The following is a 57671-nucleotide window of genomic DNA, read 5'->3' as shown; positions in this document are numbered from 1 at the left end:
CTCTGTGTCGGGTCGCCGACCGTCGTGTTGCCGATGCCAGTGATTTCGAACCCAGTGACACCGACCCGGTCGGCAGTCACGGTCACGACGGTGCCGCTCCCACCCCCGTCGAGCGTCGCTCCGGGGCCGCTGAGGGTGAGTGGCTTGTCTATCGTCACCTGCTCGTCGTAGGTCCCTGCCGGGACGACGACCGTCGTGTTCGGCGGGGCCGCATCGACGGCCGCCTGAACCGTCGGAGCGTCAGTTCCAACTTCGACCGAGACAGGCCGGTTTCGGCGTTCTCGCGCCGCCTGCACAGTGGCATCGGCATTGCTTCGGCGCGGGCCGACCTGCTTTCGGACCGCCGCCGCTTGCTTGAGGTCGAACGAACGAGTCTTGAGCGTCTCCCAGTCGATAATTCGTCCGCCGCACGTCTCCGCGAACGCCGCAGCGTCGTCCCGGTCGGCGAAGGGAACCACCGCCGGACCGGACGGCACCCTCGCTGGCCCGTCGACGACGTAGTGGGCCTGATTGGCCTCGACCCAGTCCGGCGGTGTGGCGGTCCGGAGAGAGCCGTCATCGCCACACCTGACCGGCCGGTCACTGTAGTCGGAAACGTACACCACGAGTGGATACCCGAACTGCTGCTCGTGTCCCGGCTCCGTGAGCGCTGTCACAGCCTGACTGAGGCCGACGTAGCCGACGACGTAGCGGTACTGCGAGTAGAAGACTTGCGCGCGCGGAACGCTGATACTCCGATTCCGGGCAATCTGTTCGTCGGCCGCCGTAACACCGCGTTGCACGGTGTTGTCGAACGCCACCGGTTCGGGGCGGGCGCTGGTGGTGTCGACGGCAAACGACGCAGCGAAAACCAGTGTACTGAGAACTACCGCGAGTAGCGCGAAGACTTGCACAGTCGTCAGGGCTGGTCGCATCTACTGACACTACGATCGACACCCCATTACAGTATGTGGTGTGGCTCTCGAAACTGGCGGCGCACCCGCAAGCACGGTCAGCCGCGACAGCCCGAAAACAGGTCTGGCACTGTTCCAAAAGTGAAGTTATTGACACACTAATAAACTCGCACAGGTTTTACCGGTCGGCTACTTGTATCTGCGTTCCGTTTGTTCGAAAGAGTAATGAGTGACAGTCAGGATCAAAACCCCCGGGCCGAGCAGACAGTCTGTCCGTACTGTGGCGTCGGCTGTACGATAGAATACGCGGGCAACGGGAAGGCGACCGGCACAGCGGGGCCAGTGAACACGAAAGGAGAGATCTGTCCCAAGGGCGGAGCCGCGTTCGACGTAGTCGAACACGAGGACCGACTGACCGAGCCACTGGTCCGTGAGAGCGGTCACTTCGTCACTGCTCCCTGGGAAACCGCCCTATCTCGCGTGGCCAACCGACTCGGGGAAATCATCGACCAGCACGGGCCAGACGCAGTCGAATTCTTCGCCTCGTCGAACTGCACGAACGAGGAGAACTACGTCTTTCAAAAGATTGCGCGGATGCTCGGAACCAACAACGTCGACAACTGTGCTCGCCTCTGTCATTCGTCGACGGTCGCCGCGATGAGCGAGCGCCTCGGTGCCGGGGCGATGACGAACACGCTCGATGACCTCGCCGAAACCGACTGCCTGCTCGTCACCGGGGCGAATCCGGCCGAACAGCACCCTGTCATTTTCCGTTCGTACTTTCTGCCGGCAATTCGAAACGGGGCCACGCTCATCCATATCGACCCGCGCGAAACGGACACGACCGATGCCGCCGACATCCACCTCGATGTCCGTCCCGGATACGACATCCAGCTCCTCAATTCGATGGCGAAAGTCGTCGTTGAGGAGGGACTCGTCGACGAGTCGTTCATCGAGGATCGAACGACCAGCTATACAGATCTGACAGCACATCTCGACGACGCCGACATCGAATCGGGTGCCGACGCAGCCGGTGTTGCCCCGGAAACCGTCCGGGAAGCCGCCAGAGCGTACGCCGAAGCCGACAGGGCGGCGATTGTCACCGGGATGGGGATGAGCCAGCACACGTCCGGGACTGACAACGTTCACGCGCTGTTGAATCTCGCGCTGCTGACCGGCAACGTCGGACGTCCGGGCACCGGCGTGAACCCGCTCCGCGGCCAGAACAACGTCCAGGGAGCCGGCGACGTCGGCGCGCTTCCCAACGTGCTCCCCGGATACGAGCCCGTTACTGATGCGGATGCACGACAGCGGCTCGCCGACGAATGGGGCGTCGAGCCGCCGAACGAACCCGGCCTGACGGAGACCACTGCGACACACCAGTTCGGTGACGCCGTCAAGGCTGCGGTCGTGTTCGGCGAGAACCCAGCCGTCACGGAACCGAACGCCAGTTCTGTCAGGGCCGGCTTCGGTGAACTCGATTTCTGCGTTGTCATAGACCTCTTCGAAACGGCGACCGTCGAACACGCCGATGTCGTGCTTCCGGGGAGCAGTTGGGCGGAGAAAGCGGGGACCGTGACTAACACGGACCGGCGAGTGATGCGGATGCGACCGAACGCTGACCTGCCCGGGAACGCCCGCCGTGACCTCGATATCCTCACGGACCTCGGCCGGCGGCTGGTCGGCCAGTCGGATGCGTTCGACTACGACGGCCCGGAAGCGGTGTTCGAGGAGCTAACGCGGGTCAATCCGCTGTACGCCGGCATGAGTTACGACGGCATCGGAGACAGCTACCAGCGGTGGCCGTTCCCGGCGGACGCCGATTCCGGCACCGACGTTCTCCATGCGGAGACGTTCGCCTCTGGCGAGCAGACGGCACCGCTGCTTCCGGTCTCGCCGTCGCCACCGGCCGATGCCGTCGCCGAGGAACAACTCGTTCTCACGACGGGCCGCGCGCTCCAGCACTTCAACAGCGGCGCACTCACTCGCCGGTCTGAGACGCTCATGCGAATGCGCGGGGAGGACGTCCTCGAAATCCACCCGGACGATGCCGCCGCTCGGAATATCGAGGACGGCGATACTGTCGTCGTCGAAAGCGAGCGCGGCAGAGTGACGGTGTCGGCGGCCGTAACGGCGGCTATTCGGCCCGGGGTCGTGTTCTGCACCTTCCACTATCTGGACCCGCTCGCAAACGCCCTGACCGGCGATGCCCTCGACCCGGTCGCCGAGATTCCCGAGTACAAGCACTCGGCGGTGACGGTGCGGAAGGCAGGGTAGTGCACCGGTGAGAGACTGCTCGTACAGGTGGCCAATTCAAGCGGCTTGCGGAGCGTAGTCGACGCGCTCTAGTCACCAATAAAACAGTTTCTACGTTTCTCAATGCAGTGGATTAGTCGCAATAGTAATTCCTGTCCGACGCGTAGGTAAACGTATGTTAGATAGTCGAAACAGCCGCAAACTCAGTGCAGCAGTCGTACTTCTCCAAGGCGTCGTGACTGCGCTCTTCCCGCAGATAAGTGTCAAATTTATCAAAGCCATGATCGGGAAGAACTTCGACAATGCGTCCGAGTTGCAGGTGAAGCCAGCGTATCGCCGGCAGTTGCGCGCGGTTGGCGTTGGTATGGTTGCCGCAGCCGGTACGGATCTCCTGTTGCAGAGCGCTGGAGAGACAGACGACGACCTGCCCGCGGCTGACGGGGACGACGAGTAGCGAAGGCAACAACATCGCCGGAACTCCAGTCTCCCAACTCCTTCATCAGCGAGAGTGACGCGGACCGGTGGGGTTGAAGTGCATCACGCGGGCACCGTTCTCGAACACTCTGAAACCGGCTCAGTCGTCGCTGTCGGCAGCCGCCTCGGTGCCGGCGTCGCGCACCTGTGTGGCTTCACTCTCCACGTTGACGCCTTCCCAGTCGTGGTCCGTGTGGAACCCCTCGCGTTCTTTCGCGCTCTGGGCGACACGAATGAACTCCGCCTTGTCGCGGGCCGCAGCGATGGTGTGCCCGCCACAGTAAGAGAGTCCGGAGCGAATGCCGGCACAGAACTCCTCGGCCACGACAGCCACAGAGCCTTTGTACGGGGTCAATGCTTCGACTCCTTCGTCGGCGCTGACGTTGTTCTGTTTGTCATCACGGTCCTCGGCCGCGGCGGTGGTCGCCATCCCTCGGGATCGCTTGTACCGCGTGCCATCGACTTCGACGACTGCACCGGGGGCCTCCTCCGTACCGGCAAAGAGGCTCCCGAGCATCACAGTATCCGCCCCAGCCATCAGGGCTTTCACCGCATCACCGGACGTGCGAATGCCGCCATCCGCGCAGATAGTGACGTCCAGATCCTCGGCGGCTGTAGCACAGTCATCGACAGCGGTCAGCTGGGGGACGCCGGCACCCGCGACCTTCCGGGTGGTGCAGTGCGACCCCGGCCCGATACCGACTTTGACACAGTCGGCCCCGGCGGCGGCGAGGTCTTCGACACCTGCGGGCGTCGCGACGTTGCCGGCGATGATGTTGGTGTCGGGGAATTCGTCGGCGAGGGTTTCGACGGCATTGAGCGTCCGGTCCAGGTGTCCGTGGGCCACGTCGACGACGAGCGCATCGACACCGGCCGCAATCACGGAAGCGCTCCGTGCGACGTAATCTTCGTTGATGCCGACGGCCGCACCGACCTGTTCGTCCGCTGCTTTCACCTGCTTTACTTGCTCGGCCTGTTCTTCGGGCGTAAGGAACCGGTGCAGCACCCCGAACCCACCTGAGCGCGCAAGCTCGGTTGCCAGGTCTGCCTCCGTGACGGTATCCATCGCGGCGGAGACGAGCGGCGTGTCTAGCTCAACAGCGGGAGTAAGCGGCGTCGAAAGGTCGATGTCACTCCGACTGTCGACCGGTGATCGTTTCGGGACGAGAAGAACGTCGCCGTAACTCAACCCAGTACGTAAGTCGTTCATACCCCGCTAACGGAGCCCCTCCTAGCACAAAAGCATCTCGGATTGTAGATGCCCTGCACGTGCGCGGCCACGACTCGTTCCGCGTGGCTGGGTTGCCATTATTTTTAGGCTGGGCTAAAAATCGAAGGTTATTTGTTACTTTAGGCTGGGCTAAAATCTATGGCGAAGACAGATCCGGACGAAACGTGGTCGACACGGAGGGAGTGCGTAAAGTACGGGACCACGCTGCTGACCGCTGGCTCGCTCGCGGGTTGTTCTGGGGCTTCGAGTGAGGCCACCGAGTCAGGGGAAACCAAGGCAGGACCCGACCGGTCTTTTTCAGGGACGATGGCACCGGTCGGCGAACTCAGACTCGAGTCGAACCCGGAGACTATCGTCGGCGGGTGGGGATTCGAGGAGGACATCCTGACTGCACTGGGGGAGGCCGACAAACTCATCGCCGCCGAAGGCAACCAGTTCTGGTTTACCGGGTTTTACGACCAGCTTCCCGGCGTAGACGTGCCCGACCCCGAGTCACTGGAGTTGGTCCGGACAGACGACTGGTCGCTCCGAACGGAGATGCTCTACGAACTCGACCCGGACCTGTTCGCTACTGACCCGAACCGGTTCATTTCGTACTACGGTGCTGACGAGGGCGATATCTCCGAAATTACCGATTCGATTGGGCCGTTCTTTGGGAACGCCAGCCGCCGCAAGCGCGGCGACGACTGGCCCACATGGCCCAGTGGTGAGTCCTATCCCTACTACGATATCCCCGAATTCGTCAGCAGGTACGGGGCACTGCTCGGAAAGCCCGAGACAGCCGCTGCTATCAACACTCTCTACGAGCAGGCGCTACAGGAAATGCGGTCCCGGGTTCCACCGGAGTCCGACCGTCCGAGCGTCGGATTGCTCAACGCACAGATAAACCCCGACAACGAGGGGTTCTTCCGTGCCTACAACCCCAGAACCGAGATCGACAAGGCGTACGGGAAAAAACAGTACAGAGATCTCGGCGTTGTCGACGCGTTCGAGGGCGAGTACGGTGGCCAGTCCGGGATTCAGGTCGACTACGAGGCGCTACTCGACATCGATCCCGACGTGCTGGTGTTCCACTTCGGCGTCAATTACCGCGACTGGAACGGCGAGGATGCGCTGAGAAAGACGGTCGAGGGGATGCGTGATAGCTCGCTGGGGCAGGAACTCACCGCCGTTCAGGAGGACGAACTGTACGTCGGCGGGTCAGCCTATCAGGGCCCGATCATCAATCTCTTCCAGACGGAGATGCTTGGAAAACAGCTCTATCCCGACGAGTTCGGGGAGTGGCCGGGCGAGATCACCGCTGGCGAGCTCCCGGCCATTCCCGAGGACGAACAGCTGTTTGACCGCGATGAACTCGCCGACATCCTCGCCGAATCGAGCTGAGGTGCCGACTCACAGTGACGGAGTAACGTGTTGTACCGTTGCCGTCGGTGCTCAAAAACAGTGATCGAGGTACGCAACTGACGAGCGGGACGTTCCTGTTGAAGCTGTCACCACCTGCTCAGCGGTGCTGAAACGGTGCGCTGACTGACGCGGCACACGCTTCTGCGAGAAGTTACTTACCATCGGTAGCGGCCACGACAGAGACAGCAGTTTCACGCTTTCGTAAGCAAGTACGGCCAAACAGGTTTTGGGCTCCTGCGGGAAAGCGGACGGCGGGTGGCAATGGGCACCTTGTGTGCCACCCACTGCAGTCAGAGGCACGGTGGGTTCTGGACCCGAGGTATGGGTTGGAGGAAGTGGCTCAAAGGAGGAAGGGGCCCAAAACGGGGATCAGAACCCATGTCGGTGTAATGCGCCGTTTGTGATATTTTTGTGGTAACTCCTAACATAGTGAAAATTCCACGGAATACAGTCGTCAACGGGACGCACAACTCAGTCAATCACACGAAAGAATGGTACGTTGCTATGGGGGTGGGAGAAATGGGGTGCAACGTACCATCGGAAGTCGTCGATTTCGACGACGGATTCCAGCCCGAAGCAATCGTGTGGGCGAATCCAACGCGATTGGACAGGGCCCAGAACCCACCTAGCACCGATACGAGTGTATATAAAACGTTTGTGAAATCCCCACGCCGTCTGTTGGTTTTTATCGCAATCCACTCATTTTCACTAACTTATTCAACCACGCGCGAGACACATCTGCGTTCCAGCAGCAAAGGAATGGTGGGCAGCCGGGGGGAGTGGCGTGCAACGGCACCATTTGGAGTCGTCAACCACGACGACGGGTTCTGGACCCGGACCGTTTGACGAACGTGATCGGATTCAATGGGGGAGCGGATGCGGGGACCAGAACCCTATCGAATGGAACGGACTTGGTATGAAAAATCGTTGTGACGTTTTATCCCATTTCATTAGCTCTGCGATGACTGAGCTTCCGCAATCGCGGCATCGAGAGGTGGACGATACTCCCACACAGCCAGGGAGGAGCCGTTACAATCACCGAAGCGACCGCCGGTTGTTGGCTGTAGCGTTGCGGAGGACCACGGCACTGGCCGTGTTAGCGGAGATCACACGACGGAAACTACCCACTGCCCATGTGTCGTGGGGTCAAGTACAGATCGGACCCGACAGGTAACCCACTGCTAGTCGGGCTGGCATTCGTACTGTCGGCTGTAAGTCTGTGAAGCATTTCGCCACCTCGGGGTGGCGAATATCTTGAAATAGTTACAATCGACAGTATCAGCTAAGCTCCGGATCATTCCGCTTTGCTACAACGGACTATATCACCTCTGCAATCCTACCGAGAGACATGGAACAACAGTTCGTTCTCGTCCCCGGAGCATGGCTCGGTGGATGGTGCTGGAAGTACCTTCACCCACTGCTCCGTGAGGAGGGACACGAAGTATATACACCGACACTCACTGGCCTTGGTGAGCGAGAACACCTTTCACACTGTGAGGTCGACTTAGAAACACATATTACGGACATTGTAAATGTCCTCGAATACAACGACCTCACAGATGTTGTCCTCCTCGGGCATAGCTATGCGGGCCTTGTTGTGACGGGAGTGGCAGAGCGAGTTCCCGAGCGGCTCAAACACATGGTCTACTTGGATGCGCTGATTCCAATGAACGACGATCCGGTTTCAGCAGCTGAATTCTATCCACTGGACGAGTGGAAAACGATGGAGGCAGCGGCCGAAGATCATGCTGGCGGCTGGCCTCTCCCAGATGACCATTCGGGCTGGGTGGGTATCTCGGACGAGGACACAGAGTGGATGCGAGAAAAAGCCGTCCCGCATCCACTGGATACGTTCAGACAGCAAGTGAACGTCGGTACCCCCGACGTATCGTTACCCACCAGCTATATACTTTGTACCCAGAGCGGGATGGACGGCTCCACCCTCGATATGATTCGGCAGTTGTGTGAGCAACGGGAGTGGCAACTCGGTGAACTGGACACGGGTCATTGGCCGATGGTGTCGATACCCCAGCAACTGTCTCATCAGCTTCTTGAGGTTCATTAGCGAGCAAAGAGGCCCACATATGTTCCTGTGTAAGGTAAGGGTAGATTCGTATCAGCATCGCATGGCAAAGAAATGAGGAATCGTACCCACCCTGGCCGAGCCAAGAAATCTCGTCGAGGCGGGTACTCCAAACTGCAAGGAGACCGGTGCCGATGCGAAACAGTGAGTCATTCGATGATTTCGAGGCCAGTAATCTCAAATCGTGTCCCACCCATCGAGCTCTCGGTTACGCGAATATCCCAGCCATGTGCGTCAGCGACTCGTTTGACGATATTGAGGCCCAGACCAGTCCCCGATTCGGAAGTCGAGTAGCCAGCCTCAAACACCTTTTCGCGGTCCTCGACGGGGATTCCAGGGCCGTCGTCTTCGATGTAGAATCCGTTGGTGTCATCGAAGATACCGCCGACAACGACAGTGACATCCAGCCCAGCGTGATCGATCGTGTTCCTGAACAGGTTTTCCAGCAGATGCCGGAATTGGTCGGTATCCGCTTTTATCAGTGGCTGGGTATCGGCCTCGCAATCGCAGTGCAGTTCGGCTTCATCTGCAGGATCAGATACAAGTTTCCACGCCGCCTCGGCAGCGACTTCGATCGCAACAGGTTCCAGTGACCCGATTTCCCGTTGCTCCCGCGCTAGCCAGAGGAGGTCCTCCACAATGCGTTCCATCCGTTCAGTCGCTGTCTCGATCACAGCAAGGTGATCGCTCGAATGCGTTTCCTGAACGAGATCCAGCCGACCTCGGATGACGTTTAGCGGGTTCCGAAGGTCGTGGCTGACAGTAGCGGCAAACTGCTCTAGCTGTTCTTTTTGATCCTGCAGTTCCCGTTCACGCTTTGTCCGTTCGGATATATTGCGACCGGTGCCGACAAGCCCTATCAGGTTACCGTCCTGATCAGTCAAGCGGTCACCGGTGAACTCGTGGGGAATACGCTTCCCCGCTCCGGTAAGGAACTCCGCTTCGATGGTCGAGTGGCCCGTTGTGAGCGCCTCCTCAATCGCCTCGGAGACTCCCTCTCGTTCTTCTTCCGGAAAAAGACTGAGTGCGTCGAACTCAGAGATCTCCTCGTCGGCGTACCCGGCCAGCCTTTCGAATTGTTCGTTACAGCGCTGGACGTTGCCTTCGGAATCGAGCACGTAGAATATGTCGGCAAGCGAATCGAGCGCCTGATCGATAAATGTCCGCTCTGCACGCAGTTCGTCTCGGATCTTCAGCGAGTGCATGGCGTGTGAGATGCTATCCCCGAGTTCGTCGAGTAACTCCTGTTCGTCCTCACTAAAGGCAAACGAACGGGACGAATAGACGCACAGGAGACCGTACAGAGTGCTATTGTATTCCAGCGGGACCGCAGCGGTGCTTCGATAGCCGCGGTCGAGTGCCTCCTCTCGCCAGACCTCGAACGCCGGGTCATCTTGAATATTCTGTGACGTCGCAATACGTCGTTCTCGAACGGCCGTGCCCGCGGGACCTCGTCCGGTCGGGGAGTCGTCCGCAGTGACAACGATAGTATCGAGGTACTCGTCCTCGACGCCGGCCCAGGCCTGTGGCTCGATTCGGTCTGTGTCAGGCTCCTGCTCGCCGATCCATGCGAACAGGTAGGGCTCAGAGTCGCTAATGATCTCACAGACACGAGTTTTGATCTCCGAGAGCGAACTCGCCCGGATGAGCGCCTGGTCGATACTGCTTACGAGGTCGCGAACCCGTTCAAGTTCAGCAGCGCGCTGATTGGTGCGGTACTGTTCGACGGCGTTTTCGACACGGTTTGCGAGGAGTTCGTATCGTTCCATGCCGTGCCCTTTCCGCAGATAATCGGTTGCACCGGCGGCGATGGCGTCGCTAGCGACCGCTTCGCTCCCCTCACCGGTAAAAAGAATAAACGGGAGATCAGGGTACTCCTCACGGACGGTTTTGAGGAGTTCAATACCGTCTTTCCCGGGCATTCGGTAGTCGCTGATAAGACAGTCAACGCGAGTTGTAGCAAGGCAGTCGAGCGCTTCAGTAGCACTTGCTGCAGTTATAACATTGAGTTTACTGGATTGCTGTTCGAGTATTTCGGTTGCTACATCTAGAAAATCCGGTTCGTCATCGACATGCAGCACAGCAATACTCGACATCTCTGGCACAATATCGGATCTACCTAATTTCGGTTCATAAAGTTGCGGACCCAAATCTCAGAATATATACTCCGATACCGGCGGTGCCTGATTTGTGGTACCCGATGAACGAATAGGTGGCATCTGTGCCATCTAAAATCTGATTGGATCTGCATCAGAAAGCCGGCTGTATCGTACTCGGGATATCACAGATAAGAACTGGTGCGCTCGATTCTTAAAAGCACGCTGCGTAGGTGTAATAATGACTTATACAGGTGGTGAGACGTCCGATTGTATTCACGTTCTGTATGTAAACGACGATAGTGACTTTGCTGAGTTGGCGGAGACGAAACTCGTGAATATCTCATCGGGCTTTGAAGTCACAGCTGTCGGGGCTGTGGAGGCTGCGCTCGACTTGCTTGTAACTTCGACTGTCGATTGTGTAGTCACGTCGTACTCGCTGCCGGACGGGACGGGAATTGATCTCTTAGATCGGCTCCAAGCTGAACAATACGAAATACCGACAATACTATTCACTGGCCGGGGAAGCGAGCGAATCGCGAGCGAGGCAACGCAGGCGGGCGTCTCCGATTACATTCCGATCCATGCGGGCGAGAACAGTTTCGAGTTGCTCGGGCGCCGCATACAGACGCTCGTCGAGGCCGCTCGCAAACAAGCGGTCGCCGAACGACTGTCCGACCGCTTCCAGCGAACGCTGGAACGGGCAACTGACGGGATCTACGCCGTCAACGACGAGTGGCGTATCGAATACATAAACGAGAAGATGGCCAGACGTGTCGACCGCAATCCCGACGATATCATCGGTGCCAGTATCTGGGAAGAATTCCCCTCGATAGTTGGGACGGAACTCGAAGACAAATACCGAACCGCGATGGAGACCGGGGAACCGGTGTCGTTCGAACAGTACCTTGGCGAGCCGTTCGATTATTGGGTCGAAGTGCGAGTGTTCCCGGACGATGACGGTCTCACCATTTTTTCACGCGAAACTACAGCCGAGCGGGAGCGAGAGCTGGAACTGGAGCGCAGTGAGACGATCCTCGAAAACATCCACGACGCCGTGTTCGTCCTCGACGATGAAGGGACGATCGAATTCGCGAATGCGGCTTCGAAACGGCTGATCGCCGGGGACCAGTCAACGCAGATCGCAGGGCAGCAGTTGGAGACAGTTGTGGGCAACCGTATTTCTACGTCTGATACAGAGCAGTTTACATCTGCGGTCCGTTCGACGCTCAATGACATAGAAGGCGACGGAGGCGTCACGGGATTGTACGACGCGGACCTGCAACTCGATATCACGGCCGAGGGCGATAAACGGACGTTTGATGTTCGAGTGACACCGTTTCAGAGCAACAAGAGCAATCAAGCGCTCGTCGTTGCTCGGGACATCACGGAACAAAGCGACGTCAAGCGACAGTTGGAGCGCGAGCGTGACGCGCTCCGGGAACTCCAGACTGTCATGGCAAAGAGTGATGTCTCGGCCGAGACACGGCTTCAGGAACTGCTTGAGCTGGGGTGTCGAATGCTCGATCTCGAGATCGGAATCGTCTCACGCGTGCAGGGCGACGATTACACGGTCAAGGCGGTGCACGCACCGGAGTCCGAAATCGAATCCGGTGATCAGTTCGATCTCGAATCGACGTACTGCGAGGCAGTTATCGGGACAGACTCGGTCTGTTCGTTCGCAGACGCAGTTGCCGATGGGAGAGAAACCCACCCGGCATATCGTGAGTTCGAGTTAGAGTCGTACATCGGCGTGCCACTCGTTGTCGACGGGACCCGGTACGGGACGGTCAATTTTTCGAGTCCGACGACGCGAGTCGATTCCTTTGGAGCGCTAGAGCGAACGTTCGTGAAACTACTCTCAGAGCTCGTGAGTGCCGAGATATCGCGGGGGCGGGACCACGCCGACCTCCAGCGCCAGGAGTTCCTGTTCGAACGCGTGCAGGACATCGCAGACATCGGCGTCTGGGAGTACTTCCCGTCGACCGGGGCCCTCGACTGGTCTGACGGGGTCCGCCGGATTCACGGTGTTGACGACGATTACGACCCGGTGCTCGACGACGCGATCGAGTTCTACCATCCTGACGACAGGGAGACGATTACGACTGCCGTCGAGCGGGCAATTGCGGACCGAGAACCGTACGATCTCGATCTCCGAATCGTCCGGACTGGCGGTGACGTGCGCGATGTTCGGGCGTGGGGGGAACGCGTCGACGAGCCGCAGGATGACGAGCCAGTGATTCGGGGCGTATTTCAGGATATCACCGAGCGAAAAGCCGAGGAGCGCGCACACCGAGAGCTCGCCGAGGAGTACGAGGCACTGCTCGACACCTCCGGTGACGCCATCTTCATGCTCGATGTCGATACAGCCGGTGACGAGCGAGCGTTCGAGTTTGCTCGACTCAGTCCCGGCTACGAGTCACAGACCGGACTCACTACCGACGAAGTTCGTGGCCAGACGCCACGGGAAGTATTCGGTGCCGAGCGTGGTGCTGAGCTCGCAGCGAACTACACTCGCTGTGTCGAACAGCGTGCGCCAATCTCGTATCAGGAAGAGTTGGACATCGCTCCCGACGCACGGTTCTGGGACACTAGCCTCGCGCCAGTTATGTTGGGTGACGAAATCGTCCGGATCGTCGGCATCGCCCGCAACGTAACTGAACAGGTCAAGCGGGAACGCGAACTCGAAACGACGAACCAGCGACTCGAATCACTCATCGAGGCGACGCCACTCACCGTCATGGAAATCGACACGGACGGAACCGTCATCCGCTGGAACGACGGGGCCGAGAACATGTTCGGCTGGTCTCGGGAGGAGGTGCTCGGCGAGTTCAATCCGATGGTCCCGGACGAGCAGCAGGCTGAATTCGAATCCCACCGACAGCGCGCACTGAGCGGCGAGCCGATTCGCGGCAAGGAGATACGGCGGGAAACGAAAGATGGTGAGGTACTGGATCTACTTCTGTCGGTTGCCCCAATCACTGCACCGGATGGGGAAATAACGAGCATACTGGCCGTTCTGGAGGATATCACTGACCAGAAGCAGTTAGAGTCGAAGCTCCGATCACTGCAGGCGACTGCGCAGCGGCTCAGCGGCGCACAGTCGAGTGCCGAAATCGGCGACATCGCTGTCGAGGCTGCCGTCGATATTCTCGGGTTCGAGCTCACCGGGATCTGGGAGTCTGCCAACCAAGCCGACGAGCTCGTCCCGCTGACGGCGAGTGCGGCCACGAGAGAACTGCTCGGTGAGCTCCCGCGGCTGGAGTCCGGAGAGGCGCTTGCGTGGGAGGCGTTCGAGGCGTCGGAGTTGCGTAAATACGACGATCTCCAGTCCGAAGTAACACTCGGCAAGGCCGACGCACAACTCAGGAGCGGCCTGTTCGTTCCTCTGGGCGAGTTTGGGCTTATCGGCGTCGGAACGACACAGGAACAGACGTTCTCTGATACAGACGTGGACCTGTTCCAGATACTGGGTGCGACTGTCGAGGCGGCATTCACACGCGCAAGCCGGGAAACCGAACTGCAGCGGCAAAACGAGCGGCTCGACGAATTTGCCAGTGTCGTCGCCCACGACCTCCGGAACCCGCTGTCCATCGCCATCGGGTTTCTCGACATCGTCGAGGAGACGGGCGACCTCAGTTACCTAGAGCGGATCGAGGCGGCACACGACCGCATGGAGCAGTTGATCGACGACCTCCTGACGCTGGCACGCGGTGAGACCACAATCACGGATACGAAACAAATCGATCTCAAGACCGTGACGACGGAGGCGTGGGGGTACGTCGACACCGCTGACGCAACGCTGACAGTTGCTGAGGCGGTCCCGACAGTGGCTGGTGACGCCGGCCGGTTGACGCAACTGTTCGAGAACCTCTTCAGGAACGCTATCGAGCATGGTGGGGACGCCGTCACCGTAACCGTCGGGCAGCTAGACAGCCCTGACGGGTTCTACGTCGCGGACGACGGCGACGGGATTCCGCCGGCAAAGCGTGAGGAAGTACTGGAACACGGCGTGACGTCTACCAAAGGAGGGACTGGCTTCGGACTTTCAATCGTGGCGGACATCGCCAAAGCGCACGGCTGGACCGTCCGTGTGACGGAGAGCACTGCTGGCGGGGCACAGTTCGAGTTCCGCTACTGAGGGAAGCGGTGGTCGCGGTTTCTCGGCATCGACAGTGGTGGAACCCGTAATGGAACCGACAGAACCAGTGCTACGGCCAGAGCCCACGCGCTTCGTGGGCCTCCGCGATACGGGACAGGGCAACGATGTACGCCGCATCGCGCCACGTAATGTCGCGGTTTTCGAACTCCGTCCGGACGGCGTCCCAGGCCGCCCGCATCTCTTCGTCGAGTTCGTCGTTCACGCGCTCAAGTGACCACGACCGACGGTTGATGTCCTGTAGCCACTCGAAGTAGCTCACCGTGACGCCACCGGCGTTCGCCAGGATATCCGGAATCACCATGACATCTCGGTCAGCGAGGATGGAGTCAGCGGTGGACGTGGTCGGGCCGTTTGCCCCTTCCACGACGAAATCCGCGGCGATGTCGTCCGCGTTGGCCTCAGTGATGACGTTCCCGAGTGCAGCCGGGATGAGGACGTCGACGTCCAGCGTCAGCAGCTCGTCGTTCGAAATCACGGTGTCGGCGTACTCGGTGACCGCCTCCGGTTCCTCGTCGTGTGATGGCACTGTCGCCGTATCGATACCGGCGGGGTCGTACATTGCCCCGTTCACGTCGCTGATCGCGACGACAGTCGCGCCCTGTTCGTCGAGCAACCGTGCGGCATTCGCACCGACACTGCCGTAGCCCTGTACTGCGACCGTGGTCTCTGACAGCGGCTGGTCGTAGTACTCACAGACCAACTGTGTGATAATCGCCACGCTCCGACCGGGCGCGTCCTCGCGTCCCTTGCTCCCACCGACAATCGGCGGCTTTCCGGTGACGACACCCGGAATCGTCTCGCCTTCTTGCATGGAGTAGGCGTCCATCAGCCAGGCCATCGTCTGTGGGTCCGTTCCCATGTCCGGGGCGGGAATGTCCAGGTTCGGGCCGATGACTTTGCGGAGTTCCTGTGCGAACCTACGGGTGAGCCGTTCTTTCTCGTCTCGGCTCAACGTTTTCGGGTTGACGGCGATACCCCCTTTGGCGCCGCCGAATGGGAGGTCCATCACCGCGCATTTCCAGGTCATCCAGATCCCGAGTCCGACGCATTCGTCCCTCGTCACGTCAGGGTGATAGCGAAGCCCGCCCTTGTACGGCCCCCTGACGCTATCGTGCTGGGCTCGATACCCGGTGAACACTTCGACTGTGCCATCGTCCCGCTCAATCGGAACGGTGACTTCGTGGACGTTTCGCGGGTGGTTCAGTCGCTCGACGATGTTCGGGTCGATATCGAGGTGGTCCGCGGCTCGGTGGAGTTGTAGACGGGCTGTTTCCAGCGCTGATTCGGGCTCGGACGGCGTCGACGAGTCTTCCGAAGGAGAAGCGGGGCTCAGTTCCGATCCCATCGTTATTCCAACGGTGTCAGTCGGTTGCGCATTTCACCGCCACAGTCCTGACAATTCTCCGGTTGGCTCTCTGCAGTGATGACTTTGCCACACGCAAAGCACTCGTACGGTGTCGCCTCGTCGTGGTCTTGCTCTACATCTCTCATGTGTATTCACGAGTGACGGTGTCCGACCGCCAGTACTCGATTAAGGAATAGAAGGACATCAAAGGAATATTCAGAGGTTAAACAAAGAAGCAGGAGTTGATTAGGTTGTTTATTATTGAACCCCGTTCACGACTCCAGACCCGAGACACTCCGGTCTTCGAACAGTGTGGTGAACAGCTTCCGCTGGACAGTCCGGACGTGCTGGTAGAACGCCGGCGGAGAGATTTCGAGCATCGTCGCGATGTCCTCGCCGGACTTCGTGCGCGGTGACTCGAAATAGCCACTGTAGTAGGCGGTCTGAATCACTTCGAGCTGGCGCTCCGTGAGGTCCGTGAGGAACTCCGAACTCCGGTCCTGCTCGATACCCCGTTCGAGCGTCTCCTTGCGCTTGAGTTCGACGCCGGAGAACGTGCTGTCGACCAACTGTGCGATGTTTCGAACGTCGACGCTCTGTGGCACATCGACGACGAGTGTCGTCCCGTCCGGGTCTGCGGTCGCTTCCCGGAAGATAGCGCCGTGGTCGGCCAGTTCTAAGGCGAGGAACGGCTGTGACAACTCCAGCCGCAGGACGCCGCTCTCGGTGTCGTCGTCACTGATCTGTGTCACGTCGTCAATCGACGTCATGTCCGCCGCAGCCGCCGCGACCGTTTGCACGTCAGCGTCTTCGACCGTGACGAACACGCTGTTACCAGCCGGCGCGTGCTGGATGCCGCCCTCGTAGGAGAGGGTACACCCCGCCGACCGGGCGAGTCTCGACAGGAGGAATCGCTCGTCATCGATGTCGAACTCGACGCGGGTCACTGACGTCGTGAGCAGCGCGTGTTTCCGTTCGATAGCACTGAGCGCCGAGGCGATTGTCTCGCCGAGTTCGCGCAACACTGTGCGCGTTGTCTCGTCGAACGCGTCTTTCGTGTCCGCGTAGATGGTGAGGATGCCGTGCCTGAGATCGTTGTACACCAGCGGGATGCTCAGCACCGAGAGGAAGTCACGCGTGAGCGCGTCCGACCGCCACGGCGCGTTCCGGAGGTCAGCGGCGACGTTGGGGATCATCGTCACCTCGCCGGTCGCAGCCGTCCGGCCGGCGGGCTCGGTCTCGGAGTCCGCGACGGTGATTGGCTGACTGTCGAGATACCCCTGTTCGTTGCCTGCCCACGCTCGCGTTTCGACGGTATTACCGCCCGGATCGACGCTGCCGATCCACGCGAACTTGAATCGGTCCGTGTCAGTCAGCCGTTCGCAGACGGTGTGGTTGATCTCTTCCTGTGTTTCGGCGCTGACGATCGTCTGATCGATCTCCCGAATCGTGTTGTTGATGTGATTCAGGGCGGTCAGTTGCTCGTTTTGCCGCTGGAGTTCGCGATCCTGTTCCCGGAGCTGGGATTCCCTTACCACTCGATCAAGGGCAGCCTCGGCGGTCGCCGCGAGCAGGTCGGTGAGTTCCTGTGTGACGTCGTCGAACACCCCGACGGCTGTCGAGCCGCTGACGAACACGCCGTGGTTGCCCAGCGGAATGAACATGACGCTCCGGAGGTCGGTCGCCCGGTTTTCCAGTCGGTCCGACGTGTGGACGTCGTCGAACACGAGTGTCTCGTCGTTGACGAAGCTGTGGCTCGGAAGCGTGTCGTCGTTCGTGCGGACGGCCGGCAGCGGCCCGTGGTGTTCGGTCATCGCCTGTGACTGTGTGACAGGCTGGAGTTCGTTCGTCTCGACGTCGTGCAGGTAGATGGCACTCGCGGAGACGTCGAACACACTGAGCACGTCATCGACGATGTGGTGGGCAATCTCCTGATCGGTCTCCGTGTAGAGGAACTTCCGTGCGGTTTCCTGCAGCGTCGCCAGCGCTTCCTCGCGCTGTTTCCGTTTCGTGATGTCCCGACAGCTGTACAGCAGTGTCCCGCCCTGAATCTCGACTTCGCGGACGTTGACCAGCAGCGTGTGCTCGTGGCCCGCTTTGTCGGTGACGGTACACTCGATGTTCTTGAGAACGCCCTTCTCGGCGAGTTCAGCACGGTCGAACAGGTCCTCACCGAGGAGCGTGTCGATCGGTTCCTGCTCGCGGATCTCGTCGTCGGTGTAGCCGAAGATGAAGTGGACGTTCGGGCAGACGTAGGTGTACTCACCGTCCTCGTTCGTCATGAGGACGGTGTCGGTCATGTTGCTGAGCGTGACCCGGTGGAGTTCCTCGGACTGGCGGAGGTCACGGTCGAGAGTGACCTGCTCCGTGATGTCTATCCCTTCGATCACGATCGAGGTGACGTCGCCGAAGTCGTTCTCGACCGGCCGAACCGAAAGCTCGATAACGCGGTCCGTGGCCGTGGTCGGCCGGTGAACGACCGCGTTCCCGAACTGCCCGTCGCGTGCGGCCTCCACGAGCTGCCGGATATCGCGTTCGGTCGCCGCGGACTGTGCCCACCACGGCAGCGTCCAGAACAGGTCACCAATGACCGCGTCCACGTCCTCGTCGATCATCGCCCGTCCCGTCTGATTCACACGGGCGAGCGAGCCATCCGGGTCGAGGACCCAGGTGGCCGTCTGTGTGTCGTGAAAGACGGCGTCGAACTGCCGCGCCCGTTCGCGCTGTGTGATCGCTCGCCGAGCGGACTGGAGCGCGTTCCCGGTTCGCTGGATCAACTCGTCTATCCGCAGGCCCTCCGGCCCTGTGAGGGGAACGTAGTCGGAAACGCCGGCCTGGATTGCCTCGCTCGCCAGGGCCTCACTGCCGTCCGTGGTTCCGAGGACGACCGGGAGATCCGGAGCCGAATCCCGGAGCTGTCGGACCAGATCAGTGCCACTCCCGTCGTCGAGTGTCTCGCCCGTGACGAGACAGTCGACCGAGCGCTGCCGAACCGTATCCAGAGCGTCCGATGGCGTCCCAGCGGTGAGAATAGTGGCCTCGGTGCTCGCGCTGAGAGCGTCTGAGAACGGCTCGGTCCAATTCGCCGAACCGACGACGAGAACCTGGGCCGTGTGGAGTGGACTCCCGACGTCGCTCATCTGATTCTCCCAGGCACAGAGCTATCACTGAGACCACTGGCGCTATGCGTAGACGCTCGTTCGAGTTGTCGCCACCCGTCGGGAACGGGGTGTTTCGGTTGCCGTGTTCTGTATGGAGGGTTCAATAGTAAACACCTGGTGTCTGGAGGACTTCGTTGCTAAACAATTTAGTATTTGCTCATTCCCGCGGTCGTTCCGATAGAGTGCCATCGGTCGACGGCCGGTACTCGGGGAGACACATGACGGACATCACACAGACGCCGACACGGTCGGTCCCTGCCCGTCGTCCGGGCAGTCGCGAGCCAATAGCTCCCGCCGATTCAGCTCAGCTATGATGGACGTACAACGTCGCTTGACGGAGAAGAGAGCTATCAGGCGCGTCGAAGCGCCGACGTCGATGCCAGTGTTCCGTTCCGTGACGCGGGTCTGGCACTTCCCAAGCGGAGACGTCCTGCTCGAACGTGCCGAACGTCGTGACTGTCTGATCCCTGATGTCGACCGGGTCAACGTTCCAGTACGTGGAACGGAACAGGTTGCGGACGCTGTGGCACTCGATACGAACACCGCTGTTCGGGTGACGGACAATACAGGAAACGTAGTTGTGTCAGAATTTGATAAGAATGTGAAGGTAGGATAAGAGATTCGGATCCAAGCGCGGTTGTAAGCCCCTCTTTTAGTACTTACTATATCGAGTGATATAGTAATTTTCCTGGTAGAAATAGATAGCTTTTGGTATCTCGATGAATCCCGTGGATATATGTCTGATGTAAATCCGTACCAGAGTCTACGGACACAGATAGATGCAGCAGCACAATATTTAGACATTTCAGAGGGACAGCTGGAACGGCTGAAAACTCCCGAGCGGATACTGGAGACGAACCTGTCTGTCGAGATGGACGACGGGTCGGTCGAGGTGTTCCGTGCGTACCGGTCACAGTTCAACGGTGACCGCGGCCCATACAAGGGCGGAATCCGCTATCACCCGCAGGTAGACCGGGACGAGGTCAAGGCGCTCTCCGGCTGGATGGTCTACAAGACGGCGACGGGCGATATCCCGCTCGGCGGCGGGAAAGGCGGCATCGTCATCGACCCGAGTAATTATTCCGAGAGCGAACTCGAACGGGTCACGCGCTCGTTCGCGAAGGAACTGACGCCGCTGATTGGGGCTGACCGCGACGTGCCCGCACCAGATGTCAACACGGGCCAGCGCGAGATGAACTGGATCAAGGACACCTACGAGACACTCGAAAACACGACCGAACCCGGCGTCATCACCGGGAAGGACCTCGCAAGCGGTGGCAGCGAAGGCCGCGTCGAAGCGACCGGGCGTTCGACGGTCGTCGCAGCGCGTGAAGCCTTCGAGTATCTCGACAAGGACCTCGAAGGCGCAACGGTCGCAGTCCAGGGCTACGGAAACGCCGGCTGGATCGCGGCGAAACTCATTCACCAGATGGGTGCCAACGTCGTCGCCGTGTCCGATTCGAGCGGGGCTATCTACAGCGAAGCGTCGTTCGACCCCGTCGCAGTCAAGGACTACAAACGCGAAACCGGGAGCGTCGTCGGATATCCGGACGCAGCGGAGGAACTCACGAACGAGGAACTGCTCACGCTTGATGTCGACCTGTTGATCCCGGCCGCACTCGAGAACGCCATCGACGAGCCCCTGGCACATGACATCTCCGCCGACGTCATCTCTGAGGCCGCAAACGGCCCGATTACCCCCGCAGCGGACGACGTTCTCAGCGACCGCGAGACGCTGGTCATTCCGGATATCCTCGCGAACGCAGGCGGCGTCATCGTGTCGTACTTCGAGTGGGTCCAGAACCGACAGCGCTTCTACTGGTCCGAAGAGCGCGTGAACGAGGAACTGGACTCGATTATCGTCGACCAGTTCGGGAACCTCGTCGACGCCTACGAGGAGCGGAACCTCCCGTCGCTCCGAACCGCCGCGTACGTCGTCGCACTCCAGCGGGTCATGAACGCTGGCGAGCAGCGCGGCACCTGGCCATAGGCGAGTCCCAGACCACGGCCAGTCGCGCGTCGCTGCCATGTTTGAGAGTCCTCTGTCACCAAACGACACGATATTAAGGCCGTCCAGCGACGAGGGGCACTATGCCAACCGACCGCGTCACCGTCTCTCTCGACGAGGAGACCAAGGAGACGTTAGAGGATCTGACCGACCGAACTGGGGAAAGTCAAAGCCAACTGATCCGCGAGGCAATCGCGTTCTACGCGGCGAACTTCGACTCGGCGCACGCGAGCGACAGCGACCACCTCCAGACGTACTACGAGATGCTCTCGACGGGCGAACATGTGCTTCTGGATATCGACTTGCTGCACGCACTCCTGAGCCAGTTTAGTGATCCAGCACAACGTGACGAGGGGGTTCTCGAAATGATCGATCAGGTAGCCCAATACCACGCACAGGAGTACGCCGAGCGGTTCGATTCACTCGAAGACGTTCTCGAATGGCTCTCGCTGTGTGGGTTCCTGACCGTTCGACGGGACGAAAAAGGGAGTTTCCACGTTGTTTTCCCATCCGAGTCGGTGCGATGGTTGATGATCCGGTTCATCCGCGGTAGCATCACCGACCTCCCGTTCGAAATCGAGATCGAAGAGAGCGTTTCGAAGGTGCTGTTGCGAGAACGCTAGCAGTGAATACCCCCGCCCGGGACGCAAACCGACTCGAATCCGGAGATAGGGTATTTCGTACTCGTTCACACATCTGGTGACACGTACACAGTGTTCATACGACCGATGTGCCGACTACACACAGGTCTTAACAATGTTTTTTATTACCTGCTGGGACCGTGACAGTGGCTATCAAAACTAACAATCATGAGCATTACAAAACGACTCAAAGCCGTCGGTCCAGGAGCGATGGTCGCGGCCGCGTTCATCGGCCCAGGCACGGTCACGACTGCGAGCGTCACCGGGGCGGAGTTCGGCTATGCGCTTCTGTGGACAATGGTCTTCTCGATTGGGGCAACGATCGTTCTCCAAGAGATGAGCGCGCGACTGGGCCTCGTCTCGGGCGAAGGACTTGGTGAAGCACTTCGAGAGCGGTTCGACAATCAGATCGTCGAATACGTGAGTATATTCCTCGTTGTCGGCGCGATCGGCATCGGGACTGCCGCCTACGAGGCCGGGAACATCCTCGGCGGTGCCGCAGGGCTCGCAACGATCACGGGTATCGACTCGACGGTGTGGGGCGTCGTGATGGGGCTCGTCGCCGGACTCCTGCTCTACACTGGGCGCTACAAGCTGATCGAGAAAGCGCTCATTGGGCTGGTCGCCGTGATGGCGTTTTCATTCGTGGCGTCGGCGATCCTCATCGGTCCCGATCCCGGTTCGATTGCGATGGGGTTCGTCCCCGGTATCCCCTCGGGGTCGCTGTACCTCATCACCGGCCTCATCGGAACGACCATCGTCGGGTACAACCTGTTCCTGCATGCGAGTAACGTCCAGGAGCGGTGGAGCGGTCCCGACGATATCGGCCACTCCCGCATCGACACGGTGCTCTCGATCGTCGCAGGCGGCGTGATCACGATTACGATTATGGTCACCGCGGCTGCAGCGTTCGAGCCAGGAACCCAGATCAGCGATATCGGCCGGATGGCCGAACAGCTGCGACCCATCGCGGGTCCGTACGCCGAACTGTTCTTCAGCATCGGCATCTTTGCCGCCGGGTTCACGAGCGCGACGACAGCACCGCTTGCGGGCGCGTGGGCGACCACAGGTGCACTCGGCTGGGATTCGGATATGCAGAGCACACAGTTCCGTGCGGTCTGGGGGACGATCCTCAGTGTCGGGGTTCTTTCGGTGTTGCTGGGCGGCAGCCCCGTCCAGATCATCGTGTTTGCACAGGTGGTCAACGGGATTTTATTGCCGATCGTCGCGGTATTCCTGATATACGCGATGAACCAGCTGGACCTCCTCGGCGAGTACACGAACGGGTCGATAGCGAACGCCCTCGGCGCGATTGTGACGCTCATCGTCGTGTGGCTCGGCGTTCGGACGCTGCTCAGCGTCGCGGGGGTGCTGTAGATGGGAGACCGGCGGATCGGTGTCGACGTCGGTGGAACCTTCACCGACGTGACGCTGTCGCTCGACGGCACGCTCGTAACTGCGAAAGTCCCGAGCACCGAAGACCAGAGCGAGGGCGTAATCGCCGGGATCGAGAAGGCCTGCGAAGCGGCCGACATCGACCCGGAGAGCGTGACCGAGTTCTCTCACGCGATGACCGTCTCGGTCAACGCACTCCTCGAAGAGGACGGCGCAAAGACCGCGCTCGTCACGACCGACGGGTTCCGGGACGTGCTGGAAATCGGCCGCCAGGATCGCCCGTCGCTGTATGACCTGTCCGCGGAAAAGCCGACACCGCTGGTTCCCAGACGCCGACGCTTCGAAGTGTCCGAACGGACGACCACCGACGGTATCGAAGAGCCCGTCGACGAGGCCGAAGTCCGGGCAATCGCCGCGCAGTTACGCGATCTGGATGTCGAATCCGTCGCCGTCTCGCTCTTGCACGCGTACGCGCACCCTGAAAACGAACAGCACGTCGCAGACATCCTGCGGGACGAACTCGACGTTCCCGTCTCGGCTTCCCACGAAGTCCTCGCCGAGTTCCGCGAGTACGAACGAACCTCGACGACGGCCGTCGACGCGTACGTACGGCCGGCGATTGACCACTACGTCAGTCACCTCACCGACCGTGCTCGGGACCTCGGGGTTCCACAGCCACGGATCATGCAGGCCAACGGCGGCATCACCGACGCCGATACCGTCAGGCGGAACGCTGTGACGACGGTTCTCTCGGGCCCTGCCGCCGGCGTCGTGGGGGCAGGGTCGATGGCGGCCGACGAACAGGACGGGCTGGTCACGTTCGACATGGGCGGGACCTCTAGCGACGTGAGTCTCGTCCGCGACGGCGAGGCCGAACGGACCACGGAGGGCGTCATCAACGAGCGGCCGATCAAGACGCCGATGGTCGATGTCGAAACAGTCGGAGCCGGCGGCGGGTCCATCGCCTGGGTCGACGCCGGGGGGGCACTCCGGATCGGACCACGTTCCGCCGGGGCCGACCCCGGCCCCGCCTGCTACGGGAAGGGCGGGACTGAGCCGACCGTCACCGACGCCAACCTCGTGCTGGGCTACATCGGTGCAAGCACCAGCCTGGGTGGGGAACTATCGCTCGACGAGGACGCGGCATACGATGCACTCGCGGACCTTGCCGACGAGGCAGGACTCGGCGGTCCACTGGAAGCCGCCCGGGGCGTCTATCGCGTCGCGAACGCGAACATGACCAGGGCCATCCGTTCTGTGACCGTCGAGCGTGGGTACGACCCGCGGAAGTTCGGCCTCGCCGCATTCGGGGGTGCCGGGCCGATGCACGCGGCGTCCATCGCGGACAGCCTCGATATCGACCGGGTCGTGATTCCGCGCGCCTCAGGCGTGTTGTCGGCATATGGCCTGCTCGCAGCCGACGAGAAGCGCGACGCAGTACGGACGTATCAGCGCTCGCTCGGCGCGGTCGACCCCGACGATGTCGACGCAGTCTACGAGGAGTTGTCCGAAGAGCTACTGGCTGAAGTCAGCGACCGCGAGGCGGCGACAGTGCGACACTCAGCCGACCTCCGGTATGCCGGCCAGAGCTTCGAACTCACCGTGGACGTCGACCGGCCGTTCGACACCGCAGACGCCCGCGAGCGGTTCGGAGCAGCCCACGAGTCCGCGTACGGGTATCGGGCAGACGAATCCGTCGAACTGGTGAACTGTCGCGTGACGACGACCGTCGAGCGGAGCGCACCGCCGGTCGAGTACGATGCCGATGGCGACCCACAGAAGGGCTCTCGCGAGGCGGTGTTCGCCGATGAGGTCCGCGAAACCCCGGTTTACGAGCGGCCGAAGTTGCCACCACGGGACGAAATCGACGGCCCCGCGATTGTCGAGGGCGATGAGAGCACAATCGTCATCCCACCGGCCTGGAATGTCCGGGTTCGCGATGACGGGACGCTGACAGCAGAGGTGAGCGACGAATGAATGACGAAGCCACCACATCGAGTGACGAACAGGAGGCAATCGACCCCGTAACGCTGGAAATACTCAGGAACCAGCTAGAAAGCGTTGCAACCGAGATGGGACATGTGCTCATCCGGGGGGCGTACTCCCCGAACATCAAGGAGCGACAGGACTGTTCGACGGCGCTCTTCGACGCGTCGGGTCGGATGGTCGCACAGGCGGAGCATATTCCGGTCCACCTCGGCGCGATGCCCGACGCGGTGGATATTGTCCTCCAGAAGGACCCGAAACCGGGCGACGTCTTCATCGTCAACGACCCGTTCGCCGGCGGGACACACCTCCCGGACATCACGCTCGTCTCGACGATCGCGCCCAACGACGAGATAGTCGGGTACGCCGTCTCGCGAGCCCATCATGCCGACGTAGGCGGGAGTTCGCCGGGAAGTATGCCACCGGGTGCACAGGAGATTTACGAGGAAGGGCTTCGACTGCCCGCGGTTCGACTCGTCGACGGCGGCGAGCCCAACGAGGCGGTCCACGACCTCATCCGTGCCAACGTCCGGACACCGGACGAGCGCGAGGCGGATCTGCGAGCCCAGCGCGCCGCGAACGTCCGGGCCGAGGAACGCATCGGTGAACTCCTCGAAGAACACGGGGCGACCCTGCTCGACGCGTTCGATGCTGTCATCGAGTACTCCCGCGAGCGGGTCGAAGCTGAACTCGACGGGCTCCCGGACGGGACGTATCGAGCGCAGGATATCCTCGAAGGCGACGGCGTGACCGATACCGACATCCCGATTGAGGTGGCCGTCACCATCGATGGGGCCTCGATAGCTGTCGACTTCGATGGGACCGCCGACCAAGTGGCGGGCAACCTGAACGCGCCGCTTTCAGTCGCGAAGAGCGCGGTCTACTTCGTCGTCCGAGCGATAACCGACCCGGAGATTCCGCCGAACCACGGCTGTTACGAGCCGGTATCCGTGTCCGTACCTGAAGGGTCGATACTCGACCCGAAGCCGCCAGCAGCGGTCGTCGGTGGCAACGTCGAGACCAGCCAGCGCGTCATGGACGTCACGCTGGCGGCGCTTGCCGAAGCAGTCCCCGACAAGGTTCCTGCCGGTGGACAGGGAACGATGAACAACCTCATCATCGGCGACCGAACCGGCGATTTCACGTATTACGAGACAATCGGCGGCGGGTTCGGTGCCAGGCCCGAGAAGGACGGGATGGACGGCGTCCAGGTCGGAATGACAAACACGCTCAACACGCCCGTCGAAGCGATGGAGACCGAGTATCCGCTCCGGGTCGAGCGGTACGCGCTGCGTCCGTCGAGCGGCGGCGACGGCCGATACCGTGGCGGCCTGGGCCTCGAACGAACCGTCACCGTCGAGACAGACGCCACCGTGTCCCTACTGACGGAGCGCCGGCGGACGGCCCCCGCTGGAATCGACGGCGGCGAAGACGGCGCGACAGGGGAGAATCTGGTCGACGGCGAACCGGTCCCCGCGAAGGCCTCCGTTGACGTCGAGGCCGGGACGACCGTCTCGGTCCGAACGCCCGGTGGCGGCGGGCACGGTGACCCAGCAGAGCGGGACCCGGCAGCGAGGGAACGTGACCGACGCGACGGAAAGGTAGACGACGAGTGACGCTGGTTCGGTCGCTCCCTACCAGAACGCGACCGAGCTGTGAAGCCTGTTTGGGGCGTGACTCTCATACGAGGGGAATACGATACTGTGTACTGAAATGAAGGTCCCGCTCGGAATCACGACCCTCCACCTCTCACAGAGGAATGCGCTTCTGTTGCTCCTCGCCGTTGGGCTTCTCGGATTCGGAGGGTACGACTACGTCCAGCAGTCACAGGCGGTCGACAACGCCGTTCCCGTGCAGGCAACCATCACCGATTCCAGTGTCGATCGAATGGACGGCGGACGAGGAATCGACTACGAACCGGAGATCCGCTATACGTACCAGTATCAGGGGGAGACGTACACCAGCGAGCAGGTGTTCCCGAGTACGGGCGTACGGACGTACTCCGACCGATCGAGGGCGGAGTCGGTAGTCGAGTCCTACGAGCCGGGTACGACGGCCCGCGCATACGTCTCACCAGCCGACCCGGACGACGCGTTCCTGATTCGAGAGCGGACGCCGTGGCCGCTGCAAGCCATCGCCGTCGGCGGTTTCCTCTCCGTCATCGGGGTGCTTTCCGGGCTGGGGGCGAAGAACCCGGGCCAGCAGGAGCTCCGTCCGGCAAGCGAGGTGCAGCCAGCGCCACGCGAGACGTGGGTTGACAGCCACGGTGAGACAATCCACCGGCTCTCGAAACAGGGACTCAGTGTCTGTTTCGTCGGGTTCTGGCTCTCGCTGGTCGCGTTAGTTTTCGGCCTGTTGAACACCACTGGTGGGTTCGAAGGCCCGCCACAGGATATTCAGGCAGCCTTTTTAGGACCGGTTGGGCTCCCGATGCTCGCGGGGTTCAGCTTCTGGGTCGGGATGATTCTCTCAGTGTGTCTGTACGGCGTCTGGTCGTTCACCAAGTACCGGCAGCTCCGGCAGCGGCTGTCTGCGCCAAAACCGCCGAGTCCGTTCAGGCATCCGAGTCGGGTCGTCACAATACTCGGAACCGACGACGGTGATTTGAGCGAGTACGGACAGCGTGTCCGGCTAACCGGATGGGCGTGGATGATTGCCGTCGGGATGACGGGAGCACTGGCGTATCTCCTCTACACTGCGGGCTGACCGGGCACCCGGAGTCGGACGTATCGCTGAGTCGTGCCACCGATAGTTAGCTGTCTGCTGTGTCGATGGCCTTCTGCACGCCGAGCCAGTTCGTGATGGACCCGTTGGGGCCGGTGAGTGGAACTATCGTCACTCGGTTTCTGAACCGTGTGCCGTCTGCCCGGTAGTTCCACAGTTCGACGGTTCGCTGTTCCCAGATGTCGATCCCCCCTGAAGCGACGCGACCGACTCTGGGTCCGTTGCCGGCCCTTGCAGAAGTCGAAGGTTCTCCCCACGGAGTGCAGCCAACGAATAGCCAGTCATCTCTCTGAACGTCTGTGTCGCATATCTGAGCGGATTATCTTGGTATGCAGGCCCGGTGAGTGTCAGGCCCAGCGGTGCCGTACCAAGTCGCACTATTTTCGCGATAATCTTTCGCTCGAAGGGAGTCACAGAGTCGGGATTGAGCGCATCGATGTTCTGGAGAATGTCTGCCGGCGACTCGCCGGTAGGATCCGGGTCGACACTCCGGAGCTTGTGTGTTTCGACAAGGTCCGGAAGCCGCCGGCGAAACCGCTCCTCGTCGAGCAACATGGTCTCGATAAGTGCGTCCCTGAGTGCGGCCATGTTCGCAGTCGCCAGTTCTAGCTGCCGGGAACACAAACGCCCGTCGATATCCGGGTTTATAGCCGATCAGCCGTGCCATTCATGCTGGTATAGCCCCTGTTTCAGAGACACACGGCACCTACGATATCAATGCCAGAACACGAGTACCCGGTGACCGGCCTTCCGACGCCCAGCGAGACATACAGCCCTGGTGATGCTGTTGCCCTCCAGCTCAATGCGCTAGAAACGAACGACGACCCGTTTGAAAACGCGGGTATCATGACGGCGTACAATTTCGCCTCCCCAGCCAACCGCCGCTCGACTGGGCCACTGGACCGATTTATAGCCATGGTCGAGTCACCGCAGTACCGCCCGATGATCGACTTCGGAGAGGCCGTGCGAGGCCCTGTCGAGCGAAACGAGAACTACGCTGAACAGCGGATAACGATCACAGGGCCGGACGGACGAACGACCACGTACGAGTTCGGTCTATCAGTGCAGTCCGTCGGCGAATTCCGAGGCTGCTGGCAGACCGACCGTGTGGTAGTGGTCTGAACTTCCCTAACGAGAGGCCCTAGCGTTACAGAACATCGTGAACTGCGCTTCAGTGGTTAATCGCTCCCAGTTCCGGGTGTTCAGCCGTTTCGATGTGACAGTCGTACGCCCCCATGCAGGGATTTTCACATCCATTCCCCCCAGCGTCGACAAGAGTATGCACCCAGGATTGGGCTGAGTGGCCTTGTATTGATAGTTATTTCTATATTCTTGTAGTATATGTATATAAACAGATACCCTTATATTTGAGTTCAGATTTTCAAAGGTATTTACCGCCTATTTCGGTTGGGATATTCGAAGACGTCGATATTTGTCACCAATAAGTGAGTATATCCGGTTCGGTGGACTCGAATGGTGCCTGTGATTCCGAATCGCAGTGAGGTCCGGGGTACTTACCCGCTATCGCCGGGCAGTGCGCTCAGTCACTATCTGCCGGCGCAGCCACATTACTCGGAGTCTGGCTGTCAGTCTCGGTCTCGGTATACGTGATTTGCCAGCCGGTAACTCCCATGAGAATGAGGATAAGCGGCGAAAGGAAGCCCAAGAAGTAGTAGGGGGCGTACTGGAACGTACTGACGCCAAGCGTTCCGGCCATGAACACCGCGCCGCTATTCCACGGAATGAGCGCGCTCGTGACGGTGCCAGAGGACTCAATTGCCCGGGAGAGGTTTTCGGTCTTGAGGCCCTTCTCTTCGTAGAGGCTCCCGAGCGTCACGCCGGGAACAACGATACTGATATACTGTTCTGCCGCAAGGACATTCATCGAGACTGATGACAGGACCGTGATTCCAGTGAGGCTACCGACGCTGTCACTGAGCTGGCCGAGGTGATGTGCCAGGACAGCGATAATCCCAGTGCATTCGAACAGACCACCCAGTGCGAGTGCGGCGATGGCAATTGTTACGGCCCATGCACCGCCGACCATCCCACCGCTTGCGAGGAGGCCGTTCACGAGCTCCATCCCCGTTTCCGGGCTTGTTCCGCTCTGTGCGACGGTCCAGACCGATGTGAACGAGTTCCCCTGAAGCACGGCCGATGTTATCGCACCGGCAAAGACACCAGCACCAAGAGCTGGAATAGCGGAGATACCGTATATCGCCAGCCCAAATGTAACGAGAAGCGGGAAGAAAGCGAGCGGAGAGATCGTGAACGAGCCCGTGAGCGCCGTCTGTATCTCGGCGATGCGGTCCACGGGAATCGCTCCTGACGCGCGGATGCCGAGACCGGCGTACAGGACAACAGCAATGGAGAAGGCAAGGAAAGTGCCTGCCCGCATTGCGTTAATGTGGTCGTACAGGTCAGTGTTTGTCACCGCCGAAGCGAGGTTTGTCGTGTCCGAGAGTGGTGACTGTTTGTCTCCCGTGTATGCACCTGTGAGGATTGCGCCCGCGGTCATCGGTTCAGGGAGTCCGAGTCCCGATCCGATGCCTATGAAGGCAACACCGAGCGTCCCCGCTGCGGTCCATGATGAGCCGATGGCAAACGTTATCGCTGCAGTAATGATCGCCGTGAGCGGCAGGAACACTATCGGGTGCAGCAGGTCAAGCCCGTAGTACATGAGCGTCGGAATCGTTCCGGCCTGTATCCAGGTCGAGATGAGAGCGTAGACGATAAACAGGATAAACACGACCTGAATGCCCATTAGCAGCGTATGTGTAATCCCGGAGTACATCTCGTCCCAGGATATATCGAACCGGTAGTAACTGAACAGCCCAGTGAATGCAATGCCCCAGAGGAGTGGGAACTGCGGGTCAAGTCCATAGATGCCGATACCAATGCCCAGCGCGGTTAGCATCCCGATAATAGGGATCAGCGCTTCTCCCAGAGAGGGTCGGTCTTCGGGATCAATATCGTCGTACAACTTGATGTCGAATTCGGAGCTCATTCTTATTGAGTCGATTACTTATTGTCTGTATCGTTTTCTTCCCAGCAGTGTGCGTGTGCATTCAGTTTTCCGACGTGTATGCTTTGAAGCGACTTCTCAGTCGCTATACGGCTAGCTTGGCGACTAAGCCGACTTGTCCAACAGCGCATATCGTTTGCTCCATTGACAGCGTCATTAATAAAAGTTCATGTAGAGAGCGGTCGCGAAACTGTTTCTGGGTCAGATTGTGCTGGACTGCGGAGTCCACCTTACTGAGCGATCATACCGGTCGGATCAGTATGTGCTGTCGAAAGCGGTCGCACCGACAAACTGTACGTTCGATATACCAAAATCATATAACCTGATAAACGAGACTCAACATATGACTGAACGCGAACCGCCGACTGCAACTCGACAGATCAAGTCGATTCAGACTGCGAGCGATATCCTGCGCGAGATTCAGTCACAGTCTGAAGTGACACTTGCGGACCTCTGTGATGACGTAGACGTTGCCAAAAGTACATTGCATACGTATCTACAGACACTTGTTGCAGAGGGTTTTATTGACAAATCAGACGGCGTATATCGGTTGGGGCTGCGGTTCGTCCCACTCGGTGAAAGCGTCCGGAATCGGGTCGACCTCTATCAAATCGGAAAGGAGGAAGTAGAACGGTTAGCCGAAGAGACCAGTGAATGGGTTCACCTCACAGTTGCGTACCGGAACAGGGAGGTAACACTGTACGAGCATAATGGAGGAGAAACAGTAGCCATGGATTATCAACGGCGTACCAGGGAGTCCCCACAATATCTCCACTGTACTGCGACGGGAAAAGCGCTGCTGGCACATTTCGATGAAGCCCAAGTCACTGATATACTGGCCAGTGAAGAACTCGTTCAGCAGACAGAAAAAACGATTACTGATCCAGACGAACTGCGCGAGAGACTCGCAGAAATTCGAAGGAAGGGGTACGCCATAAACGATGAGGAGGAAATCCGGGGTATGCGCTCCGTGGGCGCTCCGATACAGGACGTGGACGGAGCAGTTTGTGGTGCGATCAGTGTAACCGCACCGAAAATGCGACTGTCCGGTGAATACCTCAATAGTGACCTTCCGGAGCTAGTGATGGAGGCAGCAAACATCATCGAGGTCAATTTAGAGTCTGCGGCCGCCCGGAGTAAATAGTGTTCACATATATCGAAGGCTACCATCGCTACTGCACTACGTCGTGAAGATATAGTTGAGTCCAGAAATGGCACAAGAAGGCATTAATCCGGAACTGTAGTTCAGATGCGCTCTATCTGAATACTCGAGCGGTGACGGGCATCCAGTCCTTCTCAGGGACACCCTGTGATACGCTCCCTTCTGTAGCAATCTGAATGGCTGGATAGCTTGACGCTCGTGTCGAGTTCGCCTATCAGATTCCGTTATTAGAGTGGCTAATGCATCGGTTTGAGGCCCCTTCGATCAGCGGTCCTTCTCCGCTTGTGAACCATACGCCCAGTTTCAATCGCTGTTGTACCGTCTTGGAGCGTTTTAGTCGGCTCGAATTCCAGTCTTATTTGTTTATTCCGAACTAAGTCTGCTTGCTGACGCCAGAGGCGCTACATCGCCGTCGGCAAACTTTGTCTCCTCTGTGTGTGCGCTTCGGTCGCGCATCAACCAGTGCAGCGGGAGAGTAAGGCAACTGAGATTCCATTCGGTATAGTCAAAGTATCGCCAGGGCTCAGGAGGCAACCAGATCTGCTGCATGGGCTGTATATTCACTTCCATTCCCAGCCAGCGGGTCAGACGGTCATGACCTGATCGGTCAGCCGAGACTCACACGCCGAGATCGTCATTGTTTGTCAGCAGTCCCGATCCTACTCATCAAATGCTACACCCTGACTCAGGGGAGCCGATGTATGCGGTCAAATTGATAGAGTGACGTGATGCGTGGCTAAGCATTCGGAACGGTCAGAGGTACCCGTTCCTGAGCACAATAACACGGGTACAATCGTTATATATTCTCACACGACACGCGGAATTTGATTAACGGGGTTCGACCCTCTTGTTATTAATTAACACTATTAACTATATCTTAGATAGCCGAACACCAATCCAAGTGTGGATTGACAAATTGAAAGTCAAAATGTGCAATTATACAAATCGTTTGGAGAGTGTACAATGACTTTTTCAAATTTGATGGAGATAATTGACTTTAGTGGCTATATAAGCCCTTTTCTATAGATAGAACGTCGCTTCTTGAACAATATCTGTTTAATCTACTTAGAGTAATCGGAAAGACGACGCTGAATCACCAATCTGGAGTCACGGCCGGTCCACATCGCCGGTGATGCCATCGGACTGGCGAACCCCCTGACTGGCTTCGGAATGGGACACGCGGCGCGGTCCGGCCGAGCGGCCGTAACGCCTTCGTACAGCAGGAGTCGTATAGACGCAGGTTGTTGTGCCAGAACTTCTGGACGAAAGCTGACACTGGTGTGGCCTCACCCATTCATGACACATCGGACTGGAGGGAATAGCTAGTCTATCGAAGGTGGACATCGAGTATCAGGAGAGCTTCGAACCGCAGCAGCCCGGGGATATTGTAAGCGATGTTCGGGCATTATCTAGCGCACTGAGCTAGGTATAGACGCATCTGGGTGGACACACCTGTTCGATTCGGAAACCGCTAGTGCCGGTTTGACCTATCGGTGGTAACTCTCGAAAGCACTCGACGCCCGCCACCGGCAGATCTATAATTGTCTTTGGGAGAAGGGGCGAACCGTCCGACAGGTATCGGCCACAGCGATTGTTGTCGTAGGAACAGTCGAGATATCTCGAAGAGAGAACTATACGTATTAGCTCGTCTCAGCACGTACAGCGACTAATCGAGCTCGTCAGCTATTCGACCTATCGACACCCCATAGCCATTCCCCATGGCTAATCGAATTGGCCATACTGTATACTCACATAATATGGCTAATCGGTATAGTTATACGGTATAGCCCTTCCGCATATTCAAAAGAGATAGTTAGTTGAGATAGCTATATAAGCTAGCGGGTGAAGGTAGGCAGTTGACACAGTTAGCAGTTTAGGTTCGCTCGGGTAGCTATCGAGAGAGGACTGCAAAAGCAAAAGACAAAGCCGGGACAGAACGCGATGGTGTGCGCTCAATAGCTATTGTGGACTTAGCGAGACGCGGCCGACTGCTCCCAGTCGTACCCCCACTCACGGAGCTTTTCAGCGACAAGGTCCGGATTGTCCATGGCAACGACGAGAGCCGCTTCCAGCGCGTCGGTCTTGTACACATCCTCACCGACTGCGTCTTCTAGATTACGGAGGAAAGTGGATTCGCGCTCCTCGACCTCGGGGCGAATGAAGATCGGCCGTTGCTTGCGGTCTTGCTTGACTGAGTCACGCCGGAATTTGTATGGGATATCTGGTTGGGTCGCCGTTTCTACGTCGGCGGGTTCAGTTTCAACATCCATCACCTCATCCTGCTGCTCGTCCGATTCTGGCCCTGGATCCGAATCGGTCTCCGCAAACGGATCGTCGCCGGAGCCGGATTTCATGCTGTTGCCTCCTGTTCGCGAGTCTGTCGGAGATGCGCAGCTAGCTCTTCGAACTGCTCCAGCGTTTCGATTTCGTAGTCACGTTCCCGACTCCGGTGTTCTTCAATGTATTTGAACGCTGAACACTGTTTGCGCCAACAGCCTTCAAGCAAGGACGTCCGCTCCCGGAACACGACAGGTATATCGTACGACTCCGCACGGAGCCGTTTGAGCATCTCCTCTTGATCGTTGGTCCCTTTGAACCGATTCGGTACAGCAGCTAACACGCCCACGTTGATATCTAGCGTGTCTTCAAGCCCGGTCACGAGGTCTGCGAGGCCCTCGACGGACTGTTGGCCTTTCCCGCTGGGTTCAAACGGGATAACGAGGTTCCGCGTCGCGTGCAATGCGTTGTACAGTTTTACGTCCGCGGTCGCAGGCGGGTCGATGATGACAGTGTCGTACTCAGACGGAACGCCCGCGTCCTTTAGCACACGAAGGAGCTGGACGTTCGGGTTCCAGTTCTCACCGAAGTCCGCCGCTTCCTCCTCGCGACGCCGAAGGTGTTTCGAGAGCACTTCCAGAGAGTTGTGTGCGGGAAGGACATCGACACCCTCTGAGGTCTCAATGAGGTCAGCGAACGGCCCGCGTGGCCGTTCGACGAGGTGTCGTACTAAACTGTCGGCCTCCGAGTCCGTTCGGCGGTCCGCGACGTCGAACAGGAACGAGAGGCTCCCCTCCTGTGGATCCATATCGATTGCCAGTACGTCGTGACCAGCCCGGGCGTCGGCGACGGCGAGGTTCGCCGCCATCGTTGTCTTGCCGACACCGCCGGCCTCGCTGTACACGGTGTAGGTCAGCATACCGTATCGGATTCACCGCACAGATATAAAGATTAGTCAGACGGTATAGCTATACGATATAGCCAGCTGGCATCTCTACAGCGGTCTCGCAAAACGCGGGCTACTCGACGAACAGCCCTGCGAGCGTCTCGCGCATCTCCGCCCGCCGGTGAGACCGGGCTTCAGACTCCGAGAGGTAGTTATCGAGTACGACTTGTGCAGACGCCGAGCCCTGCTCCGCTGCGACGTCTTCGAACCGTTCCGCAACCCGCCTGACAGCAGCGCCGTACGTAGTGTACCAGAATCGACGGCCGGTTTTTGGCGTTGGCGTGTCGCCGTCGACAGTGACATCTGCGGCCTCAGCCACTGATTTGAACCGTCGTCGGACGGTTTCGGCGGTTAGATGGCCAGTGGCTGCGGACGGAGAGGGCAAGAGGTAGCCACTCCACTCTGGATCGGCAAGCGTCTCTATACGGCGTTCTACCGTCTCCAGACCGGCCAGGAGAGCCACGGTCCCAGGACCATTTTTCCGCTCGCCGTCACCGAACTCTATGTACGGATGCGAGTCATCGTCCGGATCGAGGTTGAGCTGTCGAATATGTAGCGATGCGACTTCACTCGGGCGAAGCCCCCAACCGCAGCATGCGACCACGATGAATCGATCCCGTAGCTCACTCGCTGCTCCATACAAGCGTTGGACGGCGGTTCTATCGAGTGCTTTGTTGTCCCAGGACGGGGTTCTATCCCATCCAAACCGGATTTCGAGGTCAGCCAGTGGATTGTACGCGGCGTTTCCGAACATCACCAGGTGTTTGTAGAACTGCCGCGTGTCCTGAACGTATTTACGCCGTGACGCAAGCGTCGTCAGGGCATCGTCCAGTTGGTCCAGCGCATCAAACGTCGCCGCTACCCGATCCATCTCTGCAACGCGTTCGTCGGGATTCTCCAGCGGTGCGAGCAAATCTTTCGTATCGTGGATATTGGTATATACTTTCGCGTAGCGTCGTAGAATCGACCGCCGTGTGTCGATTGTCGCGTCAGCACGCCCACGTCGAGTCGAAAGTTCCTCGAGGTACCCCTCGATGGCCCGCTGGGTGTTGACAGAGAGGAAGTCAAATGATCCTGATGTCGTCGTGGCTTCTGGGACTCCGATCTCGTCGTAGAACTGCCCCGGGGACAGGTCGAATCGCCGTTGGAGATGCTTTACGAATCCCGGGAACTGTCCGTTCAGCCAGGTGTACGTGGGGGTTTCAGCGGTCGGGTCCAGCCCGTCGGTTTCCATCGTCGGTACGACGGTTTCGTGATAGAAAGACTCGCAGTCGGCTAAGTCCATCGTTGAGTAGCGAGTTTCAGTCATTGGATTTTGGGTGTGAACTGCAGTAACCGACGAACTGCTCTAGCTGGTTCGTCTGAATCACCGAGTTTTCGTATGTAGCGTATTTCCATCGTACGACTAATAGTTTGTCTTGTATTGTTTTCTCATGCAGAAACCCATAACAAGACAGATACAGATGGTCGCATTACCGCAGAACATAAACTATATAACGCTATATCAAATTCTGTGCTGTACAGGCTCGGTAGAAGTGTTCCACTGCGGTTTTATGCGGTTTAGGGCTCATCTCCACTCAAATTCCGTATACTCTGTGGCGGAGTCAAGCACAGGTTTCTCGTCTGTACTGAGAACAACCCCTTCATCGCTCTTCCAAAAGCACCAATGAGCAGGTAAGACCGACTACAGGATAGGGTATTCCGAGCGTGCGGTAGCTCCCGTAACTGTCACCGTCGGCTATTTGTGAAGGATTTCACAACACGGGGTGGGATATCGTGTAATGGCCAGACCAGCAGTATAGGACAGACTCAGCGGTTCTGAAATGTGGCTTACGCAAGGACCAAGCTCTCAGTTGTCACTCATCGGGACCGAACTCCTGGCAACCAAATCGGTCAATGTTCTCTGGCTGTGCACAGAGATAATCGAGCCGTTTTTCCATTTCGGACCGTGACATGCCCGCTTGGTTTTCTCGGGATTCCGCGAGCCGGGCTTGGCTGGCATTTAACATCTTTTCTTTCCTTTCTAGTTCCGAAAGAAGTGTGTCTACGTCCTCGTTGCGTGTTTCTAACTGTTTGTTGAGGTTTTCAGCACGGGATTTTTCCGCTTTTCGGTCTTCCCGGGTCTCGTTCAGTTGTTCACGCAATTCCTCGTTTTCAGCGTGGAGGGCTTCGTTCTCTGTTTGTATGTCCTGTGCAGAATCCTGAAATGCAACTGTTGTCCCGACTGTCCCACTGGTGGCCACCACAGTAGCGACGAGTAGCCAGGAACTGATATTGCGTGCAAGCGTGGTCACCGGTGATCCTCCTCTGCTGTAGCCTGAATACTGTACTGGCGCCTCTCCCGGTGCAGCAGTAAAGGTTGAGTCATCATGTCCCAGCCTGATTGGTATGTGCTACTAATCGTAGTTCCCAGTTGGTTACATTTGGATAGCGATGAATCTCCAATAGTGCATCGACACTGGTGTAGAACCTAGACGAACTGACCGATTATTTCGTGTCCGTGATCGATGTGACCCACAGCATGCACCATCGCTACATAATTTCCGTGGGACTTCGGTGAATTCCAGTCAATACCTATTGGCGGAGATCTTCGGACCGAAGCTCTCCTTTTGCGTGCCATGTTCTGGGGCGGACGGCGACTACGATTGCAGCGGCGTATAGTAGTCCGACAGTGCCGATGACGACGACGCCGGGAAGCATACCGATAGCAGCGCTATCTGTCCACGAACCGGAACTGAACACGGTAATTCGTATGAGCCAGGCGGTTAGTAAGACAGTGAAAAGCGGCAGGTACACTCGTCGGAGTCGGTGCGCGATAGCTTCTTCCGTGCTGATTTTGATCGTCGGCTGTCGGTAATCGGCACTCAGTGACTTGCGCCAGTCCGGATCGGCCACGCCTGCAGCGGGGTCTAACCCGTAGGCGAAGACGTTTGCTTGCAGTGTTCTAACTCGGCTGCGCCAGATATCGTAACCTCGGTATCGCCTGGCCTCAATGAACAGAAACACTGCAAGCGTGGCCGTTCCGATCAAGAGGATGTAATGCGGAATGTCCGGCCGCGAAAAGGCCCACGTAAGGATTGCAGAGATTACCAACACTGCCCAGTTGGTTGTCCGGTCGAGGCGCTCGCGCCAGAACTTCATCCGATGGATCTCGCCGCGGTAAAGATGGGCCATGGCTGAACTCGGACCCATATCCTCCTCTAGCAGGCCCTCGCCGACTTCCCGATGTGTCGAGTCGGTCGCGTCGACGTCCTTGTTTGAGACCCGTGTCATGAGTGGAAGATGAGCGACTGGAGATTCGAGTCGGTCGTGTGCTGGGCGGCCAGCGCCGAGTCGACACTATTGTCAGAATTTCTCCAGTCATAGTCAGGTAGTATATCTGCCGTAGCCGCCTGTTGAGGTCCCGTAGTCATCGTTGTGCGGACGTAGTGCTTGAGAACGTCCGTGCTCGCTTTTTCACCCGACGATAGCTCGTCAATGGTTTGTTTCGCCTTGACGACCGGCATCGGACAGTTCTCCCCGGTGACACCCAGCATCTGAGTAGGTTCGTGGTTGGCCATAGTATTGTTTCTTACTCCCAATACTACAGCCACATATAAAAACACAACGGTAGTGTCTCAGAAGGATATATACAATATACAAGCTTCCTTGGAGGGGGTGGCGGGATAGGTTTTGAAGTTTTGGAACGATAGAATTGTGCAATAATGGAAAGATACTGAATACTGTAGAGCGGTGCTCACTCAGGCACAGAGGAAGAACCGTCCACCTTCTCAACGTCCCGGTTACTTATTTTGATGAGAGAATCGGAATCCGTAGGATGACAGTCGTTCCCGTCGTCTCACTCGACTCGATATCGACGGTCCCACCTGCGATATCAGTTCCCCACACAACCAGTGCAAGCCCGAATCCGCTCCCGTGCTTTAGCGGCGTTTCCGAGCCATGTTCTACGAGAGCGAGCTCGTTGGAGTCAATACCGGGCCCGTTGTCCTGGACAGTGACCTGAACGTATTCGCCGTCCCGTTCGACCTCGATTGACACAACAGGGTCGGGAGAGGTATTGTGTTGAGCGGCGTTTTGAATGATATTCAGACAGACGACATCAAACAGGCAATCCACCGCGAAATCGGCCTGCCCGGAAGCATACTCGAACGTGACCTCGGGATACGCTTCGCTGGTCGAGTCGAGACACTCGTCGAGAATAGAGTTCAGGCTGAGAGTATCTCGTTCCTCCCGGCTTTGTTCAAAGATATCGATAACCGAACGGACTTTTTCCCCGAGTTCATTGATTTCGACGGCGTGTTCTTGCAGGGTTGCGGCCTTCGACTCACTATTGTGCGTGGCTAGATACGCAGCGTTACCGAGGATGACTTGTACGTTCGTTCGGATGTTGTGCCGGAAGACCCGGTGGAGAACCTCTAGCCGTTGCTGGTCACGGAGAAGGTTACTCACATCGTGTAAGGTAATGACCCGGCCGATAGTCCGATCATGGATATCTGTTACGAGACTTTCGGAGACGTCGTACGACTGGGACACCCCATTGGGACGGTAAATCGTTTGCCCGGCCTGTGTTGCGCTACCGAGCGCCGATAGATCCGGACTGATTTGTTCAAGTGGTCGGCCGAGGGCTTCGTTGGGCCTCGTCTGCAGGGCAGTGGTAGCTTGGTCATTCATATCGACGATATGGTCGTGCGTATCCAACACGAGAGCCCCTTGCTGCATCTGCTGAAACAGCGAATTGCGAGCATGGCGTATCGGCGTCGGATTTGCACCGAAGAGCTGGAACCTGGTGAGTGCGCCCAGATACGCGAGACCGGACACGGCAAAGGCAATCGGTGTCGGATCGACACCGGCAGATGGGAGTGAGCCCATCAAAAAGAGGACGTTCGTCACCCAGGGTGCCAGAAGACCGAGAAGGAGCGCTAAGCTCTGGCCGCGGAACGGGTCCACTTGACTCGTAACGAGTTTCAACAGCGGAAGTGCCCCGAGAAGGCCCAGCAGATACGTATAGCCGGCTATAATCCAAAACCAGACACCCGGCGTTCTGTTCAACGTCGCAATTCCATGTTCCTGAATGATGACCGAATTAGTGTACAGTAACTGGTGGGAGTGGCTCGTGAGTCCCAGAAAGACGGTAATTGCAGGGACGATCGAGTAGAGCAGGATGTGCTTGCGGGCCGTATACTCGGTGTAGCCAGCATATTCGAGCGAAAAAAGCAGCCACGCTATCGGAATGATTGCAACACCGATCCAAGAGACATCGACCCAGAAAACCTTCGAGCTCAGCGTCGCTGCATCAATCCGGAAGATCAACGTGGCCGACCACCAGCACTGGCCTGCCAGGAGCAGAATAAGTGGGTCAGCGCCGGGTTCTGGGCGCTCTTTCCAGGCAAGGAGGCCGCCCGTAACGCCGACCGCAATCGTGGCGACCAACACCATCTTCATCAGCGTCAGTGAGAACACAACTATGTTGAAGATTAATCGGGCGCCATCGTTATAACCTATTTGCCTTCGAAAGTATCTAAGGTTGACAGAATCGCCATCAGAGGGCCGAATACTTGCGGAAGAGAGTTGCTTTACAAATAAAGGTAATTTATATGATAGTGCTACTGGCCGAGCAGTGGGAAGACCACAACAACAAACGCTGGTAAGCGAGTACACTCTGCTGCGACCGCAAGTGCACTGTCGTTTTCGGTTCGGTTAAGACAGAAGATGACGCCATTCAGGAAGAGCAAACTAACTAAGAGAACGACCGCTTCCCTGAGATTAATGATGTTTGCAACAAACGCAACACCGAGCAGAACCGCTGTTAGACCCGTGATTCCGTAGAGGATATACTTAGTCCAGCGAACACCGACCACAACCGGGAGCGTCCGGACGCCGATTTCGCTGTCACCCTCCTTATCGCGCACATTCGGGATTTCTGTATTGACGAACGTCGCCAATACGAAAAACAGGAACACGACACCGACCGCCGGAGAAGCGGGCGCACCAACGTACGTTAGCGGCAGACACACAATGACGAGCGCCCAGACTACAGCGACGAGAGTTGAATTGAGAAGGAAGACCTCTTTCAGTCGCTGGGTACCGCTCGGAAGGGTAGGGATCCAGTCACAGGCGTAGAGAATCCAGCACATACCCGGTAACAGCGATAGACCAAAGCTGATGGGCCCACCCAATGCAGACAGGGCCACAGCAAGGCCGTATGCGATAGCCGCCAGAACGTAGAAGCCGTTCTGATATCGGCGCACGAAGGCAGTCCGTGCGGGGGACGTTTTCGCATCAGTTTCTAAGTCTGCCAACCGGTCGTTGCCATACACTGCGAACGTGAGCAGTCCTGCCACAATCGGAGCCGGCGTTAGAGGGAGCGCCAGTAGTTCACTCACAAGGACTGCTTCCGCCATCGCAATAACTGCGAGATACACGGAACTGTAGAGAAATATATTCCTGACTGGTCTCGTCAGCGTAGCTAGTTTTGTAATCAAAGAGCGATTCCTCACGGACTCTATGTCAGGCTGCTTGCCTGGGTTTTGTGCATCAGTCGGCATAGCTGCAGTAGAATATCGGCGAACTATACAGTAAAGTCCTACCCTATATTAAATATCTTCAAAAGTCGAAGTAAGTTTGGTTTGGCTTCGTCGTGGATGAGAATATAGTCAAACGTGCGGAACATCTTCGTATCTATCCAAGCGCTGTCTGAGCAGGCGACCATGGAATAGATTGAGTGTAGACGGGTTGGACGATACTATCAATGGCCAGGTGGATACCACTCCGTGAGCAGTTCACCACGGGAGGCTCTGTTCGCTCTCGGACAGACTCACTGCGCGTCGATATCAATCTCGATCCCAACAATAGCGATAGTAGCCATTGAAAATCAATGCACACCTGATCGCACGATTGTAGTGCGATCAGTGTGTAACTCGTTTCAATTGTTACTATAGTCCAGAGAACCAGCGGCCGTCCCACATTGTGTGTTCGTCGTCCGACAGTACAGAGATCCAAAGTAAGCTTTTTCTACATTGTTCATCATCCAGATATGTGACTTCGACATCGACGCTTCGAGCGGTGAGTCGGGCTGCGAGCAAGTACTTCGTTGTCTGGGTAATCCTTCTGGCAGGGATCGCTCTCGTCAGGCCGGACCCGTTCGTCCCAGTGTTGGACTACGTGTCCCCACTGCTCGGGCTAATCATGCTCGGGATGGGGTTGACGCTCCAACCGGCGGACTTTCACCGGCTAATCGAGGAACCGGTCGATATCGGTATCGGCGCTGTCACGCAGTGGCTGGTGATGCCTGCCGCTGCGTACGGGCTGTATGTCCTCCTTGATCTTCCGGACGCTGTCGGTATCGGTCTCATTCTGGTCGGTGCCGCTCCCGGTGGGACCGCGTCGAACGTGATGGCGTATCTCGGTCGGGGTGACGTGGCGCTGTCCGTCGCGATCACGACGCTTACCACCCTTGCAGCGCCGATCGTGATGCCGGCCTGGGTAGTGTTTACCCTCGGCGAACAGATCAACGTCACCTTTGCGGAGATGTTTCAGAGCATCATTCAGATCGTCATCATTCCGGTGTTGCTCGGGTTCACAATCCGGTATTTGCTGGACCGCTATTCGCCCAAAGCCGCTGAAATCGGCACCGACGTGTTCCCAGTTATCAGTGTCGCCGCGATTGTTGCGATTGTCGCTGGCGTCGTTGGCGCGAACGTGGACAACATCCTCACGGCTGGTCTGCTTGTGCTCGTGGCGGTCGTCGCCCACAACGCGATCGGGCTTGGCTCGGGATACGGTGTCGGGCGGGCAACTGGGATGCCGAAAGACCGCGTTCGGACCTGTGCGTTCGAAGTGGCTGCAAAACAGCGGTCTAGCCGTCGCGCTGGCGACAACGCTGTTCGAGCCTGCAGCCGCACTCATTCCGGCGCTGTTCAGTGTCTGGCACAACATCACCGGGCCGGCGCTGGCAAGCTTCTTTAGCTGGCAGGACGACGGACAGAAATCCGTCGAGGCTGTGCCAAGCGACGACTGAGGCTCGCTCCCCACGGTAACCCGATTTTCGGTGGTATCAAATCCGCTCATCCAGTGGTGAGCGACCGGGCCGTACGGACATGGAGGAGCCGGAAAGCGGGGGACCCGTTCGGCTCTCTCAACAAACAGAGTAATCGTACCCCCCGAACCGTCTGACGACAAGATCAGTGATGTCGATTCTGACGAATTCTGGATGTCTGAGTGGTGCTGCCACCGGTCACGGTTCCCGATCAGTATCCGGAACGTCCTCGGGAACAGGACCAACAGTGGTGTGTGCCGCCTGCGCGTCGGTGACCGGGTCAATTGGAATCACCTGAAGCCCATACTCGGTTTCCAGAACCGCCGCTTCGATCTCGAAGACGTCAGCAAGCAACTGTTTCGTGACCACCTCCTCTGGCGGGCCGCGGGCGTACATCGAGCCGTCCTTGAGTGCGACGATGTTGTCGGCGTACCGCGCTGCCTGTGCGATATCGTGGAGTACGAGGACGACCGTTATCTGACTCTCATCCCGGAGCGTTTCGACTATCTGCATCACTTCCAGCTGGTGCTGTGGGTCGAGGAACGTCGTCGGCTCGTCCAACAGCAACACGTCCGTGTCCTGAGCGATTGCCATCGCAATCCAGACGAGTTGCTTCTGGCCGCCGCTCAGGCTGTCGACATCGCGGTCACGGAGGTTCTCAATGCCGGCAAGTTGAATCGCGTCGTCGACGGCGGCTCGGTCCTCGTCGGACAGCGACTCGAAGAACCCAGTATGTGGGTACCGTCCGCGCTCGACCAGATCACCCACCGAGATACCGGTCGGAACGACGTTCTCCTGGGAGAGCAAGCCGAGTTTGCGTGCGAGTTCCTTGGACCCGAACTCGTCGATCGTCTGGCCATCGACAAAGACGGTTCCGTCGTCGGGCGAAATCTTGTCCGCCATCGCTTTCAGGAGCGTGCTCTTCCCGCTCCCGTTGGGGCCGATGAGCGCGGTCACTTCGTCCGGTGGGACGGCGATCGACTCGCCGTCGATGACAGGCTCGTCCCGTCCAGAGTACCCGACAACGAGATCGGTCCCGTCGATTTCTGCGGCCGACTCCGATGTCGTTTCACCGGCGCTATCGACGGCTCGTGTTCCGGCCTCGGACCTGTGTTCGACTGTCTCTCCGTCCATCTGTGAGGGCCGACCGTCAGCCATCAGACTTCACCCAGGTCGGTTTTCTTCCGCATCAGGTAGAGGAAGTACGGGCCGCCCACGATGCCGGTGATGACGCCCACCGGCAACTGGACGGGGCTCAAGGCGAGCCGTGCACCCACGTCTGCACTGACCAGCAGCGCCGGTCCGAGGAACAGACACCCCGCAAGCAGCAGCTTCGAATCGCTACCGACGAGATTACGGACCATATGGGGAACAATGAGCCCAACGAACCCGATGAGGCCGGCGACAGCGATGGCAGCCGCCGTCGAGAGAACGCCGATCCCCGCGATAGCGAACCGGACTTTCTCGACCGGCATCCCCAGTGAGTCCGCTCGGTCCTCGCCGAGTGCCAGTACATCCAGTTCCTGCGTAACGGCGAACGCGAGCGCCATCGCAAGGACGGTGAACGGCAACGCGATTCGTACCTCGGCCCACCCAGCGTTCATCAGAGTCCCGGAGAGCCACGCCTGCGCGGACATCGCAACGCCGAGATCGTCGATGAAGAAAAACAGCGCACGCTGGACGGACCCGAAGACGGTGCCTACCACAACACCTGCAAGCACCAGTCGGACGGGACTGGTACCGTTCTTCCACGCGATAGCATACACGAGCAGGAACGCGAGTCCGCCACCGGCAGCCGCAAATATCGGTAGGAACGGCACCAGTCCGGTGAGGAGTGTTAGCGTGAGCAACACGACTAATCCAGCCCCGTCGCTGACGCCGAGGATGTACGGGCTCGCGAGTTCGTTGCGCGTAATTATCTGAAAAAGCGCTCCCGATACTGCGAGGTTTGCGCCGACCAGGACGCCGACGAGGATACGGGGCAGCCTGAGGTTCCAGACGATGAGTTGCTGGCGGGTCAACCACTCCGGGACCGCTGCACCGAGAAACGCCCACCGCCAGACTTCGAGGCTGGACAGTACCGTCGGGTCGAAGACCGTCTGCCACGCCTCGACCAGCGTCAACGGGTACGCGCCGAAGCTCACCTGCAGTATCGTCGACCCGAGCAGGACGGCGAGGCTGCCGGCGATAATGAGGGCGAGCTTTGAGACCTCGTACCTGTCGGTAGTTCCTGCGCGTAGGTTCGTGAGTCGGTCGAATACCTTCGCCATCGCGTTAGATGTTTCCGTTGATGATGTCACTGACCGCCTGGCGATCGAACAGTTTCTCTTCGTCAGGGACGTCGCGGACAGGACCTGGCCACTCGCCGAAGCGATCGGGCCAGACTTGCTTGGCGGCGGCCTCCGTGGCGAAAAGATCGACGATAGGACCCTGGTATTGGCCGCCGATGCGGATGATGTTACCTTCCTGAACGGCGGTGAGGTCCTGACCGTTCGGGTTGTTTTCGAACGGCTCGACGACGTTGGTCACGAACTCGTCGTGAGTTGCGGTTGTGAGCCGGCCCACGGCAGCGATGTAATCTGGATCGTGGTTGAGGAGTTCCTCGTAACCGACGGTACCACCGCCAGGGATCTCAGCATCGTAACCGTCCCTGAGCCCGAGCCGTGAGAGGGGCTTGGTCTGATTGTGGTATTTGTGGATATCAGAGAGATAGAACTGGCCGGAAGTCGGGTCTACGCCGCGCCACACCGCAATGACGGAGGGGCGTTCGTCTTCAGGGGGGAGATCAGACCTGATGTTCGCCATGAACTCGTCGTGCAGCGACTCCCAGGCCCGGTACCGGGCCTGGCACTGGAAGACCGCCGCCATCTTCTCGAAAACGTCGTAGAGTTCGTGGTAGGTTTCCTGCTCGTACCCAAAGGGATGTTCGGGGCCGAAGCGGATCGAGGAGGCGACGAACGGACCGGTGGCCTCCTCGATCTCCTGAATATCGGAGTCCGCCCAGTCGGTGAAACGTCGTAATCCCCGAGGGTCGATGAGATTGACAGCGGGGCCGGCAGCGTAGAAGTTCTCCTTGTCGTAGCCGGACTCGGAGCCGGCCGCCAGCGCCATGATGTCGTCCTCGTTGAACGTAACGTCGGGGAGGATGTCGTAGAACTTCCGTGGCGCCCGTGCCATGTCGGTCGCGGCGGTAGGCTGGATGCCGAGCGCCATCCCGATATCGAGGTAGACACTGGGAATGACCGAGTACGACTCGGGAACTTCTTCGAACGTGAACTCGCCGTGGGGCTCAATTTCGACGGTGTACGGCGTTGAATTTTCCGGAGTCGATTGCTCGGTATCTGCCGTGGCTTCGGCCTGGTCTGTTTGGGCACTCGCGGCCCCATCCCCGGTGGTTCCTCCATCATCGGAGCTCCCACTGGAACAACCGGCGAGGGAAGCCACCAATCCGACACTACCTGCAAGTACTTCGCGTCTACGTGTCATCGCTTTTCAGGTGGGCCTAAAACAGATTAGTGATTCCTCCCTTTCGACGTAACACGGTGTGTACGATGTTCAGACCGTGAAATATCGAGCCGCTATGCATCGCCCGTACTGCTCAGGCGTCACCGGCGATTGGAAACGCTGAACGAGTGCTGGCACTGCGGGCAGTGATAGCTTGTCGCATATCCGGTGCTCGAAACGTCCCAGTCGCCCCCGATCATACCACTCTCAAAATCACAGTCCGGACAGAACAGTACCATTTTCGAGGGTGTCCCGATAGTGTCTGTAGTTTCCTTACGAGCCATTTGCATTGATAGCATAACATGATGAATGGAGGGCAATATATGCTACCCCCCGGTTTTCAGCATTTGATATCGCAGTCAGCAATCAGAGACCTCGTGCTGTTTCCGGACAAAGTACAGCCGTGTGTCACACCCAGTCAGGTGATCGGGGTATCACCGATGTAACTACCAGACATCGGTGTCCGCGAGCACTTTTGTACTAGCTACGCCTTCATGTTGACGCTGATACACCTACCGCGAAACAATATGTCTCAACAGAAATCAGAGTACGCAGACGACGCCGATATTGACGAATCACTGGACGAACTGGCCTCGGAAGAGACCATTGAGCAGACCGTCGAGAACCTCGAGGCAAACGGGTTCGATGTCATCGTCGTTGACTCGACTGATGATGCGCTCGCAGAACTTCAGTCACTCATCCCTACAGAGGCGTCTGTGATGAACGGCCACTCGACGACGCTCGAAGAGATCGGGTTCGTCGAGTACCTGAGTGACGGGGACCACGAGTGGGAGAGCCTCCCCGACGAGATCTGGAGTATCGACGACGACGCAGAGCGGCAGGCCGCCCGCCGGAAGTCGCAAACGGCCGACTACTTCCTCGGTGGCATCAACGGTATTTCCCAGACCGGCGAACTCGTCGCGGCAGACCGCTCGGGGAGCCGTATCGGTGCGTATCCGTTCGCTGCCAGTAACGTGGTCATCGTCAGCGGCGTGAACAAGATCGTGCCGACACTCGAAGACGCGCTCGACCGACTGGAAAACGTCGCGTACCCACTCGAAAACGAGCGCGCGAAGGAGGCCTACGGCGTCGACTCCGCGATTGCCAAACAGCTCATCCTCCGCCAGGAGCTCGAAGAGGATCGCACTACCGTTGTGCTCATCCGCGAGCACCTCGGCTACTGACTGCAGTACAACAGAGGGTGGTAATCGGTCCCGCCGCCTTGCGTTGCCGATCTAAGCACAGTATCGGAGAACTATAGTAACCATTGAAAATCAATGCATACCTGATCGCACGACGGCAGTCCGATCAGTGTGTAACTCGTTTCAATTGTACTATAGCAGCCCGGGGTACGTTTCTGTGCTCCGCACTCCGCCGGAAAGAGCTATTGACCGGCTTGGTCCAAGCCGTGTGAGAGAGGAAATTCGGCGACGACCATGGCGACAGGCGCTACGAAATCAAATGCGAATCGATATACGAAAATAGGGAGGCTTTCGCTGCTCCTGTTGCGGCTTCGCGATTGGTCGTGAGGCGGCTATACATCGTTCCTTTAATCATTGCTAGAATGTGCTCGGCCATGTGTGTCGGATCCACATCGCGAAACACATCAGCCTCTATCCCTCGACGAACAGTTTTCTCGATGATTGCAGTAAGTCGAATATCAATCTCGGTGAACTGTTCGCGAAACACCTCCTGATCCAGCGCTTGCGGGGAGAGCGTAACTAAAACGCTGTGAAGCTGCCGTTTCTCCTCGGTTAGCTGGCACGGGAGGAGTGTCGTAATGATGTGATGGAGGTCCTCTTTCGGGTGGTCACCGATGGTCGTGTTGATTGTCGCCTCGAATCGGTCAACAGTGAATCTGAGAAACCGGATTAGCAGGTCGTCTTTCGAGTCGTAATAGTGGTATATCGTCGATTTGGCCTTGTCGAGTTCGTCTGCAATAAGCGAGATGGAGAGTTCAGCGTATCCACTGTTTACCAGCGCTCGATGGGTTGCGTGCATAATCTCTTTTTCAGTTGCACCCAGAGCGTCACCATCTGTAGTCATACAGACAGTCCTCCGCTCTGATCGTAGATAGCTTGACAGCACGGTGCCAATTCCTCAGGCTCTGCCTCGGAGCGATCTTTCTCAAGCCGCTCAATTTGCTCATCATGTGCCACAGGTGGGCGGAAACCGAAACGAGCGGGCCGCATTAGTTCACACTCCGTGTCGAGCGCGATGAGAGCAGTGTCTCAAGCGTTCCGCGACCGTGGTCCCAGATGACGATTGACGTCGGGAGGACCAGTATGGACGCCACGAACGAATAGAGAACGCTGACTGCAATTAACAATCCAAACTGGCCCAAGATCGGGACAACCGCGAGGACGAGCACGCCGGTTCCAGATGTGGTGGTGACCATACTACCCGCCAGCGCACCACCTGTTCCCCGGACACTAATGTCGAGTGCTTCGAGCAAGCCAGTATCGCCACGGTACTCCTCCGAGAACCGATGCACGAGGTGAGCGGAGTAATCGATACCAAGCCCGATTCCGATTGATAACGTCGTTCCGGTGAGGACGTTGAACGGGATATCCAGATACCGCATTGTCGCGGCCAAGGCGGCAATAGTGAGCAGTATCGGCACGAGGTTCGCAGCGCCCAGCCCGGGACGCCGTTCAAGTAGCCAGTAGGCGAAAAACAGGAACGCTGCAGACGCGAGAATTGCGAGAGCCAGACTTATGTACGCAGATTCAGCGATTACGTCCGAGACAGCTTTCAATACCACAACACTGCCGGTTGCGGTCGCTTCCATCCGGAACTCATCCGCAACGGCTCTCGTATCATCTGTCACTTCCTGCTGACTCGCATCAGACTCGACGGAATACACGATGCGCGTTCGCGCGTAGTCATCAGTCATGTACGACTCCGCCCGGTCGCCGTACGGCGAATCATACAGCGCGTTGTAGATGGTCGGGAGATTCTGGTCGGGGACACCGTTACCGTTTTGATCGTTCTGTTCGACGAGCTGGCGGAACTCGGGTGAAGCACGCTTGTAGCGGTTAATCACCGTAAGTATGCTTGTGGTATCTGCACTCCCGCCGGCTGTAACGAAGGAGTCGGGTGGGTCCTGGTTCGCCCGGTGGATCTCCTCGAGCGCCGTTCCGTCCTGTAACGACCCTTCGACGTATATCGTTACGGTGTCACTCTCACCGCTCTCGAACGTGTCTTCAAGGTAATTTATCTGCTTCGTGACTGTGTACTCGCTCGGAGCCACAGCTTCCGGCAGAACCTCGACGTATCCGGGGTTCTCCTCCGGTGGGAGGAAGTCTTCAGTGGTGAACCGGGTATCAATCCCAGTTCCATACGCCCCCATGGCCGCCGTAGACACCAGTACGAGGGCAAAGAATATGTACGGGGCTCGGCGGGCGATTGTCACGCCGACAGTTAGCGACTTGCCGACTGCGGAGTCCTCAGAGCCGATCGGCGCGATACTGAATTCGGGGAGGTCGTATCGCACACGCTGCCGGTCCATGAAGTGCTTGAACGACGGGAGGAAGATACCGAAAATGAGGAAGGTGAATATGATCCCGACGCTGGCCACGAACCCGAGGTCACGGATCGGGCCGAGCTGGCTAGTCCCGTTTGCGGCGAATCCCAGCACTGTCGTTCCTGTCACAATAAAGAACGCTGGGAGCAACTGGTCAGTTGCGGTCCGCATCGCGGGTGTTGGTTCGACGTCCTCGATCCGTTCTTCGCGGTATCGGTTCACAGCGTGAATCCCGAAGTCAATCCCGATGGCAAGGAGCAACGGCGGGACCGTGATCAGCATCTGCGTGAAGGGGATACTGGCCCATCCCATGAACCCGAATGTCCAGATAATCGCCATCGCAAGGGAGACGAGGCCAATCAGCAGATCAAACGGATCCCTGTATGCGATAATAAGGAAGAACAGAATCAGGACAACAGCGGCTGGGACGACGAGTCCCAACGAATCGGAGATAACACTGTTCAGCTCTGCGGAGATGAGTCCACTGCCGAAGACAGAGATATCACCGTCAACCGAGCTGACAATGAACTCCGCTTCCTGCTGAATGGGCGTCAGTGGTGATGACCCCTCTGTCCCAGCACTGCTTGAGACACCTGAAACCTCGTGTGTGACAGTCGTCAGTGTTGCAGATGCCGACGGCTCCTCTCGGTTTAGATCGTTGCTGAGTAGCCCTGCAACTGCCGGCTGGCGCTCAAGTGTGGTTCGGGTGGCGGACTTAATCTCCGTCTGTGAGGCCGCTTCTACGGTATCGATCTGTTCGGGCAGTGTCTCTGCGTCCGGGTTGAGCGTCTGGGCGACGGCCTGTGCGACACTCGTCGTGCCAACAACGTCCTGTGATTCACGCTGTTCGAGCCGGTGCTGTGCTTTCAGCATGTTGAGGATAGCCGGCTTCGACAGGACGTTCTGGTCCTTCTGGATAAGCGTCGTAGAGCCAGTACCTTCGCCGAACGGTTCGCGCTCGAAGTTGTCGTTGACCTCGTCGAACGCTTCCTGTGCGGGAACGCCGTCAGTGAACTGTGATGTCCCTGAGTCGGTCGCAGTCATGCCGAAACCCGCCGACAGAACGAGCGTTGTGACGATGAACACAGCGACGACTGTCTTGTCACGGTTGACAATCCAATCGTCTAATACGTCGATGTATTTCTGATACTCTAGCATTGTGACATAGATGTTAGCTTCAGACGGTTACTGCCGCCTGTACCAGACGACGCCGCCAACAACGGCAAGGAGTCCAATGCCACCAACCAGCCACAGTGGCGTCCCACCGTCCCCGGACTGGTCCGTGACTTCTATCGGGAGACTGTAGGTATCCGAAACCCGTTTTTCGCCGTCAGGCGTCTCATACTGGAAGTCCAGATTGAGCGGATAGGTCTTGTCTAGCGCGTCGCTGCCCGCCGAGAGTTGGACTGAGACCGTTTCTGACGCTCCGGGAGCCAGTTCAGCGATGAACGTTTCATCGTCACTGCTACTGAGCGGATCATTGACGAACGCCTTCCCCTCAATGCTGGTCAGTGTTTTGTTCTTTGTGTTGGTTATTGTAAACGTAATTGACCGGTCCTGGCCCACACCGAGCGTTGAATTTTCCACTTCGATGTCGAATTCGTCCTGACTGCCAGCCACTTGTGAGCGAACTTCGAGTGTATCTGCTTCAACCCTGTCGCCGTTATCGTCGCGGTAGCTCACTCCGAAGTCAAACTGCCGAGCGCCTGCCTCCGCGCTGTTGGACACGTCAACGCCGAAGTTGAAGTTGGCCGTTTCGCCTGCATCGAGATCTCCAACAGCGTACTGTGATTCTTTTGGCGACAGTGTCGACTGCTGGCTTTCCCATGCGATGACGACGTTCTCGACGTCACGCGTTCCAGTGTTTGTGAGGGTTGCACTGAGTGAGCCGTCTTCGCCAGCCTGGAGTGACGTTTCGACGTTAGACACGTCGAAGTTCTGCTCAGGCGCAGGACTGAGGCTTAGCCGGACATCGTCATAGGTACTGGTATCGCCCTCTTGATCCTCATACTGTACGTTAGCCGACAGCGCGTAGCTTCGGTCCTCGGCATCGGGGCTCGCTGTTGTATCGACGCGAACAGTCCGAACTGCTCCGGGTTCCCATTCCCCCACATAGGCGGTTGTTGAGGAGCTCTTTCCAAACGTTATATCCGCGTTCTCTGAGACAAACGTAACAGAGGAGTCATTCACGGTCAACGGGCCTGTGTTGCGGAGTTGAACCTCGTACGTTCCCGTGTTACTAACGGCGACAGAACTGCTTGAATTGACGACCGAGAACTGCTGTTCCGGGTCAGGTGTGACTGCGACGGACTGTCCCACGGATTGTGTCCGGAGGCCATCCTCGTTATCAAATGCAACCGACAGCTCAAATCCGTACGACTCCGGTTCCGCGGCTTCGGCAGAACTCACACGGTAGTTGAACGTCCGGACTTCTCCCGGTTCCCACTCATCAACGAATCGTGAGGTGGCATCGCCGCCACTGACAGCGAGGTCCTGATTCTGTGATTGGAGCGTTACCGCGGCATCCCGTGCGGCGCTATCTCCGGTATTTTCGACGCTAACTGCCACCGTACCTGTTGAGGCAACGCGTGCATTGGAGTCAATATCAGTCACATTGAAGGTGGCATCATCGGTGACGTCGATTTCAATATCAACGGTGCGAGTTTTTCTGTCTTCGTCTCGTGCCCCTGTTCCCTCGGAAATGTAGCTTGTATGCTTATAGTTTAGTCTCAGTTGTGCGTCGTACGTACCGGAACTAGCGTCTTCGTCCACGCTGATCTCGAACGGCACTGTCGTCTTCGGCCCCGCCTGTAGCGTGCCGAGGCTTCGTTTCGAATTTTTCACTGAAATGGGTGCGTCACCAGAACCGAGTGACACAGTAAGCCCCTTTGCCGTTGTTACCTCGTTGTTCAACGCCGGATTTCGAGTGGAGCCACTATCGAGTTCCCCGCTGTTGACCAGTGAAATTTCTATGGTCTTTTGTTCACCCGGAGCGACGGTATCATCTTCAAGCGTTGCCGCAATATCGGGGCTCCCAACGACCGCAGCGGTTGCCGTTCCGCTGGTGACGGTAATCCCGATTACAGCCAGAAGTAGCAGTTTATACTTTGTAGAGGCCATGTTACTTGAGGATTTGTTCAAACCGTGTCTCGTTGCTAGCGACACTCCGTCTCGGAATTCTTCGTTTGTGAGTAGCCATTTGGTGGTGTTGACTAAACGTTCAATCACATATAGTGCTTTCGTATCTTTCGGGGCCAGAGGGAAAACTGGTGTTCAGTCAAAGCCACCATTACCTCGCCATCCACCGATGTCAACACAGGGTCTACAGATCTTATGGGGTGTTAGAAGGTGAGGCAGCGGAGGAATGTATGTACGAGTACAGTGAGCTTGAGGACAGTCCAGTGCGCTCCGTTGAGACAGCGGACCACAATACGCTTAAGGTTATTGAATATATAGTCAATCATATAGTTATCTACAACCGTACCCGTTACTCAGTTCAATGATAGAAAATACAACCCAGATTGGTCTAGTACTCTACAGAGAGTGGTGAAACCGTGAGCCATTTGAACCGTAGTAGACAAGCAGGAAACGGTCGACGTAAAGATGACTAACGAGATATCCTTTTTCCAGAACCCGGATGGAACCCGCGAGGAGATACTTGAAGCTACATTCTATGCGTTACGTCAGCACGGGTACGCGGATCTTACTATTTCAAAGATAGGTGACGAGTTTGGGAAGAGCCAATCGCTCATATACCATCATTACGACAATAAGGACGAGTTGTTGGTAGACCTCCTAGATTATATGCTGGAACAGGTCGAGAATCAGGTCCCGCTGCCCAACCAGTCCCCTGAAGAGTATATCGAGATAATCGTTGACGAAATATTTGGCACCAGCAGCAACAGTGATGTCGAGTTTTCGCAGGCTGTAATTGAACTGCGAGCGCAAGCGGCACACGACGACGATTACAATCGCCTCTTTCGCAGAAGTGATGACTTTATTCGAAAACAAATCGCCCGTGTCATCCGGGCGGGTGTTGATGCAGGCGCATTTGATGTCGAAGACCCATCTCAGACAGCCGCGCTGTTCCACACGGTTTTAGTCGGCATTCAGGCGGAACGGATTACCAGTGACGAGGAGACTATCGACGATGTGAGAGCCGAATTTCGGCGGTATGTCGAGAACTGTTTACTTTCTGAATAGCCGGTCAAAGTCAGGTCCTGCTGAGCGATTAGCTGCCCCCGTCAGCCGTCATGCCGCCGCCGGGCATCGACTGGCAGTCTCCTTCGGGTTTCCGGATCGGCTCGACCGAACCCCACGAGTGGAAGTCCCACCGCATTGACTCGGCTTCGATGCGTCGCGGGTACCCGGAGTCCGCGAGGATGTAGTATGTGACCGGCTCCTGAGAGCCGTCCTGAGAGAGTTCATACACCAACACTTCCTCGCCATCGATGGTATCCCGGCCGACCGGCGTGATGTCTGGGTTTTCCTCCGGCTGGTCCGAGAACTGACCCGGATCAACCTCGTCACGGTCCATCCCCTGTTGCATCGTTCCCCGGAGACACTGCCCTCCAGTAACGGTGTACGTGCTGTTCCCGATACGGTACATTTCCATCTGTTGTCCCTGCTGGTCAAACGACCAGTACATATCCCCTTGATAGAAACGACCAGTCATCTCGACGGTCTGCCCTCCGGACTGCATTGTAGCTGTCATCGCGTACGATTCTGGGAACCGCGTGACCTGTCCGAACTGTGCTGACCTGTCGTCGGCTCCGCTGACCGCCGATGTATCCGTACCGGTTGTCTCACCGGGTTCAGGCGACGGTTCGGCTCCGCCGCCACTCTCTGTTTCATCTGATCCACTATTTTGCTCGCCGCTGCAACCGGCGAGTACGATCAATCCCGAACACATGGCTCCGAGTAACTTCCGTCTGGGTAGTTGATGCATGGGGGCGGATATCCTCAACGGGCAGATACTACCGACCAGTTCATGACAATTGTTATCACATATATCTCACTCTGATCACGAATGGATTCATTGAGTGTGTATAGACTGATAAATGCAGTGTAATATAGCTATACCGTATAGCTCAGCAAAATGGCTATTAGCGCATTCAAGATTGGATTGAAGAGAGTAGTTATTATGCCCGAATATTCATACATGTATTATATGTACGTTCCAGTTGTTTACTAGGTGGATGACTGACGACAGCCAGAGCGACGAGGCTGATGGGGATGAGGGACTATTTGTGGGAGCGAACGGCACTCTAACTGAAGTTCAGTACGATCCAACCAGCGACCAGGAGCTTGCTACGGTCATTGTTCAGGCCGTTGCCGATCAGTCGGGAACAGAACCATATCGTGAGTCGCCGTTGCACGACTACATCGATGTCGATGCCATTGAGACACTACTATTCGGTACACAGCCAGACCAGTCAATCGGCTCAGCGAGCCAGAACATCACCTTTCGATACCGCAACATTATCGTCACAGTTCGCGCTGACGGTGTGATCCAGCTGTCGGCCGCTGACGCCAGCCGTGCAAGAAAGAACTAATCGCGAGGGTACAGGACATCTCGTCTGGGTTGGTAGCCTCCTTGCATATGCACTCCACTGCCGATATATCCCAAAAGGTCCACCGCCTGAATTGCATACTTCTTACCACCGGAGGCCCAGACCACGACAGTCTACAATAATCGGTCCGATTGGGCTGTGCCGGGAGGGGATTACGAGATAGGTTAAATGAGAGATTCGTTCCCAGTGATGGACGAGAGAGTCCCCGATTTTCGAACAAGCTATCGTTTGACCCGGAAAACTAGTATCCAGTATGGCTCTCCTGAAAGAGGGGGGTAGCTGCAAACATATTCTACAAATTTGATTCTCAAAAGATATATCGGTAGCTTCCGCGGTAGTGATTATGGCATCAAAGGTAGCGTCGGTACCATTAGACACCACCGTGTCCGTAGTTCTACACGCTCTTGAAGTGAAGATAGAAGCTTCCAATCACCGGCGGCAACACCACCATGTCCGCTGTTCTATCTCCTGAAAACCGCTACGTATCAATCGGTTTCGACACCACCATGTCCGCCGTTCCTAAGTGGACTGGAAGTCCGAAAGCGTCGCTTCGCTATCAACGAGGTTAGTGACGGATTTGTGGATTCCAACATCGTCGACAGTCTTCTCAAGCGCTGCGAGAATCATCTCCGGGTCCATTTCGAGAGAGTACTCGCGATAGGTTCCCCCACGTCGTCCCTCGTTCCGCTCGATTGCCGAGATGATACCTAACATCGACAGCTCGCCGAGGTGATCACGCATCCGGCGTGGGACAAGCGGATCGATCCCTGCCTTTTCGGCGAAGTTCGTGTATCGAGGTCTGATATCCCGTGTCCGGGCCGGCGTCTTCCCTTCCTGGTCGAGCGTAACCATTGCGTACACGACCAGATGACCGTGTTGGGTCAGTCCCGAAATACCTTCCTGAATCCGGCCACGTTCCAGAACGTCGCGGGCCTCTCTAACAAGATCTTCCGAAATCGTATCCGTATCCTTGTCGCGGGCCAGGTCGCCCGTTTTCATGAGCAAGTCGAGGGACTGCCGCGCGTCACCGGCGTCTTTCGCTCCGTACGCAGCGCACAGCTCGATGACGCCGTCTTCGAGGACGCCGTCGTGAAACGCTACATCAGCGCGCTGTTGCAGGATCTGGATCAGCTCCTTCGCGTCGTATGCGGGGAACTGGATCTCCTCTTCACAGAGTGAACTCTTGACTTTCGGGGAGAGGTCATCGCGAAAAGAGAAATCGTTCGAGATACCGATGATACCGATCTTCGCTGAACTTAGGTTGTCGTTCGCTCGCGCACGCGGGAGTTGGTAAAGAATGCTATCGTCTTCGATGTGGTCGACTTCGTCGAGCACGATGTAGATCGTCCCGCCACAGGAGTCGAGTTCGGTCCACAGCATGTCATACACCGTTGCACGAGGATACCCTGTCGTACTGATCTGGCTCGTTTCGTCCCTGAATTCGTTGACGAGTCGGGTCGCGATTTGATAACTACTGGAGAGGCCATCACAGTTTAGCATCTTTACCGTGAGATCGATATCCTCGTATTTCGCTGCGTCTTCTTCGAGATGGTCAATTAGATACCGCGTACCAGCAGTCTTGCCGACCCCCGTTTTACCGTACAAGAAGATGTTGTTGGGCTGTTCACCGTTGATTACGGGTTGGAGAGCCGCTCGATACCGGTTTAGTTCAGTGTCACGCCCGACGAGGTTCTCAGGCTGATAGTCTTCCCGGAGGGCATCCCGGTCCAAGTAGATCTCGGTGTCGCGTTCGAACATCCCCAT

Annotated in this window: 40 protein-coding genes and 1 pseudogene (1 of these 41 running past the window's edge); 17 read left to right on the top strand and 24 right to left on the bottom strand. The window is 57.9% G+C overall.

The window, feature by feature from the left end; all coding sequences use genetic code 11:
• Positions 1–914 carry the start of a NosD domain-containing protein gene (locus tag HAH_RS17510; protein ID WP_014031037.1) on the bottom strand. Its footprint begins 1000 nt before the window's first position, so the window shows 914 of its 1914 coding nt (coding positions 1–914); its start codon is at positions 912–914; its stop codon lies beyond the left edge, outside the window.
• Positions 915–1118: 204 nt separating this feature from the next.
• Between HAH_RS17510 and fdhF the strand changes: the two genes are divergently transcribed.
• Both fdhF and HAH_RS20215 read left to right on the top strand, forming a co-directional pair.
• A complete protein-coding gene (gene fdhF, locus HAH_RS17505; RefSeq protein WP_014031036.1) occupies positions 1119–3170 on the top strand; it encodes a formate dehydrogenase subunit alpha in 2052 nt (683 codons plus the stop codon).
• Positions 3171–3324: 154 nt separating this feature from the next.
• A complete protein-coding gene (locus HAH_RS20215; protein ID WP_014031035.1) occupies positions 3325–3603 on the top strand; it encodes a hypothetical protein in 279 nt (92 codons plus the stop codon).
• Between the two features lie 120 nt (positions 3604–3723).
• On the opposite strand, the gene HAH_RS17495 is transcribed toward HAH_RS20215, so the two are convergent.
• On the bottom strand, positions 3724–4833 hold the full coding sequence (locus tag HAH_RS17495; RefSeq protein WP_023842988.1) for a guanosine monophosphate reductase: 1110 nt from the start codon (positions 4831–4833) through the stop codon (positions 3724–3726).
• Between the two features lie 159 nt (positions 4834–4992).
• Between HAH_RS17495 and HAH_RS17490 the strand changes: the two genes are divergently transcribed.
• The gene (locus tag HAH_RS17490; protein WP_014031033.1) at positions 4993–6237 is read left to right on the top strand and encodes an ABC transporter substrate-binding protein; all 1245 of its coding nucleotides are present in this window, start codon (positions 4993–4995) and stop codon (positions 6235–6237) included.
• 1369 nt (positions 6238–7606) lie between these two features.
• The gene (locus HAH_RS17485; RefSeq protein ID WP_014031032.1) at positions 7607–8323 is read left to right on the top strand and encodes an alpha/beta fold hydrolase; all 717 of its coding nucleotides are present in this window, start codon (positions 7607–7609) and stop codon (positions 8321–8323) included.
• Positions 8324–8490: 167 nt separating this feature from the next.
• On the opposite strand, the gene HAH_RS17480 is transcribed toward HAH_RS17485, so the two are convergent.
• The gene (locus tag HAH_RS17480; RefSeq protein ID WP_014031031.1) at positions 8491–10437 is read right to left on the bottom strand and encodes a hybrid sensor histidine kinase/response regulator; all 1947 of its coding nucleotides are present in this window, start codon (positions 10435–10437) and stop codon (positions 8491–8493) included.
• Positions 10438–10678: 241 nt separating this feature from the next.
• On the opposite strand from HAH_RS17480, the gene HAH_RS17475 reads away from it, so the two are divergent.
• Positions 10679–14578: a PAS domain-containing protein gene (locus tag HAH_RS17475; protein ID WP_023842986.1), complete on the top strand. Its 3900-nt coding sequence runs from the start codon at positions 10679–10681 to the stop codon at positions 14576–14578.
• Positions 14579–14648: 70 nt separating this feature from the next.
• Here the strand turns inward: HAH_RS17475 and gdhB are convergent, their stop codons facing one another.
• From gdhB to HAH_RS17465, 3 genes are all read right to left on the bottom strand, one after another.
• Positions 14649–15944, bottom strand: a complete 1296-nt coding sequence (gene gdhB / locus HAH_RS17470) for a glutamate dehydrogenase GdhB (RefSeq protein WP_014031029.1) — start codon at positions 15942–15944, stop codon at positions 14649–14651.
• Between the two features lie 2 nt (positions 15945–15946).
• Positions 15947–16090, bottom strand: coding sequence for a rubrerythrin-like domain-containing protein (locus tag HAH_RS19660; protein WP_014031028.1), 144 nt, complete (start codon positions 16088–16090; stop codon positions 15947–15949).
• Between the two features lie 126 nt (positions 16091–16216).
• On the bottom strand, positions 16217–19084 hold the full coding sequence (locus HAH_RS17465) for a bacterio-opsin activator domain-containing protein (RefSeq protein ID WP_014031027.1): 2868 nt from the start codon (positions 19082–19084) through the stop codon (positions 16217–16219).
• A 757-nt stretch (positions 19085–19841) separates the two neighbouring features.
• Between HAH_RS17465 and HAH_RS17460 the strand changes: the two genes are divergently transcribed.
• The 6 genes from HAH_RS17460 (at position 19842) to HAH_RS17435 (ending at position 27841) form a co-directional block, all read left to right on the top strand.
• Positions 19842–21095, top strand: coding sequence for a Glu/Leu/Phe/Val family dehydrogenase (locus HAH_RS17460; RefSeq protein ID WP_014031025.1), 1254 nt, complete (start codon positions 19842–19844; stop codon positions 21093–21095).
• 101 nt (positions 21096–21196) lie between these two features.
• Entirely contained in the window at positions 21197–21736 is a 540-nt protein-coding gene (locus HAH_RS17455) for a ribbon-helix-helix protein, CopG family (protein ID WP_014031024.1), read from the top strand.
• A 186-nt stretch (positions 21737–21922) separates the two neighbouring features.
• Positions 21923–23131, top strand: coding sequence for an Nramp family divalent metal transporter (locus tag HAH_RS17450; protein ID WP_014031023.1), 1209 nt, complete (start codon positions 21923–21925; stop codon positions 23129–23131).
• Entirely contained in the window at positions 23132–25126 is a 1995-nt protein-coding gene (locus HAH_RS17445; RefSeq protein ID WP_014031022.1) for a hydantoinase/oxoprolinase family protein, read from the top strand. It abuts the gene before it with no gap.
• Entirely contained in the window at positions 25123–26751 is a 1629-nt protein-coding gene (locus HAH_RS17440; RefSeq protein ID WP_014031021.1) for a hydantoinase B/oxoprolinase family protein, read from the top strand. Before HAH_RS17445 ends, HAH_RS17440 begins: the two co-directional genes overlap by 4 nt.
• A gap of 97 nt (positions 26752–26848) precedes the next feature.
• Positions 26849–27841 carry a DUF3592 domain-containing protein gene (locus tag HAH_RS17435; RefSeq protein WP_014031020.1) on the top strand — a complete coding sequence of 331 codons (993 nt, stop codon included), beginning with the start codon at positions 26849–26851 and terminating at the stop codon, positions 27839–27841.
• A gap of 129 nt (positions 27842–27970) precedes the next feature.
• Here HAH_RS17435 and HAH_RS17430 read toward each other — a convergent pair whose 3' ends face one another.
• The gene (locus tag HAH_RS17430; protein ID WP_014031019.1) at positions 27971–28447 is read right to left on the bottom strand and encodes a hypothetical protein; all 477 of its coding nucleotides are present in this window, start codon (positions 28445–28447) and stop codon (positions 27971–27973) included.
• Between the two features lie 129 nt (positions 28448–28576).
• Between HAH_RS17430 and HAH_RS17425 the strand changes: the two genes are divergently transcribed.
• Positions 28577–28981, top strand: coding sequence for a DUF4864 domain-containing protein (locus HAH_RS17425; RefSeq protein WP_014031018.1), 405 nt, complete (start codon positions 28577–28579; stop codon positions 28979–28981).
• A 418-nt stretch (positions 28982–29399) separates the two neighbouring features.
• Here the strand turns inward: HAH_RS17425 and arcD are convergent, their stop codons facing one another.
• Complete coding sequence (arcD, locus tag HAH_RS17420) at positions 29400–30866, bottom strand: arginine/ornithine antiporter ArcD (protein WP_014031017.1); 1467 nt, start codon at positions 30864–30866, stop codon at positions 29400–29402.
• A 361-nt stretch (positions 30867–31227) separates the two neighbouring features.
• On the opposite strand from arcD, the gene HAH_RS17415 reads away from it, so the two are divergent.
• On the top strand, positions 31228–32028 hold the full coding sequence (locus HAH_RS17415; protein ID WP_008311746.1) for an IclR family transcriptional regulator: 801 nt from the start codon (positions 31228–31230) through the stop codon (positions 32026–32028).
• A 1988-nt stretch (positions 32029–34016) separates the two neighbouring features.
• Here the strand turns inward: HAH_RS17415 and HAH_RS17405 are convergent.
• The 8 genes from HAH_RS17405 to HAH_RS17370 form a co-directional block, all read right to left on the bottom strand.
• Positions 34017–34400: a hypothetical protein gene (locus tag HAH_RS17405; protein WP_014031015.1), complete on the bottom strand. Its 384-nt coding sequence runs from the start codon at positions 34398–34400 to the stop codon at positions 34017–34019.
• Positions 34397–35242, bottom strand: a complete 846-nt coding sequence (locus HAH_RS17400) for a ParA family protein (RefSeq protein WP_014031014.1) — start codon at positions 35240–35242, stop codon at positions 34397–34399. The genes HAH_RS17405 and HAH_RS17400 overlap by 4 nt, the downstream gene beginning before the upstream one ends.
• 100 nt (positions 35243–35342) lie before the next feature.
• Entirely contained in the window at positions 35343–36578 is a 1236-nt protein-coding gene (locus HAH_RS17395) for a tyrosine-type recombinase/integrase (protein ID WP_023842984.1), read from the bottom strand.
• Between the two features lie 547 nt (positions 36579–37125).
• Positions 37126–37563, bottom strand: a complete 438-nt coding sequence (locus tag HAH_RS17390; RefSeq protein ID WP_023842983.1) for a chromosome partition protein — start codon at positions 37561–37563, stop codon at positions 37126–37128.
• 280 nt (positions 37564–37843) lie between these two features.
• Positions 37844–38542: a DUF2270 domain-containing protein gene (locus HAH_RS17385; protein WP_014031012.1), complete on the bottom strand. Its 699-nt coding sequence runs from the start codon at positions 38540–38542 to the stop codon at positions 37844–37846.
• The gene (locus HAH_RS17380) at positions 38539–38829 is read right to left on the bottom strand and encodes a sulfurtransferase TusA family protein (protein WP_023842982.1); all 291 of its coding nucleotides are present in this window, start codon (positions 38827–38829) and stop codon (positions 38539–38541) included. Before HAH_RS17380 ends, HAH_RS17385 begins: the two co-directional genes overlap by 4 nt.
• Before the next feature lie 226 nt (positions 38830–39055).
• Positions 39056–40705: a histidine kinase N-terminal 7TM domain-containing protein gene (locus HAH_RS17375; protein WP_233425881.1), complete on the bottom strand. Its 1650-nt coding sequence runs from the start codon at positions 40703–40705 to the stop codon at positions 39056–39058.
• Positions 40706–40872: 167 nt separating this feature from the next.
• A complete protein-coding gene (locus HAH_RS17370; protein ID WP_023842980.1) occupies positions 40873–41814 on the bottom strand; it encodes a UbiA family prenyltransferase in 942 nt (313 codons plus the stop codon).
• A gap of 517 nt (positions 41815–42331) precedes the next feature.
• Between HAH_RS17370 and HAH_RS17365 the strand changes: the two are divergent.
• Positions 42332–43286 (top strand): annotated as a pseudogene (locus tag HAH_RS17365) (bile acid:sodium symporter family protein).
• Between the two features lie 216 nt (positions 43287–43502).
• Here HAH_RS17365 and HAH_RS17360 read toward each other — a convergent pair.
• The 3 genes from HAH_RS17360 to HAH_RS17350 are packed head-to-tail and all read right to left on the bottom strand — an operon-like array spanning position 43503 to position 46790.
• Positions 43503–44462, bottom strand: coding sequence for an ABC transporter ATP-binding protein (locus tag HAH_RS17360; protein ID WP_014031007.1), 960 nt, complete (start codon positions 44460–44462; stop codon positions 43503–43505).
• Entirely contained in the window at positions 44462–45574 is a 1113-nt protein-coding gene (locus tag HAH_RS17355; protein WP_014031006.1) for a FecCD family ABC transporter permease, read from the bottom strand. Before HAH_RS17355 ends, HAH_RS17360 begins: the two co-directional genes overlap by 1 nt.
• A gap of 4 nt (positions 45575–45578) precedes the next feature.
• Positions 45579–46790, bottom strand: a complete 1212-nt coding sequence (locus tag HAH_RS17350; protein ID WP_044952784.1) for an ABC transporter substrate-binding protein — start codon at positions 46788–46790, stop codon at positions 45579–45581.
• A gap of 545 nt (positions 46791–47335) precedes the next feature.
• Between HAH_RS17350 and HAH_RS17345 the strand changes: the two genes are divergently transcribed.
• A complete protein-coding gene (locus tag HAH_RS17345) occupies positions 47336–47992 on the top strand; it encodes a lactate utilization protein (protein ID WP_008311726.1) in 657 nt (218 codons plus the stop codon).
• 265 nt (positions 47993–48257) lie between these two features.
• Here the strand turns inward: HAH_RS17345 and HAH_RS17340 are convergent, their stop codons facing one another.
• From HAH_RS17340 to HAH_RS17330, 3 genes are all read right to left on the bottom strand, one after another.
• On the bottom strand, positions 48258–48854 hold the full coding sequence (locus HAH_RS17340) for a TetR/AcrR family transcriptional regulator (RefSeq protein WP_014031003.1): 597 nt from the start codon (positions 48852–48854) through the stop codon (positions 48258–48260).
• A gap of 145 nt (positions 48855–48999) precedes the next feature.
• The gene (locus tag HAH_RS17335) at positions 49000–51492 is read right to left on the bottom strand and encodes an efflux RND transporter permease subunit (RefSeq protein ID WP_014031002.1); all 2493 of its coding nucleotides are present in this window, start codon (positions 51490–51492) and stop codon (positions 49000–49002) included.
• 27 nt (positions 51493–51519) lie between these two features.
• Entirely contained in the window at positions 51520–53454 is a 1935-nt protein-coding gene (locus HAH_RS17330; RefSeq protein WP_014031001.1) for a COG1361 S-layer family protein, read from the bottom strand.
• A 483-nt stretch (positions 53455–53937) separates the two neighbouring features.
• Between HAH_RS17330 and HAH_RS17325 the strand changes: the two genes are divergently transcribed.
• Entirely contained in the window at positions 53938–54537 is a 600-nt protein-coding gene (locus HAH_RS17325; RefSeq protein ID WP_008311719.1) for a TetR/AcrR family transcriptional regulator, read from the top strand.
• 28 nt (positions 54538–54565) lie between these two features.
• On the opposite strand, the gene HAH_RS17320 is transcribed toward HAH_RS17325, so the two are convergent.
• Positions 54566–55036 carry a hypothetical protein gene (locus tag HAH_RS17320; protein ID WP_225308151.1) on the bottom strand — a complete coding sequence of 157 codons (471 nt, stop codon included), beginning with the start codon at positions 55034–55036 and terminating at the stop codon, positions 54566–54568.
• 496 nt (positions 55037–55532) lie between these two features.
• Here HAH_RS17320 and HAH_RS17315 point away from each other — a divergent pair, with 496 nt between their 5' ends.
• Entirely contained in the window at positions 55533–55889 is a 357-nt protein-coding gene (locus HAH_RS17315) for a HalOD1 output domain-containing protein (protein WP_014030998.1), read from the top strand.
• A gap of 537 nt (positions 55890–56426) precedes the next feature.
• On the opposite strand, the gene HAH_RS17310 is transcribed toward HAH_RS17315, so the two are convergent.
• Positions 56427–57671, bottom strand: a complete 1245-nt coding sequence (locus tag HAH_RS17310; protein ID WP_004594978.1) for a Cdc6/Cdc18 family protein — start codon at positions 57669–57671, stop codon at positions 56427–56429.

The sequence above is a fragment of the Haloarcula hispanica ATCC 33960 genome (assembly GCF_000223905.1).
Classification (GTDB): Archaea; Halobacteriota; Halobacteria; order Halobacteriales; family Haloarculaceae; genus Haloarcula; species Haloarcula hispanica.
Note: the sequence above shows the minus strand (reverse complement) of the source record. Positions and strands in the feature narration are given on the sequence as shown.

What these genes read in the sequence shown, in the direction of transcription:
- HAH_RS17360 (WP_014031007.1), bottom strand. Translation starts at nt 44,462, where the DNA reads ATGGCTGACGGTCGGCCCTCACAGATGGACGGAGAGACAGTCGAACAC.
- HAH_RS17430 (WP_014031019.1), bottom strand. Translation starts at nt 28,447, where the DNA reads ATGGCCGCACTCAGGGACGCACTTATCGAGACCATGTTGCTCGACGAG.
- HAH_RS20215 (WP_014031035.1), top strand. Translation starts at nt 3,325, where the DNA reads ATGTTAGATAGTCGAAACAGCCGCAAACTCAGTGCAGCAGTCGTACTT.
- HAH_RS17440 (WP_014031021.1), top strand. Translation starts at nt 25,123, where the DNA reads ATGAATGACGAAGCCACCACATCGAGTGACGAACAGGAGGCAATCGAC.
- HAH_RS17320 (WP_225308151.1), bottom strand. Translation starts at nt 55,036, where the DNA reads ATGCAGTCCGGAGGGCAGACCGTCGAGATGACTGGTCGTTTCTATCAA.
- HAH_RS17345 (WP_008311726.1), top strand. Translation starts at nt 47,336, where the DNA reads ATGTCTCAACAGAAATCAGAGTACGCAGACGACGCCGATATTGACGAA.
- gdhB (WP_014031029.1), bottom strand. Translation starts at nt 15,944, where the DNA reads ATGGGATCGGAACTGAGCCCCGCTTCTCCTTCGGAAGACTCGTCGACG.
- fdhF (WP_014031036.1), top strand. Translation starts at nt 1,119, where the DNA reads ATGAGTGACAGTCAGGATCAAAACCCCCGGGCCGAGCAGACAGTCTGT.
- HAH_RS17375 (WP_233425881.1), bottom strand. Translation starts at nt 40,705, where the DNA reads ATGGTGTTGGTCGCCACGATTGCGGTCGGCGTTACGGGCGGCCTCCTT.
- HAH_RS17460 (WP_014031025.1), top strand. Translation starts at nt 19,842, where the DNA reads ATGTCTGATGTAAATCCGTACCAGAGTCTACGGACACAGATAGATGCA.
- HAH_RS17445 (WP_014031022.1), top strand. Translation starts at nt 23,132, where the DNA reads ATGGGAGACCGGCGGATCGGTGTCGACGTCGGTGGAACCTTCACCGAC.
- HAH_RS17405 (WP_014031015.1), bottom strand. Translation starts at nt 34,400, where the DNA reads ATGAAATCCGGCTCCGGCGACGATCCGTTTGCGGAGACCGATTCGGAT.
- arcD (WP_014031017.1), bottom strand. Translation starts at nt 30,866, where the DNA reads ATGAGCTCCGAATTCGACATCAAGTTGTACGACGATATTGATCCCGAA.
- HAH_RS17485 (WP_014031032.1), top strand. Translation starts at nt 7,607, where the DNA reads ATGGAACAACAGTTCGTTCTCGTCCCCGGAGCATGGCTCGGTGGATGG.
- HAH_RS17350 (WP_044952784.1), bottom strand. Translation starts at nt 46,790, where the DNA reads ATGACACGTAGACGCGAAGTACTTGCAGGTAGTGTCGGATTGGTGGCT.
- HAH_RS17315 (WP_014030998.1), top strand. Translation starts at nt 55,533, where the DNA reads ATGACTGACGACAGCCAGAGCGACGAGGCTGATGGGGATGAGGGACTA.
- HAH_RS17380 (WP_023842982.1), bottom strand. Translation starts at nt 38,829, where the DNA reads ATGGCCAACCACGAACCTACTCAGATGCTGGGTGTCACCGGGGAGAAC.
- HAH_RS17400 (WP_014031014.1), bottom strand. Translation starts at nt 35,242, where the DNA reads ATGCTGACCTACACCGTGTACAGCGAGGCCGGCGGTGTCGGCAAGACA.
- HAH_RS17370 (WP_023842980.1), bottom strand. Translation starts at nt 41,814, where the DNA reads ATGCCGACTGATGCACAAAACCCAGGCAAGCAGCCTGACATAGAGTCC.
- HAH_RS17425 (WP_014031018.1), top strand. Translation starts at nt 28,577, where the DNA reads ATGCCAGAACACGAGTACCCGGTGACCGGCCTTCCGACGCCCAGCGAG.
- HAH_RS17480 (WP_014031031.1), bottom strand. Translation starts at nt 10,437, where the DNA reads ATGTCGAGTATTGCTGTGCTGCATGTCGATGACGAACCGGATTTTCTA.
- HAH_RS17455 (WP_014031024.1), top strand. Translation starts at nt 21,197, where the DNA reads ATGCCAACCGACCGCGTCACCGTCTCTCTCGACGAGGAGACCAAGGAG.
- HAH_RS17475 (WP_023842986.1), top strand. Translation starts at nt 10,679, where the DNA reads ATGACTTATACAGGTGGTGAGACGTCCGATTGTATTCACGTTCTGTAT.
- HAH_RS17415 (WP_008311746.1), top strand. Translation starts at nt 31,228, where the DNA reads ATGACTGAACGCGAACCGCCGACTGCAACTCGACAGATCAAGTCGATT.
- HAH_RS17310 (WP_004594978.1), bottom strand. Translation starts at nt 57,671, where the DNA reads ATGGGGATGTTCGAACGCGACACCGAGATCTACTTGGACCGGGATGCC.
- HAH_RS19660 (WP_014031028.1), bottom strand. Translation starts at nt 16,090, where the DNA reads ATGAGAGATGTAGAGCAAGACCACGACGAGGCGACACCGTACGAGTGC.
- HAH_RS17465 (WP_014031027.1), bottom strand. Translation starts at nt 19,084, where the DNA reads ATGAGCGACGTCGGGAGTCCACTCCACACGGCCCAGGTTCTCGTCGTC.
- HAH_RS17355 (WP_014031006.1), bottom strand. Translation starts at nt 45,574, where the DNA reads ATGGCGAAGGTATTCGACCGACTCACGAACCTACGCGCAGGAACTACC.
- HAH_RS17385 (WP_014031012.1), bottom strand. Translation starts at nt 38,542, where the DNA reads ATGACACGGGTCTCAAACAAGGACGTCGACGCGACCGACTCGACACAT.
- HAH_RS17330 (WP_014031001.1), bottom strand. Translation starts at nt 53,454, where the DNA reads ATGGCCTCTACAAAGTATAAACTGCTACTTCTGGCTGTAATCGGGATT.
- HAH_RS17340 (WP_014031003.1), bottom strand. Translation starts at nt 48,854, where the DNA reads ATGACTACAGATGGTGACGCTCTGGGTGCAACTGAAAAAGAGATTATG.
- HAH_RS17435 (WP_014031020.1), top strand. Translation starts at nt 26,849, where the DNA reads ATGAAGGTCCCGCTCGGAATCACGACCCTCCACCTCTCACAGAGGAAT.
- HAH_RS17325 (WP_008311719.1), top strand. Translation starts at nt 53,938, where the DNA reads ATGACTAACGAGATATCCTTTTTCCAGAACCCGGATGGAACCCGCGAG.
- HAH_RS17335 (WP_014031002.1), bottom strand. Translation starts at nt 51,492, where the DNA reads ATGCTAGAGTATCAGAAATACATCGACGTATTAGACGATTGGATTGTC.
- HAH_RS17495 (WP_023842988.1), bottom strand. Translation starts at nt 4,833, where the DNA reads ATGAACGACTTACGTACTGGGTTGAGTTACGGCGACGTTCTTCTCGTC.
- HAH_RS17450 (WP_014031023.1), top strand. Translation starts at nt 21,923, where the DNA reads ATGAGCATTACAAAACGACTCAAAGCCGTCGGTCCAGGAGCGATGGTC.
- HAH_RS17395 (WP_023842984.1), bottom strand. Translation starts at nt 36,578, where the DNA reads ATGACTGAAACTCGCTACTCAACGATGGACTTAGCCGACTGCGAGTCT.
- HAH_RS17490 (WP_014031033.1), top strand. Translation starts at nt 4,993, where the DNA reads ATGGCGAAGACAGATCCGGACGAAACGTGGTCGACACGGAGGGAGTGC.